Origin of the sequence: Flavobacterium geliluteum (assembly GCF_017948595.1) — a bacterium.
Taxonomy (GTDB): Bacteria; Bacteroidota; Bacteroidia; order Flavobacteriales; family Flavobacteriaceae; genus Flavobacterium; species Flavobacterium flavipigmentatum.
The window spans coordinates 1-57,671 of the sequence record NZ_JAGFBV010000001.1 but is presented as its reverse complement, the minus strand read 5'-3'; the positions used below and the strand labels follow the sequence as shown (position 1 = coordinate 57,671).

Genomic DNA, 57,671 nt, shown 5'->3' with positions numbered 1-57,671 from the left:
TTTTTGAAAAGTTTAAAAAACGAAAACACTCCAATTGTGATCGAATATGCACCTGGAAAATATCAGGAATTGTATTATGGAAACTCGGAGTTACTTAATAAATTAAAATATTATCCGATAGCCTTGCTGCTGATTATCTTTTTATTTATTGCTTTGATTTACAATTTTTATAAAAGCACCAAAATGGCTACTCAGAACAAACTTTGGGCTGGAATGGCAAAAGAAACAGCCCATCAAATTGGGACACCTTTATCCTCTCTTATCGGATGGGTAGAATTGTTAAAATCAGAAAACATAGATGAGTCAATCACTGTAGAAATAGAGAAAGACATTGAAAGACTGCAAACCATTACGGATCGTTTTTCTAAAATAGGATCTGTTCCTGTACTGGAATCACAGGATATTATTGCTGTGACTTTAAACACTTTTAATTATTTGCAATCTCGTTTTTCTAAGCAAGTTAATTTTTCTTATCACACGCCAAAAGAACCTGTTTTTGCCATGATAAACCCAATATTACACAGCTGGACGATAGAAAATTTGGTAAAAAATGCAATTGATGCCATGAAAGGAAAAGGAACACTTGATCTTCAAATTGAGCAAGACCACCATCATATAAAAATTAATGTAAAAGATTCGGGTACGGGAATTTCAAAAAAGCAATTCAAAACCATATTTGAACCTGGCTTTACCACCAAAAAACGTGGCTGGGGACTGGGTCTTTCTCTAACAAAACGAATCGTTGAAGAATATCATAACGGAAAAATAAAAGTACTGCATTCTGAGATTGGAAAAGGAACTACTTTTCAGATTCAGCTAAATAAAAAAGTGTAGTAAAATTACTTTCACTACACTTTTTATTTCTTATATTTTAATACGCTTTTTACAAATTTGCCTGAATATTTTTAGCTAAAATTTCAAATTCTTCTTTAGAAAGTGATACTTTATTTTGAAAACGCATCTCGTCCATTTCGTTCAACGGAATTAGATGTACGTGGGCATGTGGGACTTCAAGACCTACAACTGCCATACCTACACGTTTGCATGGAACTGTTTTCTCTAACGCTACTGCAATTTTTTTGGCAAACGCCATTAGACCTAAATATAAATCGTCTTCGATATCAAAAATTTTATCAATTTCTTGTTTAGGAATGCACAAGGTATGTCCTTTTGCATTTGGATTTACATCCAGAAAAGCAAGAAAATTATCATCCTCAGCTATTTTATAACTTGGAATCTCTCCGTTTACTATTTTGGTAAATATGCTGCTCATTGTTTATTTTTAAAAATCACTATAGTGAGATTGCTTCGTTGCTCGCAATGACTAATCGCGAGAGATTTCAAGAATTTCAAATTTCAAAATTCCATTAGGAACTGTTATTTCAGCTACTTCTCCAACAGATTTTCCCAGTAAACCTTTCCCAATAGGAGAAGTTACAGATATTTTTCCTGTTTTAAGATCCGCTTCACTTTCGGCAACCAAAGTATAAGTCATTTCCATTCCGTTGCTTTGATTCTTAATTTTTACATTAGAAAGCACCAACGCTTTAGAAACATCTAATTGCGATTCATCAATCAATCGTGCGTTCGAATACACCTCTTCCAGCTTCGAAATTCTCATTTCAAGCAATCCCTGTGCTTCTTTGGCTGCATCATATTCTGCATTTTCAGACAAATCACCTTTATCTCTTGCCTCTGCAATATCTTGAGAAGCCTTAGGACGCATCACACTTTTTAAGTGCTCCAATTCATCTTTTAATTTTTTTAACCCTTCTGCTGTATAATAAGATACTTTACTCATAACTTCATCGTTTATATAAATACAAAAAATCCCATCAGGACGGGATTTCTTATTACAAATATACTATTATTTTTAATAGTACATAATTATATGTTAATCATATAGTTTTCAAAACTAAATAATTTAATTTTGTTTCACTAATACACTATAAAATAATGAAAAAAACCTATCTTTTCCTACTGCTTGCTGTTACATTTTTTTCTTGTGGCGATGGCGAAAGGAGCAATAACAATCCCAATATACCCAATTATACCGTAAATTTTTCGGTAGACATGAATCTGCCTACTTATTCTAATTTAAAATTTGTAAGCAATGCTGTCATTGTACCTAATTACGGCGCAAAAGGTATTATAATTTTTAATACCGGAAGCGGTTACAATGCTTTTGATGCGGCTTGTCCAAACCAATCCTTGAATTCGTGTGTTGCCATGACAATAAACGGCATCAATGCAGTTTGTTCCTGCGATAAAGAAGAATACAGCCTTTTTACGGGTCTTGGCAAAAAAGAGTATCCACTAAAACAATATCGCGTTTCGGTAAACGGAACTTTGATCAATGTTTATAACTAAAAAAAAAGCCTGAAAAACAAAAACTTTCAGGCTTTTTTAATGAATTAAAATTTCAAGGTCAATCCCATTAAGAAATTGGTTCCTGCTTGCGGATAATAACCCGCCTCTTCGATCGTTGTAATCGCTGGAGGATTAGAGTAATCATCATCGTACGTATAGAAAAATCCGTTGCTTTCGTATTTTAGATCAAAAATATTATTGACTAAAGCCGATAGCAGTATTGATTTAAAAATGGTTTTGGGTTTAAATTCGTAAGAAACATTTAGATCATTTACAAAATAACTATCGAGTTTTGAAACATTAGAATCTATATTACCCATAAATTGTTCTCCAACGAATTTTGATAGTAACGACAATTGCATACTTTTAATTGGCATAAAAGTCAAACGATTTCCTGCAATAATTTCTGGCGAAAAAGCAATATTGGTCGCTCCTAAATTCTGCAAAACACCATCTCTAGTAAAATAAAAATCCTTGTTCTTGTTTTGACTTAACGTAACGTTAGGCTGTAAAAACCATTTTTCAGAAAGCTGAAGCGTGGCATCAATCTCAATTCCTAATCTATAACTGTCACCACTGTTGGCACGCAATGGCGAACCCACATCGTTTAATTCTCCGGTAAGAACCAACTGGTCTTTGTATGCCATGTAATAGAAATTGGTATTCAATTGTAGCTTTTCTGTAACGAGTCTCCAACCTAATTCAAAATCGTTTAGCTTTTCTGGTTTTACATTTCCGCCTTCATAATCGGTTCTGTTAGGCTCACGATTGGCTCTGGCATACGAAAAATAAAGTGTGTTTTTTTGATTCAATTCGTAATTCAACCCCGCTTTTGGATTGAAGAAATTAAAACTGTCATCAACAAGACCTGTTTCTACACTATTTGCTTTGTACTGTACATTTCTATATTGCAAATCACCATAAAAGCTTAATTTTTCTGTGAATTGATAATTCGCTTTGGCGAAAATATTACCATCGGTTTTCGTCGAAAAATCATCGTAATAATGATCTCCCAACTCCGATTGTGAAGCGTATCTTGCCCAGATTACTTTTCCAAAATGATCTCCTTCGTATTTGTTCCAACCTCCACCTAAAATAGCATCAAGTTTTTTGTTTTTATATTTTAATGAAAATGTGGTTCCATAAAAATTATTGTCCAACCACTTCTGACGCACCAAATCGGTGGTAGTGACCAAGCCTACTGGCTGCAAATTATAATCAGCCATATCGGCATCTTCTTTGTAATTTTCGTAAAATCCTTTTCCTTTGGTATAATGAAAGGCCAAAGTACTGCTCCAATTATCCGAAATCGATTCGCTCCAATGCAATTGATAATGATCTTGCTGGTAATTATCGGTTTCGTTATCATAGAAACGAATATTTCCAGCCTCATCTGTAAATTTTCCAGCAGAATTAAAAGTTCTGTTTTCTGCTAACGTTTTAGCATCAATTCCGTTCCAGGACTGATACGTTTTTTCGGTTCCTCCAAAAACTAATGCTTTTATCAAAGTCGTTTTTCCAACGTAAGTTCCTTGCAAAAAATACGATTTCAAATCAGAACTTGCTCTGTCAATGTAACCCTCTGATTTTAGGTTTGACAAGCGACCTGCCAACTCAAAATGATCATTTAGCAAACCTGAACTAAATTTCACAGTATGTTTTCGAGAATTAAAACTCCCAACAGAATTGGAGATTTCGCCATTGGCCTTCGTCGCATAATTATCGGTCAACATATTCAAACTAGCTCCAAAAGCACCCGAACCGTTGGTAGAAGTTCCAACTCCTCGTTGCAATTGCAAACTCTCTAAAGAAGAAGCAAAATCGGGCATATTTACCCAAAAAGTGCCCTGACTTTCGGCATCATTATACGGAATTCCGTTTATCGTAACATTGACCCTTGTAGCATCGCTACCACGCACTCGAATTCCGGTGTATCCAAAACCATTTCCGGCGTCAGAAGTAGTGACTACAGACGGCAGATAATTCATTAGAATTGGAATATCCTGACCTAAGTTTCTGGATTTGATGTCTTTTTTATCTAAATTACTGAAACTAACCGGCGTTTTGATCGTTACACGAACGGCAGAAACCAATACCTCATCCAGAGAATTAACTTTGGTTGAATCCTGCTCCTGAGCAAAAGAAAAAAGAGAACAAAAAATAGAAGAAAGAAGAAAGAGAATAGATTTAAGATTTACAACCTTAGAACCTTTGTAACTTTGTGCCTTAGCACGTAAAAAAAAAGTTTTCATCCGTAAAAAATTACGAATAAAAGGGGGAATTATTCTTTTGTTAAATTAATAAATGTGTTTCACGACATAGTAAGTTTCTACACTATAATTTGTCGTTTTTTCCCTTAGCAACATTACTCGCTCAGGTTCTTTGGGTATGATCTCAGCTCGTTATTTAGAGCACCCCTTTGAGACGATGCAAATGTAGTGTTAAAAAACAAATTCCAAAAATTAAATTCCAAATTCCAAAAAAAACTAACTTCATGTAGGTTTCAATTGGAATTTAATCTAAGTTCGGTTTTCGGCGTGATTGTTTAATATCCGAATTGTTTTTTTTGTCTTTGATACGCTTTCTAATCGCGGCTTTAGGAACCTTAGTTGCTTTTCTGACTTTAGGTACAAACAATCCTTTTTTAATGATATCCAGAAAACGTTTTACGACAATCTCTTTATTTTTAAGCTGACTCCTGTCTTCGTCACAATTTAAAATTAGAATGTTTTCCGTTGTCAAACGTGGTGCTATATTGATTAAAAGAAGTGCTTTTTCCAGGTCAGTTAGTGCTTGCGAAGCATTCACATCAAAAGTCAAAACTACTTTTGAGGAAACTTTGTTTACATTCTGTCCTCCGGCCCCACTGCTTCTAACGGCTTTAAAACTCAATTCTGATATAATTTTCTCGATATCCATTAGTGAGGTTGATGAGCAGGTTTTAATAAATCGTTTACTGTTTTTACGGGATTAAAAGTCATCAGCGGAACCGCCGCAAAAACCGTCAGCCAATTGGCCATTGCGCCATTCCACAGTCCTGGTAATTCATAACTTTTTACTGTTCTGCCTTCAACACTTTTTTCAACAATAAAACCAGTTGTATGATCTACAAACTGAGTCAAATCAAACTTTTGTTTTTTATAGTTTTTGATTCCACAAACCAAATCAACTGGATTAAAATGTGTCGCTGAGACTAAAATCGACTGTTGTCTCTTGTTTGCTAAATCTACTTGTGAAGTCTCTACGATTTGTAGCGACATTTTACCTTCTTCATTTTGAACCCAAAACGGTCCGCCTCCCGGTTCTCCCTCATTTTTTACCATTCCGCAAACACGAATGGGTCTGTCCAAAATCTCTTTGATTACATTAATTTTATTCTCAAAAGTAAATTTATAAAAATAAGTCGTTATTTCGATATTCAGTTTTTCTTTCAAAAATAAAAGAATATCCGCTATATCATTTTCGGTTATTTTATTGTTTTCGATACGGTGCAAATAACTAAAAATCTGTTGCTGCAACTCAAGCAAAATTCCTGCTAAAGCTTTTTTATACAAGGCTATCACTTCTACATCTCCCTGTATAACGTTGTCTATATTTTTAACAAAAATAACATCTGCATCAAGTTTATTCAGGTTTTCAATAAGAGCTCCATGGCCACCTGGTCTAAAAATTAATGCCCCATTTTTATTGCGGACAAAATTATTCTCTTTGTCTACTGTAACAGAATCTGTGCCTCTATTTTGGTACGAATAACTGATCTCCATTTTGATTTTTGATGCGGCTTCAATTTCGCTCTTTACAGCGGCAATCGCTTCTTCAAACTGATTTTGATGTGCTTCTGAAACTGTAAAGTGTAAATTCGAAACTTGATTAGCACTTGCATAATAAACACACTCGTTTAAATGTTCCTCAATTGGATTTGCAAGATGATCATCATACAAATGAAATGGCAATACTGCTTTTGGTTTATTGGCAAAATCAAAATAATCAGAAGACAACAATATTTTTATAAAATAATAATTTTTAGTATCTCTTTTGAGAGTTTCAAAATCAGGATAAATCTCATGAAGCTTTTTGTTTACTGCATCAAAAAAAGGAAATTTCTCCATTGCTACAATAAAAATGGGCAATTCGGTGTCTTTTTTTCTATTAATGTAAGCATTAATCGTTTCTTTCTTGCTGTTAAAATCCTCCAAAAAAACACTTAAAAACTTAAACATCCTGCTCGCAGCGCCAGAAGCAGGAACAAATTTTTGAAGTTTCAAATTCTTCTTTTTATCATCAAAAAAGGTAGCTTTTTCTTGAAACTCAACTTCAGACAAACTCAAAATTCCGTTACCTATAGTAGCCGGACTTATTAATTTGCTTTTAGCGATTCCTTTTTGAAATATTTTTAATTGTTTTTGTATCGAATCTAAAGAAATTCCATGCTCATAAATTTGAACAAAATCGGCAGATGAAAGTTCAAGTTTTTTTGCTTTAACCAAACCTTCTACACAATGAATTGCTTTTTCTAACCGTGTTTCTTTATTGCCTGAAATTGTAATAAAAGGAATGTTTTTATCTATCAAGGTTTGCTTGAAAATCGAAAAAAAAGTATCTCTTTTTACAGGATCATCTCTCAAATCATCCTTTTCCCAAGGCACATCAATATCTGTCAAAAAATACAAATCATATTCGTGTTCGACAGCGGCTTCGTTGAGTAAAGGATCACAAAAATCATAATAAATCTCTGAAAAAACTTTAGTAAGCATCAAATTGGTATCACAAAACAAAAAGTCTTTTGCCGTTGCTAACTTTTCATTTTCTAATGCTACTTGCCCGTATGCGATAGGCATCAAATCCTCAAGAACACAGGTTTGCTTACTCTCTTCCCACTTTTTTTGCAAATAATCACGCGCAAACTCAGGAACCCACTGCGTTTTATAGTGTGCAGCAAGCTGTTTTGCCAATGTCGTTTTCCCTGTACTTTCAGGGCCAAATAAAGCAATTTTTAGGATATTTGTTTTTTGCTGTCTAAGGTTTTTTTCCATTCTAAATAGCCAAAAATGGCAATAATTGTAAATACTAAGTACTGAAAACTGGTAAAAGTAACTCCTTTAGCAAAATATAAAGGAATCGAAATTATATCTCCTATAATCCATAATATCCAATTCTCGATTTTTCTTTTGGCCATAAGCCACATTCCTACGAAAAAAATACCCGTAAGGAATGTATCAACATACGAATACCAATTGGTAAACTTATTAAAAAAATGATAGATCAGAGCCACAAATATAAAAGTTGCACTAAAAATACCTATCCCAATAATCAATTCCTTTTTAGTCGCCCTGGAAATAGGAAACGCCACAACATCGCCTTTTTTTCTTGTCCAGTGATAGAGACCGTAAATACTCATTACAAAATAATATCCGTTGATCATCATATCGCCCCACAAAGTCCATTTCCAGAGCAAATACACATAAATCAATGTGCTAACTATACCAGTTGGAAATACCAGAATATTATCTTTTTTGGCATACCAGACACTCAGCAAACCAAAGATTACAGCCACAATTTCCAGCACTATATCAAATGTGGGATACTCTCTATATTGGGCAAAAAAATATTCAAACATTTATACTTTTTTAAGTTCTTCTAATCAAAAAAATGAATATTATTTTCAAAAGCGGTTCCTATAACAACCAGATCGGCTCCTGCTTCGTGCGCATTTTGAATTCCCTGCAAATCTACAATTCCTCCTCCAACAATGACAGGGATTTTAAGATTTTGAGAAACAAGCTGAACAATGTTCAAAGGAACTGCCTTTTTAGCGCCACTGCCTGCTTCTAAATACATTAATTTATTGCCTAACATTTCTCCTGCTTGTGCTGTAGCCAAAACCAAATCGGTATTTTCTCTCTCCAGAGGTTCCGTTTTGCTTACTCTGGCAACGGCAGTTTCTGCGCCACTTTCTATCAAAATATATCCTGTAGAGATTACTTCAAGATTTGTGTTTTTTAAAATTGGAGCTGCTTTTACATGGTATTCAATCAAATAATCCGGATTTCGGCCTGACAATAATGATAAGAACAAGATGGCATCTGCCTGAGGCGAAATCTGACTCGGATCTCCCGGAAACAAAACAAGAGGTAAAGATGTTTTTTGTTTTAATTTACCAATCAATTCTTCTAAAATAGTTGATTGAACAATACTTCCCCCTACAAAAATATGAGTAGCTGGCGATGTATTTATTTTTAATACTAACTGATCTAATTTTTCTAAATCGATTTTATCCGGATCCAAAAGAATCGCGAGTAACTTTTGCCCATCGCACTTCGCCTGGATAATTTGCTGATAAATATTGGGTAATTTTTGTTGCATATTGGGCGTAAAAGTAAAAGTTTTTTTAATGCAATTTTATTAAAAACTAAAACGATTCACGCTTCTCAAAAGCATAGACTAAAGTAAAATTCTCTATTTCTACATAATTGACTTCAAAATCTTTGATCAAACCTTCAAAATGAAGGCTGGCGTGAGTTTGATTTTCATCTAAAGAAAAAGCTTCAACCTGAATGTGATCCTTAAAACTGATTCCTTTTTCGTTTCTTATTTTAAAAATAGCTTCTTTGGCTCCCCAAATCACGGTTAATTCCCGCACAAGATCAGAACTGTTTTGAGTGTTTAGGTAACTTGTTTCAGTCTCTACAAATTTATCGGCAATACGGAGAATTTTGTCACGCTGTAATTCTACATCAATTCCTACTGTTTCCAGACTAATAATAATGGCTGCAAAATGATGTGAATGCGTAATCGAAATATGATGTTGACAATCAAAATGAGGTTTCCCAAATTCATCATAATGCAAATCGTGGTCGGTAAAACCCACTTCCTGAATCAGCATGCGAACACTCAAAAAAGCACGTTGGTGCAGCTCAGACTTCATGCCGCTAAGTCTAATTTGCGTTTGTTCTTTTAGCGTTACCTTACTGAATAACTCCTCATACGATTCGGTTATTTTCCAAACTAGAATTTTGGTGGTTGCGTTACACTGTATGGTTTGATATAAAGGCATTCTTTTTCTAATTATGAATTATAGCTGTCTACTGAAAGTATTTTGAAACCAAAAGTTCTCGTACATTTTAATTTTTAGCCCTGATGGGAGCGGCATCCTTTTTCTGGCTTCTTTAGCCAGGAAAAGATACAGCGGACAGCAGGATTAGCTTCTTAGTCTGAATATGAGCAGTACAACAATCAAATATTTATCTAAGATGCAAAAGATTAAGTGATTAAACATTTCACAAATCTTAAAGAAAGTAGCCAAAATTAAAAAGCTATTCCGTAAATTTGCAAAAATTTTACAATATACAAATATACTATATAATGAGTACTACAACAACGCCTTATGTGGCTTTCAAAGTAAAAGACATCTCTCTAGCGGCTTGGGGAAGAAAAGAAATTGAACTAGCTGAAGCTGAAATGCCAGGTTTAATGGCACTTCGTGCTGAATATAAAGACGAACAACCGCTTGCAGGTGCTCGTATCGCCGGATGTTTGCACATGACTATCCAGACTGCAGTTTTGATCGAAACTTTAATCGCTCTTGGTGCAGAAGTTACTTGGTCTTCTTGTAACATTTTCTCTACACAAGATCAGGCTGCTGCTGCTATTGCTGCTGCAGGTATCCAAGTATATGCTTGGAAAGGTCTTGACGAAGAATCGTTTGACTGGTGTATCGAGCAAACTTTATTCTTTGGTGAAGACAGAAAACCATTGAACATGATCCTTGATGATGGTGGAGATTTAACCAACATGGTGATCGACCGTTTCCCAGAATTGGTTCCTGGAATAAAAGGATTGTCTGAAGAAACTACAACTGGTGTTCACAGACTTTACGAAAGAGTAAAAGCGGGAACATTGCCAATGCCTGCAATTAATGTAAATGACTCGGTTACTAAATCTAAATTTGATAACAAATACGGTTGTAAAGAATCTGCTGTAGATGCTGTACGTCGTGCAACAGACCTAATGTTGGCTGGAAAAAGAGTAATCGTTTGCGGATACGGTGACGTTGGAAAAGGAACTGCTGCTTCTTTTAGAGGTGCAGGTTCTATTGTAACTGTTACAGAAATCGACCCAATTTGTGCTTTACAAGCTGCAATGGACGGTTTTGAAGTAAAAAAACTAAACACTGTTATTGCAACTGCCGATATTATCGTAACCACAACCGGAAACAAAGACATCGTTCTAGGTTCTCACTTCGAGCAAATGAAAGACAAAACCGTTGTTTGTAACATCGGACACTTTGATAACGAAATTGATATGGCTTGGTTGAACAAAAACCACGGTGCATCAAAAATCGAAATCAAACCACAAGTAGACAAATATACTATCGCTGGAAAAGACATCATCATTCTTGCAGAAGGTCGTTTGGTAAATCTTGGTTGTGCTACAGGTCACCCAAGTTTTGTAATGAGTAACTCATTTACCAACCAAACTTTGGCTCAAATCGAGCTATGGAAAAACAGTGCTGCTTACAAAAACGAAGTTTACATGTTACCAAAACATTTAGATGAAAAAGTAGCTGCTTTGCACCTAGCAAAATTAGGCGTTGAGTTAGAAACTTTACGTGACGATCAAGCTGCGTACATTGGTGTAGAAGTTCAAGGTCCATTTAAACCAGAATACTACAGATACTAAATAATTTTAGATTGAAGATTTCTGATTTTAGATTTCTTCGATTGTCTATATCAAACCCGACAGATTTTAAAACCTGTCGGGTTTTGTTTTTTAATTATACATCAATCTAAAATCTAAAATAATCCGGGCGTGCCAACCTTTAAAAAACGGCCCAATATACTTTGCGCTCATTGGGCCATTTCTTAAAGGCTGTCGGGCTATCCGCGCTACTTCGGTAGCTTGCTGCTATCCCTCACGCACATCGCGTTTAAAAAAAGACAATTATTTTTAAAACTCTGTTTTTTAGTAATAATTTTACAAATTATGGCAATCCATAAAAATACAGGTCTTGCTTTTTATATATTTGAATAAATCTTTTTATTATGAAGCCCATTAGTATTTTAAATTTAGAAAAGACATTAGGATTTGAGTTAAACCTCTCAACCATTGATGATTTTTTTCATTTTAAAAACAGAAATACTTACAAAATAGATGACAATGACAAAGTCATTTCGCTCAATCTATTTGAAAATAAAATAACGAACATTGATTTTGTAAAAGAGTTTGAAAATTTAAAAGAACTAGACTTAAGAAATAATCCTATTAGAGATTTTAGACCTCTCGAAAATCTCAAACTATTAATCCTTTTTGGATACGGAATTCATAAAATAAACAGCCAATCTTACATTGGTGATTTTTTAAAAAATGACATATTTGATATGAGTAGACATTCCTCAAAAATTGTAGCTGTATATATTCATAATCACGAATTTTTATTTGAGAAACCTCAAATAATCAATTTAGGTGGCAGGAATACTTACTGCATCGAATCTTATGATGAAAACTCTGTTGAATTAATTTGTAAACCAAATCCAAATTTTATCGAGCACTTTTTCGGCGAAGACATCGCATTGGTTTCAGCTATTGTTGGTGAAAATGGAACTGGTAAAACTAGTTTATTAACAAAATTATTTAATCAATTAATACCTGTAAGAACTGGCGAAGAAGAATGTGTGTTTTTTATTATTGAAGAAACTGAAGAAATTAAATATTATTCATTTTTTGATTTAGAAAGTGATTTTAAAATCATTTCTAAAAACTTTAAAGCTAAAAATGAAAAGTCTCAGTTTTATGGTTTTCCTATCTATTTTTCAAATTATTTAAGCGATAATAGAATACATAAAAATCAAGCTAACTCATTGGATTTATCTTTAATGAGTCAAATATTAAACGATTTAAATTCTCAGAAATTTAAGTTTTATAATTCTGATTTTACATTTTCATTTTATAAAAATACTCAACTAAAAAGATGGATGAAAATGTTATCAAATAAAGAAATTACAGATATTCTTGATGACTATTCATTACCTGTTTTTAAAAAAATAAATATAGAATTTCATAAAAGTAACATAGTAGCCACTAATTCTATTAAACATTATCCATTTAAGAATGCTAGTTATCAATATAGAGAAATCTTAGAAACAGAAGTTCAAAATACATTATCAACATTTGATATGATTAATGATTTTTTTCGTTCAAAAACATCAAAATATTCAGCGAATGAATCTAATTACATGCAAACAATTGATTTTTTGGTTCTTGAATTGATGCGCTATATAACTGATTTAATTTTTAATCCAGAAAAAACCAATATTTTTCCAAAAATTAAAAATTTAGAAGATTTTGAAAATTTAGAAAATATAAACAGTTCTATTGAAATACTTAAATTACTTAAAAACAATTTTTATTTTCTTGATATAAATAACAAAAAAGCAGATATAGTATTTCCTTTCGATTTATTAATTGATTTCTCTGTAAATTTTGAAAAGTCAATTGCAGATAATGATAATGTAATATTAGATGGTAATTGTAAAGTTATAGTTAATTTCACTACCGCTGTAACTATTTTAGATTTATACGAAAAATTTTATTTTGAACTAACCAAATTGTTTAAATCAGATTATCATCAATTTATTAATTTTTTTCCAAATATTATTTTAAGTTCAGGTGAAGAAATGATTTTTAATCTTATTTCATTATTACATGACAACAAAGAAATAAATACTAATGTTGATTTACCTGCAATTTTATTCTTAGATGAGGCAGATTTAGGACTACATCCTAAATGGAAAAAAATGTTTGTCAACACATTAATAAAAATTTTACCCAAAATATTTATTGGATTGAGAATACAAATCATATTTACAACTCACGACCCTTTAACATTATCAGACATTCCTAATGGTAATATTATTTATTTAAAAAAAGAGAATGGTAAAACGGTTATTCTTGATACTGAAAACAAACCAAAAAAGTCTTTTGGCGCAAACATTACCGATTTATTAGCAGATAGTTTTTTTATCGATAACGGTTTAATGGGAGATTTTGCAAAAGCTAAGATTGAAGATACGATAAAATGGATTAATTTAGAAAACTATAAAAAAGACAGTAAATCTCAGGAACTTTATCAACTAAGTCAAGATGAGTACAATCATCACAAACAAATTATTGAACTAATTGATGAGCCAATTTTAAAAATGAAATTAGCGGAAATGATTGATGAATTAAAAGGAGGCAAAGATTTTCAAAAAGAATTAGCCAGAAAAGAAATTGATTTTTTAAAATCTAAATTTGGTATATAATGATTACAATAAATCCAACATCCGAAGCTGTTAAATTTCATCATGAAAAAGTTTTAGACACTTTTGAAACTCTAATTTCGAACGGATATATCAAAAGAAATAATAAAATTAAGAATATATGCAAAGAGTTCATTACTTTTTTAGAAAAGCACAAATTAGAATTGATAACCGGAAAACCAGAGCGTTTAATTGAAATTCATGAAGAGTATAAAAAGAAACAATTTTCAAAACACCAAATTGAATTAATCAAGAGCTTTTTCATTCAAACAGGTTATGGTAGTTTTCCAAACAAAGAATTTTTAAACCTATTAAACATTGATACCTGTTTGTATTGCAACAGAAATTATACTTTATACTTTGGAGGCAATAATGCAAGAGCAGAACTAGATCATTGGTTTCCAAAAGGAGAATTTCCAATTTTAGCATTATCTTTTTATAATTTAATTCCAAGTTGTCATTCTTGCAATCATATAAAAGGGGCTTCTAAAAGTTTTGATTGGTTAACAGCCCTAGATAAAATGAATCATCCTTATTTTGACAAAAATGAATTTACATTTAGCTATGACTATCATTCCTTAAATGATTTTAAAATGAAAATAAATGTAGAACATATAAAAACGAAGGAAACATTAAAATTTAATAAAACAAAAGAAATTTACGATGCTCATTCTGAAAAAGAACTGAAAGACTTGCTAGATCTTCGTTATAAATATTCAAACAATTATTTAGACATTTTACTGAATAAAACATTTTCAGGACTTTCTATGTCTGAAGAAGAAGCATGCAGGATGATTTTTGGAATTGAAATTAAAGAAGAAGAGTATCATAAAAGACCGTTTAGCAAATTTAAGCATGATATAATTAAAGAATTATTAAAACAGTAAAAAGTAAATCAATTATATGAAACAATTTATCCCTCTTTATATATTTGTCTGTTTCACTTTTAATACATTTGCCCAAAACAAAGACACTTGGATTGCTTTTCAGAATACAGACTCTACACTCACAGGCTTTAAGGACAGCAACGGCAACATCAAAATAGCACCAAAATTTATGGGTATGACTATTGCTCATAAATTTGATGCTATTATGGTGGTTTCAGAGGAAACTAACGCAACCTGGAAAAGTTATTACCTTACAAAATCGGGCAAAATAGTCGGTCGCGATAGCTTGTACATTTATGACAATGGTCCCGATTGCGAAAACGAAGGTTTTATTCGTTTTAAAGATTATAAAACAGACAAAATGGGCTTGTTTAATAGCGATGGAAAAATTGTAATTCCAGCCCAATACAGTAACATAACAAGGGTTAGAAACGGAATGATCATCGCCCTAAAAGATGCTACAAAAACACAAGATGGAGAACATTATTTCTGGTCTGGCGGTAAAGAATATCTTATTGACACCACGAACAAAGTATTAGTTGAAAATTTTGCCTACACTGATGAACTCAATTTTTATTCTTTAGAAAAATCAAAAGAACAAAATCCAGATCCTACAAGAGATCATTTCCTTGGCGTTGACGGACTCTATTATTCGTTCATCAATTTTGATAAGGAGTTTAAAGCATGGCTCAAAAACAATTTACTCTCGGATGTATCCAAAGACAATTTAATAAAAAATTCTTTTGACAAAATTACCTATTGGAAAGAGCCAAACGGTTGGGTAACTGCATCCAAAACTAAATTTATCGGCCAGAATTATACTTTTATAAAACTAAAATTACAGGAACTAAATGCTGCGAAAACAGATTATTTTGTTTCCTCAGATGGATTAAATAAATTTATTTTTGAAACCAGCGAATACAAAACGTATTTCAATAATTGTAATGAACCAAAAGATTGGCAATATCCCGTAAAAAACATCGTCATTTCAAATCAGGATAAGAAAGACTATACTCAGGATCATTTTGAGTTTCTAAGAACCGAAAAAGGGTATCAATTAATCAGTGTTTCGTCGGGAAAAAAGGCGCTTAAATAAAACTTTTGTTGGCAAAGTTTTATTTAAAACTCCCTAATCTTTGCCGATTTACTTGCGAAGATCCTTCCTTCGTCAGGATGACAAAAATGACCACCATGTTTACCTATTTGTGACTTTGCAAGCAAAATATAGCCAACTTTGCATAAATCCTAATACTCTTCTCGGTTATAGAACTCAGCAAGTTTCGGATTTTATAACCAGAGAAACCAATCGATCTTTGCTTTATAAAATGGAAAAAAAATGAACACACAGGAAAACATCAATTACAATCGCATTGCTGCTGCTATCGAGTATATCAAGACGCACTTTAAAACGCAACCCAATCTAGATGAGGTGGCAGAAAAAGTACATTTAAGTCCGTTTCACTTTCAGCGGTTGTTTACCGAGTGGGCAGGCACGAGTCCGAAGAAGTTTTTGCAGTACATCAGTGTCGAGCATGCCAAAAAAATACTCAAAGACAATCAGCAAGCCACCTTATTTGATGCCGCTTTTGAGACCGGTCTTTCGGGCACCAGCCGCCTTCATGATTTATTTATAAAAATAGAAGGCATGACCCCTGCCGAATACAAAAATAGCGGCAAAAACCTGTCTATCCGCTATAGTTTTGCCCAAAGCCCTTTCGGGAATATTATCGTGGCTTCTACCTCAAAAGGCATTTGTTTTATGGCTTTCGCCGAAGATGAAATCGCGGGACTAATCGGATTACAACAACAATTTTCTAATGCAACATTCGAACAAAAATCAGATGGTGTGCAACAAAATGCCCTCGCTATTTTCCAGAATGACTGGAGTACATTATCTGAAATAAAACTACACTTAAAAGGAACCGATTTTCAGTTGAAAGTTTGGGAAACCTTGCTAAAAATACCCATGGGGCAGCTTGCTACTTATGGTACAATTGCACAAAAAATAGCAAAACCCAATGCCTCACGAGCGGTGGGCACGGCAATTGGCAGCAATCCTGTCGCCTTTTTAATTCCGTGTCATCGTGTGATTCAGTCTACGGGTACTTTTGGCGGATACATGTGGGGAAACACCCGAAAAACCGCTATAATTGGGTGGGAAAGCGCTCAGTCTGATCTGGACGCAGGTGCTTTTTCTCCTTAAAGGCAATCTTGGAATGGTATTTTTAATGCCAGCCACCCCATTTTTAAGTCAAATCATCAAGTTTTACCCTTCTGAACCTAAAATTTGGGGTTCCGAACCCCATCAGTGCGGTTCTAAACCCCGTCGTTGAGGTTTCGAACCCCATCATTGCGGTTCCAAACCCCGTCGTTGAGGTTCCAGACTCCATCATTGGGGTTCCAAACCCCGTCGTTGCGGTTCTAGACCCCATCAGTGAGGTTATGAACCCCATTATTGGGGTTCCAAACCCCGTTATTGAGGTTCCGAACCACGTCAGTGCGGTTCTGAACCTCTCCGTTGGGGTTCTAAGCTACTCCGGCGGGGTTGTAAGACCCGTAGCTTTGGTTCAGAACCCCGTGAGTTAGGTTGCGAACCCCATTGGTTGGGTTCTAAACCCCGTGGCTGGGGTTCTGAACCTCATCATTACGGTTCAGAACCCCATCGGAGGAGCTCAGAACCCCAACCGACCTTGATAGAACCCCAATGGTAGGGTTCTAGATCGCAACAATGCTATCCAGAACCGCAACCAAGCTTGTAAATATCCCATCAGTTTATCTCAGAACCACTCGGATGCTGTACATAGCCCCTCCAATGGGTCATAGAAATTCATTCGAACTATAAACAACTCCTTTGTATCATTATTTTATACCTTTTAATTCATTATTTAAAATTACTACCATGCAAAAAACCTCTCAAAAAATAGCTGCCCTTCATTGGGAAAGTATAACCGAAGACCTGCACCAAAAAGGATTTGCTATTGTTCCTAATGTGATCACTGATGAACAATGCGAGGCCTTAAAAACCAATTATGCTACCCCAACTTTGTACCGAAAAACAGTTGTAATGGAGCGTTACCGTTTTGGTTTGGGTGAATACAAATATTTTGATTATCCGCTACCCAATCTGATTCAGACTCTTCGAACATCACTTTATCCTAAACTGGCACCCATTGCCAATGCGTGGATGAAAGTCTTAAATATTGACACTTTTTTTCCTGACACACACAAAGAATTACTACAGCAATGTCACGCCAATAATCAACAGAAAGCAACGGTTCTAATTTTAAAATATGGTAAAGGTGGTTTTAATACGCTGCATCAGGATTTGTACGGAGCGGTTTATTTCCCCATTCAAACAGTGCTTTTCTTAAACGAACCCGATGAAGATTTTACAGGAGGCCAATTTGTATTGACCGAACAAACGCCCCGTGCACAGTCTAAAGCGATTGTATTGCAACCCAAAAAGGGAGATCTTTTGATTTTTACCACCAATTTCAGACCTGTAAAAGGCACAAAAGGCTATTATCGTGTAAATATGAAACATGGCGTGAGTGAAATACACAGTGGCGAACGACATACAGTAGGCATTATTTTTCATGATGCGTTGTCTTGATTTAAGGGACTGAGTTGCTAAGATGCTGAGTTACTAAGATGCTGAGGCGCTAAGTTACTGAGGCACTAAGATAATCAGCTAAGAAAAGTCAAACAGCTCTATTTTTTTAACCTTAGCACCTCAGTACCTTTCTAACTTAAAAAAAATGATTATACATAATGAAATTTCAAATTCAAATCTCCTGATTAAAATTAAAAATCACGAAATTTGCTTCGGTGGCAACCGAAAACTAAGAATCTATGGTACATTAAAATGTGCTTCTGGCAAAAGAATGAAACGTGAAAACCGAGTTTTCTTTTTGTCTGAAAATGAAGCCAGACAAAACGGCTTTAGACCTTGTGGACACTGCATGAAAACCGAATACCTAAACTGGAAAAATGGACTTATTTAACCTCGAAACAGAACCAACAACGAACTTACTTCCTAAAGACGGTACCGTAAATTACTACGGAAAACTATTTGACAGAGCATCTTCTGATCATTATTGTGATGTTTTGCTGAATACTATCGAATGGAAAAATGACGAAGCGGTGATCTTTGGAAAACTCATTATTACCAAAAGAAAAGTGGCGTGGTACGGCGATGTAGGTTTTGAATATACTTATTCTAACACCACCAAAAAAGCCCTGCCTTGGACGGCGGCCTTACTGGAATTGAAAGCGATTATTGAGGAAAAAACAGGAGAAACATTCAACTCGTGTTTGCTTAATTTGTATCATTCTGGCGAGGAAGGCATGGCGTGGCACAGTGATGGTGAGAAGGATTTAAAGAAAAATGGTGCCATTGCCTCGGTGAGTTTTGGTGCCGAGCGCAAGTTTGCTTTCAAGCATAAAGAGAGCAAAGAAACGGTTTCTTTAGTACTAGAACATGGCAGTGTGTTGGTCATGAAAGACACCACACAAACACACTGGCTGCATCGTTTGCCTCCTACCAAGACCATTTTTAAACCCAGAGTAAACCTGACTTTTCGAACTATTGTGGGCTACCAGCCCTGATTCAATCCGTTTTTAAGTACTTCTTGGTATTTTTGTGTATCAAAACTATACAAATTAGGGGCTTTGTGGGCAACGTTGCTTTTCTTTTCGTCAAGCTTGTTCAAGATGCCGATGTGGGTTATTTTGCGGAGAAAATTTCTCCTGTCTAGCTTTCTATCCAAGATAGTTTCGTACAACTTTTGAAGTTCGGGAATCGTAAATTTTTCGGGCAAAAGATTGTATCCAATTGGCATTAAATTCAGTTCTGTACGAAGGGTATCAAGCGCTTTATCGAGAATTTCTTTGTGATCTAGTATGAGTTCCGGCACTTCTTTGTGATCAATCCATGAGATGGTTTCCTGATGATTTCCTTTCTGCGGAACTGCTTTCAAAAAATCGACCAAGGCGTAATACCCAATAGTTATAAATCGCTGAGTGAACCATTTAACTTCTTGTTGAGGAATTTTAAGGTAGTCTAAAACAGTATCATTAAAATGTTTGTCATTGCGTTTTACTTTTCCGAAAACAGCAAATTGCCTCAAAAAAATACCTTCTATACCTGTGCGCACATTCAGAACTGTCACAGCGGCGGTATCGATGTCTTCATCAATTGGCACAAAACCACCTGGCAAAGACCATTTGCTTTCAAAAGGCGTTTTGAGTAGTAAAACTTTAAGCTGATTGTCATGGAAACCAAAAATGACACAATCTATAGAAAGTCCGGGTTGGTAATTTGCATTGTTTTCTATCACTCCTTGTAACATTGTTTTTTTGTTTACTGCCAGAATTTCTGACTGCTCTTTGAAGATGCAATTTAACTTAATTTTCTACAATCGGGATCACTTTTAGAAACAAGCTACTTATTATTATAATTAAAGAAAAAAAAAGTTTCTTGAGATCACAAATTTTACTTAAAATTAAAATCAAATTAAAAAAATAAGTACATTGCTTCATAATAACACATTTGAAAGAAAAATGGTTGTTATCTGATGAAAAGAACACACGAAAGTCAATGAAAGCGATATGATTAGCAATTTTACAAAAAAAATAAATCAGAAAATCACCACCAAAATTCTCACCTCTTTTGGCTATGTTTCTAAGACTTATCTCTTAGAAGCTTCGATGAAATATAGCGAAGAACAGGAGCGCATTTTTAACGAAATGATCGTTGAGAATGAGAACAAAGATAAAAAAGCAAAACGCGAGGCTTTTGACAAAGCCCTTTTTGCTTCTTATAAAGGAATTGGCGCTATCGATTTTATACACAATGTACTAAAATAGCACCTTTATAAAATCAATAACGCCAATTACCTCTTACTTCTAATCTACTAACTCAAAGTCAGATTTAAGTTTACTATCTGCTGATGAGGTGCCAATCATCAGCTCGAAATCTCCAGCTTCTGGCCCCCATTCTAATTTATTGTTATAAAAAGATAACTTTTCTTTGTCAATTGTAAATTCGATCGTTTTAGATTCTCCTACATTTAATTTTACTTTTTGAAAATCTTTCAGTTCTAAAACTGGTCTCACGACAGAACCAAATTTGTCTTTGAGATACAATTGCACCACTTCTTCTCCTGCTACTTTTCCAACATTCGATAATTGAAAAGAAACTTTAATAGCTTCGTCTCTCTTCATTTTTACCGAAGATAATTTTAAACCTGAATAATTGAATTTAGTATAACTCAAACCATATCCGAAAGGAAATTTAGGCGAGTTTTTTAGATCAATATACGAAGAAACATAGCCCTTAGCATTTTCGTCAGCGGGTGGTCTTCCCGTACTAAAATGATTGTAATAAATAGGAACCTGCCCAACCTCTCTAGGAAAAGTCATCGGTAATTTTCCAGACGGATTGTAATCTCCAAACAATACATCGGCGATTGCATTTCCGGCTTCTGTACCCAGCCACCAGGTATACACAACGGCAGGAACATTGTCTGCGGTCCAGTTGAAGATAAGCGGTCTTCCAGCGTTGATCAGAACAACAACTGGCTTTCCTGTTGCAGCAATGGCTTTTACCAAATCTTCCTGAACACCAGGCAAATGAAGGTCGCTTCTGCTTTTTGCTTCACCACTCATATCGTGTCTTTCTCCAATACTCAAAACCACAACATCTGCTTGTTGGGCGATTGCGACAGCTTCGGCAAAACCGCTTTTGTTATCTCCCTCAACCTCGCAGCCTTTTGCATAAAGGAGCTTGGTATTTTTACCTACTTTATTTTGGAAACCATCCCATTGCGAAACGATCCATTTATTATAATCCACTTCTGGCAATTCAACCGCCCAAAAACCCATATTGGCTTTGTATTCTTTGACCATCGGGCCGATGAAAGCTATCGTTTTCAGGTTTTTAGAAAGTGGCAATGTCTCGTTTTCGTTTTTTAATAAAACGATACTTTTCTTCGCCATTTCGCGAGCTGCTACTCTATTCTCCGGATCGTTTAATGCTTTTTCGGCTCTTTTTGCATCCGAATAACGGTAAGGATCATCAAAGAGACCCAACTCAAATTTTTTGCGAAGAATTCTTCGTACAGCATCATCAATCAAATCAATCGAAACCTTATTTTCTTTAACAAGATCGGCCAGATTATAGCGATAAGCATTGCTTTCCATATCCATGTCACTTCCTGCTGTAATGGCAGCAAGAGCAGCTTGTTTGTTGTCTTTTGCGTAACCGTGAGCGACCATTTCTCCTATAGAACCCCAGTCTGATACAACAAACCCTTGAAAGTTCCATTTTCCTTTTAAAATATCTCTTTGCAAATAAACATTTCCTGTTGCAGGAATCCCGTTAAGGTCATTAAAAGAATTCATAAACGTAGCGGCACCGGCATCTAAGGCCGCTTTAAAAGGCGGCAAATACGTTTCGAACAACATTCTTTCGCTCATATCAACCGAGTTATAATCTCTTCCGCCTGTTGCTGCTCCATAGGCTGCAAAATGTTTTACACACGCCATAACCGAGTTTAAATCGCCTAATTTACTGCCCTGAAAACCTTTTACTCTTGCATACGCAATTTTAGAACCCAAATAAGTATCCTCTCCGGCGCCTTCCATCACACGTCCCCAGCGAGGATCACGACCAATATCTACCATAGGAGCAAATGTCCAGTGAATTCCGCTTGCGGAGGCTTCTGTGGCCGCAACTCTGGCAGCCAATTCGATGGCTTGCAAATCCCAACTGGCAGCTTCTGCTAGCGGAATTGGAAATGTAGTTTTATAACCATGAATCACATCCTGACCAAATAACATCGGGATTTTAAGGCGGGATTGCATCGCTAATTCCTGATATTTTCTGGTGTAAGTTGTTCCGATGACATTGAGCATCGAGCCCACCAAACCTCCTTTTATTTCGGCTTGTTTGTTTGGATTTATGGTAATAGGCCCCGTAGCCGAGTTGTCTCCCGTGTACTGATTGAGTTGGCCTATTTTCTCTTCAATAGTCATTTTCTTCAATAAAGTATTCACTTTTTGATCTATTGTTTCTTGCTGCGCAGTGGCAAATAAGGACACCATCAACAGGGTCATTGTGGTTATTCTCTTCATTTTCAATTTAATTAATTTCGATAAAAACCGGTAAGTGATCCGAAGGGTATTTTAGATCAATCGCGTCACTTAAAACGGCATGCTTTTGAACTTTTAGTTCACTATTTTTTGAAATAAAAATATAATCTATTTCTAATTTTACTGGTTTGTTGTGTTCAAAATTATTAAAAGTTCCGACAGGACCAAATGGTTTTTCTACTGAAACCTCTTTTGTGTCATTCATTACTTTTTTGATTGCGGCAATTTGTGGCGTATTAGGTTCTGAATTAAGATCACCCATTAAAAACACAGGATAATTTTTAGTGTTTAAGGCTTCAATTTTTGAAAGAATCAATTCTACTCCTTTGATTCTCGCTTCATTACCAACATGATCTAAATGTGTGTTAAAAACCCAAAATAGTTTTTTAGTTTTTACATCTTTAAACAACCCATACGTACAAACTCGATGACAAGCCGCATCCCAACCCATCGATATTTTATCGGGCGTTTCAGAAAGCCAAAACGTGTTGGAATCCTGCACCTGAAAACGGTCTTTTTTATAATAAATCGTACTTGCCTCTCCTTTCCCCTCACCCTCTCTTGCCATTCCGAATTTACTATAATTGGGCAACGAAGCAGCAATTTCGGTAACTTGACCAGGTGTTGCTTCTTGAACACCCAAAATATCGGGGCTGTAAAATTGTATTTGAGAAATAAAAAAATCTTTTCGATTAGGCCATGCATTTTCGCCATCTGAAGCAACATTAAGACGAATATTATAGGTCATCATTTTGAGATTTTGACCATAATTTGAAATGCTAACCAAAAATAGCATCATAAAAAAAAGCAACGTTTTCTTTGTTTTCATATTGTACATAATTTTAATGGTAAAGCTTCTTTATTTATCCTGCTTTACGGAAAAACTAATGTAATAAAATAATTAGTTACCCACTTTAACTTACCGTGAACATTGCTTTTTTTTTAACACAATCAAATTATTCTGAACCTGTTATTTTTCAGTTTTAAAGTCCAGATAATTCAGATTGAAACCTCCTTTTTCGAAAACGATCTTAATTTTATTGATTCCGGAATTTAATTGAAGTCCTGATAAAGTGATCGTTTTCCAATTAGTATCTGAGCCAGTTGCAGGAAGCGCTATACTTTCTGATCTTTTGCCTTTTTCTATTTCAAAATAAATTTTACCATCATTTTTTGCGCTCGAATACCGAATCGACACTTTGTATGTTTTAGTTTTAGCAACCTCTGTCGTAAACAGCAACCACTCGCCATCTTCGATAAAGGAAACCTGATATCCATTTGAACCTGAATCCTTGCAAGGTAAAATATCAACCCCATCGTTTCGCATCATGTTTCCTTTATTCCACTCCTCAAAATTACCTGTTTCTACTCGATAATTTATAAAATCCTTATCAGAATAAGCCGTTTCACTGGTTCCCAAATCATATTCTGTTGCCGGAATCTTACCCGGAATTAAATGTTTTTTATATGGTTTTGTATCGTTGGTTTGCACTTGTCTGAACATCGCATCAATAACATCTGGTTTTACGGTCAGGTTTTCCATTTTGTAATTATCGGCCATTTTTAGTAATGCTTTTTTAGCGAAATCAACAGATGGTTTTGTACCGCCCTCTTTCCAATACTTTAATAAAACATCGTATTCAGGAATTTTATTCACTGACGTTACGCCTGCAATATTTTCTATTTTTTTCATCGGCCAAAAAGCCCAGCCAATATTATTATTTTCGACAAGCGAAATGGCTTCTTTAAACCAAACATTGGAGTTCTCTCCGCTTTCACCCAACCAAATCGGAACATTATATTGTTTTCTGTAATCGAGCATTTTCTGGATAGAACCTGTTGTATTGTAGTTCCAATATTTATGAAAACTCAACGCCATATTTTCATCCCATAGAGGAAAAATTCCGTTGTAATTGTTACCCCAGCAATTTCCTTCGATAAAAATTAAATGATTCGTATCAACTTCGCGAATCGCTTTGGTAACCGCAATCATTAATTCTCTTAAAGGACCGTTGGCGTTTTCATCGCAGCCATTTTTGTTGCTTCCGGTAAAATTCCAGTTCGGTTCGTTGATAATGTCGTAAGCACCTATCCAGGAATTATTCATGTAACGAGCCGCTAATTTTTTCCATAACGCAATCATTTTTTTCTGATTGGCTTCACTTTGCCAAAGCGATGGTTTTGTGGTATCATAATCCGAAATCGCAGCATCATTTCCTTGTCCGCCCGGAGCAGCGTGTAAGTCGAGAATAAGGTACATTTTGTTTTCGGCACACCATTTTAGCAAATTATCCGTCATGGTAAAACCTTCTTCGAGCCAAGTTATTTGACCATTTTTCTCGGCTTCAACTGGAGGCGTGTATAAATTATAGTGCATTGGCAATCGAACCGAATTAAACCCCCAAACTGCCAGCGAGTCAATATCTCTCTTTGTAATTCCGTTTGCTTTGTAGGCCGCATAAAATTCTTTTGTTCCTTCTTCTCCAATAACATCCTGAATTTTCTGCCTGATAACATATTGCGGACTAGCGAAAGACTGCGTTTGTAGCATGTATCCTTCCTGCACCATCCAGCCTCCTAGTCCGAGACCTCTTAATACTACATTTTTTCCGTTGCCATCAACAATATTTTGACCGTCTCTATGCAAAAAACCTTGCGCAAAAGACGCGATCGAAATCAATAGTTGAAGTATAAAAATTAGTTTCTTCATTTTATGTATTTAAAAACGGAACTTTATTGGCATTCAAATTAAAACCTCCAAAGTTTTGAGAAAACCTTGGAGGAATAGTTATGATTTATTTTAATAAAAAATCTTTTTTCAAGTTTGAAATCTGAATTGTAAATGTTCCTTTTTCAGCAATCCATTTTAAGTCCTGATTGACAAATTGAAGATCTTTTTGGTTCAATGTAAACTTTACTGTTTTGGTTTCGTTTGGCTCTAAACTGATTTTTTCGAATCTTTTTAACGCTTTTACTTCTGGTGTAATCGAAGCAAAATTATCAGACAAATAGAGTAAAACCGACTCTTTACCTGCTCTTTTCCCTGAGTTTGTAACATCAACCGAAACCTGAATTTCGTCTGTAGTACTGATTTCTGTTTTATCAATTTTTAAATTTGAATAAGCAAAAGTCGTGTAAGACAATCCCGTTCCGAATTCAAACTGAGGCAAATAGCTTTTTTCGTATTTGGCATCGTTATTTTGTTCATTTTCAGAAATGCTTTCGGTATATTTTCGATTGTATTTTTCTAATGAATTAGGGTATCTCGGGTAGTTATAAGGCAATCTTCCACTCGGATTTACATCTCCGTACAAAATATCAACTAATGCTCGTCCTCCTTCGTTTCCTGGTAAATAACATTGTACTACGGCACTCATTTTGTCTTCAAAATCACTGATTAATCTTGGTCTTCCTTCATTTAAAACCAAAACAATCGGCTTATTTAATTTGGATAAAGCCTGCGCTAATTTAATTTGTGACTTACTAATGTAAATATCGCTGATGTCTCCTGGAGTCTCTGTATAATTTTTCTCTCCCAAACACAATACTATTTTGGATGCATTTTTGGCCAATTCAACTGCTTTTGCAATTTCGGCATCATCCTCTTTTTCTAAATCAGCGCCGGGAGTATACAACACATTTTCTTTGCCTAATTTATTTTGAAATGCTTCCAGAATAGTCGATTTATCAGCAGCGTATACATCAGAGTTTTCGCCTTGCCAATTGTAAGACCAGCCTCCATTTAAGTATTTCATACTGTTGGCTGTTGCTCCCGTTACCAGAATTTTATCCGTTTTGTTTAAAGGCAAAACAGCATCCTTGTTTTTTAATAAAGTAATCGATTCGGCAGCTGTTTTGTAAGCTTCCAAAATGTGTTCTTCAGAACCAAATTTTGGGTAATCTTTTAAATTCGCTACCGTATTCTCGAACAAATTCAATTCGAACTTCATTCTTAAAATACGCGTTACAGCATCATCAATTCGGGACATTGGCACCTCTCCTTTTTGAACCAAATCTACCAAATCGGTGTAGAAAGAAAACTCTTCTGGCACCATGCTCATATCAATTCCTGCCATTACCGCAATACGAACAGCGTCTCTTTTGGTTTCGGCAACTTTGTGTCGTGTATTGAGGTAAATAATATCTTTCCAGTCGGTTACGACAACCCCTTTAAAACCCAATTCGTTTTTTAGAATATCGGTAAGCAAATGTTTACTAGAATGCACTGGTGTGCCATTAATTTCGCCCGAACTCACCATCACACTTTTTGCTCCGGCTTTTATTGCCGCCTCATAAATGGTTAAATCGTACTGTCTCAAAATACGTTCCGGGATAATACTTGGCGTCCTGTCTTTTCCTGTTGTAGTGCTTCCGTAACCAATGTAATGTTTCATACATGAGGCAACACTATATTTTGATCCTACATCATTTCTCTCAAAACCGTCCACCAAAGCCACGGCCATCTGAGCAGATAAATAGGCATCCTCGCCAAAAGATTCCCACATTCTTGACCAAGCTGGATTTCTAGGAAAATCTAAATCTGGGGAAAAAACCCAAGGAATAGAAGATGCTCTGGTCTCGTAAGCAGAGATTTCGGCACCACGTTTTACCAAATTAGTATTAAAAGTTGCTGCCAACCCAATTTGCTGAGGAAATAAAGTGGCTCCGGCCGTATAACTGGCACCATGAATAGCATCTATACCATACAAAACCGGAATTTTAAGCCTCGTTTTATTGGCTTCATTAGTTATCGCAGTCATGGTTTCCTGCCATCTTTTAGTCGTTGGCGCACCAGGGTTTGGCACATTCAGAATAGAACCAATATGATAATCCTGAATTCCTTGTTTTAGTTTTGCAGCATCAAAATAACCGGGTTTTGCGGGATCTTCAAAAACGGTAACCGTAATTTGAGTCATCTGTCCCACTTTTTCTTCTAATGTCATTTTTGATAATAATGATGCAACTTTAGCATCAATATCTGCTTTTTTGTTTTTGGTTTCCTGGCTCCATCCTGCTCCACAAATTAGGAAAGCAGAAAGGAGTAAAATAGCATTTTTCATTTTAAACTTTTAAATTAATATGATAATAAAAAACTCTAATAAATAAGAGTTTGCATGGCATGCGCCGGTATTGTAATTGTATTTTTTTGCAAATCAGAAGCTAGTTCATAAACCATTTCTTTATCTGATTGATTCATGACAACGGTTATTATTTTTCCGTCTGAGTTTTTAAATGACGTGCTCAATAATGCTGCATCATTTAATTTTTGATTGATTCTTTTGGCACCTGGACGAATAAATTTTGAAAAATGTCCGATATAATAATACATCGGAGTGAAAATTAATTCTCCCGAATTGGTATCGGCATGTATAGGAGCAAAACAAAAATTGCCAACATGATTGGGTCCGCCGTTTTGGTCTAAAAGAATATTCCAATCTGTCCAACCCACAGTCCCATTATTAAAATCATTAATCATGTTGAGACCGTAGCGCTCAGCATTTCCCCAAAATTGATATTTGACAGTATCAAATCGCTCTACGCAACCTTCTGTAAAAATTAAATTTTTAGTTGGAAAAGCTTCATAAACCTTCGCTACAGATTCGAATTTTGGTGGCCCGCCATTCCATGTTTCATACCAGTGAAATCCAATTCCCCAAGCGTACTTTGAAACTTCAGGATCTGAAAAAACAAGTTGCGCTCTTTTCTCTAGCATTTCGCCACGATTATGATCCCAGATAATTATTTTTTTAGAACCCAGCCCTTGATTGGCTAAAGTTGGCCCCAGAAAATTTTTCAGGAAATCTCTCTCGGCTTCAGGAGTATAAATACAAGACTCCCAACGCTGACTTGCCATTGGCTCATTCTGGATGGTTAATCCCCAGATTGGGATTCCCTCTTTTTCGTATTCTTTTATAAATTTGGCATAATAATTTGCCCAAGATTGTGCAAACTCAGGTAGCAAAACGCCTCCATGCAAAATATCATTATTATCTTTCATAAAGGCTGGAGGACTCCAGGGACTCACGAATAAAGTTAGCTTACCACCAGCTGTCTGAATTGCTTTTTTAAGTAATGGAATTCGATATTTTCTATCGTGATCAATAGTGAAAGTTTTCAAATCTTTATCCCCTTCCTGAATATAAGTGTAACTCTCGCTACTAAAATCACAACTATGAATGTTGGTTCTCGCCAAAGAGTAACCAATTCCTTTGTTTTTATCATAATAAGCTGTCAGGAATTCCTGCTGCTTTTGTGAAGGCAATTTGGCAAAGACTTCGGCACTTGCATCTGTAATGGCGCCTCCAATTCCTAGAAAAGTCTGAAAGGTTTTTGTGGCATCTACCGTTATGGAGACAGTCGCTTCTTTTTGTTCTGAATCTATTTTGGAAATAAAATCATTCGATAAAGACAATTTTAAATTTGAATTTTCGGCTGTTGTATAAACTTGAATTTTTTTATTTGAATTGAATGAAGAAACGCCAGAAGCTTGCCCATTTTTTAATGAAGAGCAACTTAATTGCAGAAATAGTACTGGAATTATTAAAATGCTACTGATTGATTTCATTGTATTTTCAAAAATTTTAAAGCTAATTAGCAGTTATAAAATCTGGGTTAAAAAAATCAAGACCCGACTTTCTGAGAATGTTTAATATACTAATGTTTGAATGGCGTGTGCTGGAATTTTTACAACTGTTTTTTCTGCTGCAATAATAAAATTGTACATAATCTCATTATCCGTATGATTCATTACTACTGTTGCCATTTTACCATCCGTATTCAAAAAAGAAGTACTTATGAGGTAACTTCTGCTCACTGATGTACTTACTCTCACTGCATTTGGGCGAATAAATTTTGAGAAATGCCCAATATAATAATAAGATGGTGTGTAAATAAGCTCTCCTGTTGTTGTGTCGGCATGTATGGGCGCGAAACAAAAATTGCCTACATGATTTGGCCCTCCAAATTGGTCTAATAAAATATTCCAGTCTGTCCAACCTACAGTTCCGTTATTAAAATCATGAATCATTGAAGACCCGTATCTCTCTGCATTTGGCCAAAACTGATATTTTGCCGCATCAAATTTCTCTACACAACCCTCGGTAAAAAGTAATTTTTTGTCAGGATAAGCTTCGTGCACTTTTGCTACGTTTTCGAAAAGAGGTTGTGCTCCAGTCCAGGTTTCATACCAATGAAAGCCCATTCCCCAAACATATTTTGAAGCTTCCGGATCAGAAAAAATAACATTGGCTCTGTGTACCATTAAATCTCGATTATGATCCCAAGCAATGATTTTTACACTTCCTAAACCTTCTTTTTTAAGCGTTGGCCCAAGGTAGCTTTTCAAGAAATCTCTTTCTGACTCGGCAGTATAAAGGCATGACTCCCACTTTTGGGTAGCCATTGGTTCGTTTTGAACAGATGTTCCCCAGATCGGAATCCCTTCTTTATTGTATTCTTTTATAAATTTGGCATAAAAATTTGCCCAAGGTTGAAAAAACTCTGGCAACAATGTTCCGCCCTTTAACACATTTTTATTGCTTTTCATGAAAGCGTTTGGTGACCAAGGTGCTGCGTAAGTGACTAACTTTCCGCCAGCCGTTTTAATGGCCGCTTTAATCATCGGAATGCGGTATTTGCGATCATGCTCAATAGAGAAAGTCTTTAACTCTTTGTCGCCTTCTTCGATATAAGAATAGCTTCCGCTGCTAAAATCAGAACTCTGAATAGTTGTTCTTAGCAATGAATATCCGATTCCTTTTTGGGTATCGTAATAAGCGTTTAAGAATTCGGTTTGTTTTTCTTTTGATAAGTTTGCAAAAATTTCTGCACTTGCATCAGTAATCGCGCCACCTATTCCAAGAAAACTCTGAAATTGTTTTGAAGGTTCTACAAAAACAGAAATTTCTGTTTCTGTGGGTTGCTGCGAGGCTGTAAAACTTAAATTATCTGTAGGGGTTAACCTTAATTTCGTATCTGCTGCTGTAGTATAAACAGTGATTTTTTTGTTGGTTGTTGTAAATTTCTGTAAATGCTTTTGACTCTTTTGCTGTGAAAAAACAGCCAAAGAAAAACATAAACAACTCGTAATTATAAAGCCAATTTTTTTCATTGTGCATGTTTTAGTAATAAGACTTTTTTACAAATCTATTTTTTTGAATTAGCCGACTTGATTTAAAAATAGCCCATAATCTAAAGAATATGGGCTATTCTACTAACCAAACTTAAACTCAAACTAACATCTTGATCGAATTTATTCCGGAAGATCAAAATTTTCAAATTGGTCTTTCAAATAAATTCATTTGGACTATTAACTTAAAATTTCTTAATTTTTAATATTGATCGTTTTGAACCATTTTGGTATTATTGAACTCACTATATGGAATTGGGAATGCTTCATTTTTACCTGCAGTAAAACCTTTGAATGCCAATTTAGAAGCAGCTTGACCAGTTCTCACTAAGTCATACCAACGGTGACCTTCTCCAGCCAATTCTAACCTTCTTTCTGCATATATTGCAGCTAAAGATACTGGTACAGATGGTAAACCAACTCTAGCTCTCACAGCGTCTAAAAGTGCTTGTGCTCTTGCTCCTGTTCCGCCTAATGCTTCAGCTTCTAACAAATAGGTGTCAGCTAAACGAATGATATAGGTATTGATAGCAAAATTAAGGAAAGGATTCGTCGCTTTGATATCGGCATTTACTGCTGCATATTTTATAAAATGATATCCTGTTTCGTTATAACTATCTGTAAATGTTATACGTCCAGCAGCTTTTTCTGCATTAGCATCAAAAATTGTAGAAGCAAAACGTGGATCTGTACTTAATGCATTTGCCAAATCGGTTGTAACTACCATGAAGCCCCAACCATTGATATAATCAGGCAAACCAGCTGTAACTCCTGTAGCTGTTCTGGCATAATCTCTCATACCCATTAATTGAGCGGCAACATTTCCTTCATCATTACCAGTCTCAAAATTACCCCAATCAGCATTTGATTTATCTGAATAAGCAATCTCGAAAATAGATTCTGTATTAAATTTATTAGCATGATTCCATAAGTCAGCAAAAGCTGGCATTAATTTATAACCATAACTGCTCATTTGGCCCGGAGTACCATTTACTTTTGCCAATTCAGCAGCAGCTTCAGCTTTTTTATTATCGTATAAATAAACTTTTCCTAAAAGTGCTATAGCAGCTCCTTGTGAAAAACGTCCTGATTCACTCGCTGGAATTGTAATTGGTAAATCTGCAATTGCTTCATTTAAATCTTTTTCAATTTGCGCATAAACATCTGCCGGTTTTGCCTGCAAAACGTTAGGAACTTCTGCTTTACTAAGCGGTACTAAGATCAAAGGAACGTTCTTGAACATTCTAACAATGTCAAAATAATAATAAGCACGTAATGTTTTTACTTCGGCCATGAATCTTGCTTTTTTAGCAGCATCCATAGGAACTCCAGGAAGTTTTTGAATCATAACATTACATCTAAAAACACCTTGGTAATAGTTAGACCATATTGCCGGGGGAATATTACTAGGGCTTACCGTATAATTTGAAGCCACCTGAAGACCTGGTTGGTCACCTGAATTACCTCCACCTGCATAAAAATCATCTGAAGCAGAATTTAAGAATAACAAAGGAGCAGTTTCCATAGATCCGGCAAATTTACCTACTTTATCATAGGCCGCCACCAAACCAGAATAAGCTTCTGTTTCGTTTCTATAAAAATCAGTTTCTAATACTACTCCATCTCCTTTTACCTCTAATTTTTCGTCGGTATCACACGCTCCAAGTGTTAATAACACTCCAAAAGCGACTAACGATTGTTTAAAACTTATCAGTTTCATAATATTTTATTTTTTAATTAAAATTGCAAATTAACACCTAACATATACGATTTTGCTTGAGGATAGTAACCTCTGTCAACACCTTGTACATTGTCCATTCCTGACGCTGTAGGGCCTCCAACTTCTGGATCAAAACCATTATATTTTGTGATTGTGAAAAGGTTTTCACCTGTTAAATAAAATCTAACTTTTTGCAAAGAGATTTTATTGATCAAATCTGATGGAAGAGAATATCCAACCTGAATCGTTTTGAATCTAAAGAAATCACCTTTCTGTAAATTAAAATCTGATGGATTACTGAAGTTTCTGTTTGTATCATCAGTAGTAACTCTTGGATAACTGTTTGTTGATCCCGGTCCTGTCCAACGACCTAAAACTTCTGTTTGGTAATTTGCATTAATGATATCTAACCTTCTTAAACCTTGGTAGATTTTATTTCCACCTGCTCCTTGACCAAAAACTAATAAATCAATTCCTTTGTAATCTAAGTTCAAAGTAAGACCATAAGTATATTTAGGCAATGAAGTCCCTAAGAAAGTTCTATCTTCTGCTGCAATTTTACCATCTCCGTTTAGATCTTGCCAACGGAAATCTCCCGGTTTAGCATTTGGCTGAATTACTACTCCTGCAGCATTTTGATAGGAATCAATTTCTGCCTGAGTTTGAAAAATACCATTTGTTTTAAACCCGTAGAATGAATTGTAAGCTTGACCTACTTGTGTTCTGTTTATTTCGTAAGAACTAGATTGTACGGTCTCATCACCAGCTATAAAATTAACTCCCTTGTCTAGATAAGTGATTTCATTTTTGATATAAGAGAAGTTACCATTAACCGAAAGATTCAAAGCACCAATTTTTTTACGGTACCCTAATTCAACATCAATACCTTTATTTTCCATACTAGCTAAGTTAGCATAAGAATCTCCTGATGCTCCAACATAACCAGGATTAGGAACTGGCATAATAATACCATCTGTTTTTTTGTTGAATAAATCTACCGTTAAGTTAAAATCACGTAAGAAACTCATCTCAAACCCAATATTGGCTTGTTTTGTTTCTTCCCATTTTAAATCAGGGTTAGGAATTGCGTTTGGACTTTGTCCCGGAATTGGTGTTCCTCCAATTGTATAGTTTCTCTTAATTCCAACAGTAGAAATATATAAGAAATCAGGAGAAGAGTCATTTCCAGTTACACCGTAACCTCCTCTAATTTTTAATGAAGTGATCGCATTATTTTCTCCCCAGAATCCTTCTTTAGATGGTACCCAACCTGCAGATACAGAAGGGAAAGTTCCGTATTTATGATTTGGTCCAAATCTAGTAGAACCGTCACGACGGATAATTCCGGTAAAAATATATTTCTCTTTATAATCGTAATTTAATCTTCCAAACAAAGACTCTACTCTGTGCTCATACGCTTGTGAGCTATACGCATTAGCAATTTTATCTGTAATAGGAACTTCAACGTTAAAAGAAGCTTCAGCATGCGTTGTTGCAGGCACCCCTTGATAAGTTACATCGTTACCAGATGAAATATTGTCTACGTATGTACCTTTACCAAGTAAAACACTAAAGTTATGATCACCTAATTTCTTAGCATAATTTAAAGTATTCTCCCAGTTCCAGCTAAAAGATTTTTTGTATGATCTGAACAATTCATTTTTATCTCTTTTAGTAGCTCCGTTTAAGAAAAACACTGGAGTAAAGTTATCAGAACCAAAAAACGCTAATTTACCACCTGCTGCAGATTTAAATTTTAAACCTGGTAAAATTTCAACCTCACCAAAAACATTACCAACAAAATTATCAGCAAAATCATTATTACCCAATCTTGTTTGTGTATATGCCAATGGGTTAGTATTTTCTTGCGTTACAATTGTCGAAATACCATAGTAATTTCCGTTTGCGTCTTTAAGAGCATTCGGATTATTTTGATAGATCGGTTGATTTGGATTTGTCTCGATAATTGGAGTCAATGGATCTAAGTTAATTGCTGAAGACAAAGGCCCACCAAATTCATCATTTGTGTTTCCAACACCAATCGTTTTTTCATGAGAGTAACCTAAAGTCTGACCAACTTTAAAATATTTTCCTAATTTATGAGTCGAGTTTAAACGAATGTTTTTTCTAGTATAATTTGAAATTTCAGAGGTTACGATCCCTTCTTGGTCTAATAATCCGAAAGACATATAGAATGTTGAAGTATCATTTCCTCCACTAAAACTTAATTCATGAGAAGTACGTTGTGCATTGTTATTAAAAATAGCATCTTGCCAGTTAGTACCTTTACCGTAATTAGTAGTTGTAGAATAAGGCGCCGGTCTTCCACCGTTCGTGTAAGCCTCATTCATGATGGTAACATACTGTGATGCATCAAGCAAATCAATTTTCTTTGCCGCTTGAGATACTCCTGAAAAACCTGTATAATTTACAGAAATCTTTCCTGATTTACCTTTTTTGGTCGTTACCAAGATAACCCCCGCAGCAGCACGAGAACCGTAAATTGCTCCCGAAGCACCATCTTTTAGCACCTCGATAGATTCAATATCAGATTGATTCAAGTACCCAATACCACCGTTGTCGATCATTACACCGTCTACTACCCATAAAGGATCGTTATTATTAAGAGTAGTAAAACCACGAATCCTGATTGTAGAAGCCGATCCTGGCTGACCTGCATTTGCAGCAATAGAAACCCCTGAAACCCTTCCTTGTAAAGATTGTTCGATTCTTGTGATAGGTAAACTTTCTAAATCTTTTGCTTTTACACTAGAAATTGCTCCTGTTACGACACTTTTCTTTTGTGTACCGTATCCAACAACAACAACCTCGTTTAAGCTTTGAGATTCTGGCCTTAATTGAAAGGTAATTTTAGTCCTTCCGTCTACAGCTTCATTAATCGTATTATATCCTACAAAACTAATTGTCAATGTACCATTAGATGGAACATTTATTTGAAATTTTCCATCGAAGTCAGAAGCAGTTGCTTTAGTTGTTCCTTTGATTAAAATTGTTGCCCCAGGGACGGGTAAGCCACTTTCGTCATTTATAATTCCATTTACCGTAACATCCTGTGCTACTGCGACAACAGAAAACAATAGAGACGAAATACAAAAAATAAGTAATTTTGTTAATTTCATTTTTCTAAAAATTTTGGTTAATTAATTAGTAATTTGATGCAATAATAAACTTAAATTTTCACTATTTATAATTAATTTTCATTACAAAAACACATCAAACGTAATATTAATACGCTACAAAAACACATCAATTTTTTTATAAACATTTATAAATCAATATTTTAATTATATTTTTATATTGTTAGAGAAATGTTAAGTCAACAAAATAAACACTACATCAAACAATTATGTTTATTTTTATCTAAAAATAGTACATCTACATCGAAATAGTAGACATATAACCAAACTATATATCTAAAAATAAGCTAATTACAATAAAAAACATCAAATACCTTGAAAAAATTATGAAAATGATAAAATCATATTTTATTATTGGTTTTTTTACACTATTCTCAGTTGCCCTTTTTGGCCAAGTGAAAGATATTGGACTTCCTGCCATCAAAAACTACAAAAGAACCGATTATAAAGGCGGAACTCAAAACTGGAATATAGATCAGGACACAAATGGGAACCTATATTTTGCAAATAATAGTGGTTTAATAAAGTTTGACGGATCTACTTGGCACAAATATTCACTCCCGAATAGCACCGCAATTAGAAGTTTGAAAATTGATGACTCAGGAAAAATATTTGTAGGAGGAAATAACGAATTTGGTTTTTTTAAAAGCAACGAAAAAGGAGAATTAAAGTATTTTTCTTTATCAAATTTAATCAGTAAGAAAGACAGCAAAAATATTAACCTAATTTGGAGAATACACATATATAAAGGCGAAGTCATCTTTCAATCTTTCACGAAAGTGTTTTTTTATAAAAATGACAAACTTCGTTTCATCGATGCCCCAAAGAAATTTCAATTTTCATTTTTAATCAATAACAAACTTTACTTTCAGGACAAATCACTAGGAATTCTGGAATACAAAAACGGCAAATTAATCGCAGTGCCAGGATCTGAATTTTTTAACGATAAAGAAATTTGGGCAGTATTTCCTCTTTCTAATAATAAATTGATTCTTGCCTCTCTCGAAAAAGGACTTTTTATAAGTGATGGCAAATCTATAAAATCATGGGAGACAGAAGCCAATAGCTTTATTAAAAAAAACACCTCGCTTGGCGGATCTATCATAAAAAACAAATTTATTGTGCTTAATACAGTACTCAATGGCATCATAATTTGTGATTTAAACGGAAAGATTATTCAACACTTAAACAGACAAAAAGGACTTCAAAACAATACGGTGCTTACTTCCTTTGTAGACAACAAGAACAATGTCTGGCTGGGACTTGATAACGGAATCACTTTTATTAACGAAAACTCCCCTTTTACCTATTTTGATTATAGTTATAACATCGGTACCGTTTATGCTTCTGTCGTGCATAATAACAACTTGTATGTGGCCACAAATCAGGGCTTATTTTACCACCCGTGGAGCAAATCATTTAAGGACGAGCCTTTTTATCGCATAGAAGGAACAATTGCACAGGCCTGGAACATACAGGTGATCAACAATACTTTACTGTGCGCCAGTAACAATGGTGCGCTAGTGATAGAACAAAACAGAGTTGCCAAAATACTGGACAGCAAAGGATATTTTGGTTTTAAAGCGATCCCTAAGCGTCCCGGTTATATTATTGGAGAAAGCTATAATGGCTTTTCGGTATTTAAAAGTGCTCCCAACGGGATCGATTATGTCAATCAAGTGGCCGGATTTGACCAAACTACCAATACGTTTGAAATTGAACTTGACGAGAATTATTTATGGCTCAAGAAAGATAATTATTTGTACCAAATGACCCTTTCGGAGGACTTAAAGAGTTTTGAATTTATTAAAAAACATACTGGAATTTCCTCACAGCGCAAAGGAATCGGCAGCTTACAATCGATCAATAATAAGGTTTATTTTCAAACCAAAAACCACTTTTACAGATATAGTAAAGAGCAGGAAGGCTTTTTTGAAGACAAAAAAACATCAGCTTTGTTTACAAAGACACCTACGTTAAAAGCTTTGATTGAGGATGCTTATGGTAATTTATGGTATGCCTATAATGAGTCACTGGGCGTTTTAGAAAAAAAATCAGATGGAACATATCATCAAAAGGAAGCTCCTTTTTCTAACTTAACCGGCAATTTAGTAAACAATTACATTTCTATAAATGCAATTGATCCTAATAATATTTTTATAGGATTAACGGATGGATTAACACATTATGACTCAAAAATTTCAAATAGTTTTATAACCAAACCTAGGGCTTTTATCGAAAGTTTTTCGTTCCCAGAAGATACTATTATAACAGGGAATCTTACCACCGATAAAGAAGAATTTGAATTACCTTACAGCTCTAATCACGTAAAATTTACCTTTTCGTCTCCCACTTTCGAAAATCAGGAAAACGTTATGTACTCTTATAAACTAGAACCATTTGAGGAAAACTGGCGCAATTGGTCTACTATTTCGATTAAAGAATACACCAACTTGAGAGAAGGAAATTACACTATGAAAATTAAGGCAAAAAACAGTTATGGTGTAGAGTCTAACGTTTCAGAAATTAATTTCACTATTTCGCCGCCGTGGTACAGACATTTTCTAGCTTATCTAACTTATTTTATATTGATTTTAGCGGCAATCTATTATACTACCAATCGAATAAAAGTAAAAATCAGAACCAATAAATATTACGAGACGATTGAGCAAAGAAGGCTTTATTTGGAAAAAGAATCCAAAATTAGACATGAACAACATGAACTTGAAAAAGAGATTGAAAAACTTAAAAATGACAAGCTTCAAATAAAAATTCTCGCAAAAGATAAAGAATTGGTTAACAATTCTTTACAGGTTGTAAAAAAGAACAAAGTATTAAACGGTATTATTCAGAAAATAAAAGATATTGACACACACAACTTAGATGACAGCACAAAATCTGAGTTTAATAAATTACATAAAAGCATTGTAAAGGAGGTGAATACCGATAAAAGCTGGAAAGATCTAGAAAAACACATCAAAAATGTACATTTTGATTTCCTAAAAAGACTCAAAGAAAAATACCCAACAATCTCGCCGCGAGAGCTGGATTTGTCAACGTATTTACTAATGAATATGTCTACCAAGGAAATTGCCGAAATTATGAATATCTCGACCGGAGGCGTTGAATTGGCTCGATATCGATTAAGAAAAAAACTTGGCCTTAATAAAAAAGAAAACTTAATTGGTTTTTTAATGAGTATCTAAAAGAAAAGCCATCCTGAAAAAAAAACAAGATGGCTTTTCTTTTGCGTTATTTTTAGCATTATGCGACATATTCTAATGTTCTTTCCAGAGCCATACCTCTTGAACCTTTAATTAGAATTGTATTTTTACTAAAATTAATAGTTTTTAGATAGGTCGCAAAAGACTCAAAAGTTTCAAAAAAATGAAGTATATCGCTTGAAATTTTATTCTCAAAAAAAGCTTTACCAATAAAATAACATACAGATTTTTCTTGATTTGATACTGAATCTACAATAGCTTTGTGCTCTTGATGACTCTCTTCACCGAGTTCAAACATATCGCCCAAAATCATTATTTTATTATGGCTATCCAATTGCAAAAAGTTAGCAATTGCTACTGCCATACTGCTCGGATTGGCATTGTACGCATCGAGAATTATTTCGTTACTGTCTTTTTTAAGCATCTGAGATCTATTATTTTCTGGAATATATCCTTCTATCGCCGATTGTATAGATGCGTTGTCTACCTCAAAAAAATGCCCAATTGTTACCGCAGTATTGATGTTATTTGAATTGTAAAGACCTATCAAGTGAGACTTTACAGCAAAATCATTGTAGTCTATGACAACAAAAGGATTTGCCGCAACTTTTTTGATATTTACGTCAGCATGCTCATTATTGATTCCGAAAGTAAAAGATTTTATATCATGCGATTTTTCTACCTGAATCGGGTCTTCAAGATTTACGAAAGCCATTTTTTTGCTATTCCTAAGATATTGGTACATCTCACTTTTTCCCACGATTACGCCTTCAACACCTCCGAAACCTTCTAAATGGGCCTTTCCAAAATTGGTGATATAGCCGTAATCAGGTTGTGCAATTTCACATAAAAACTCAATTTCTTTTTTATGATTTGCACCCATCTCTACAATACCTATCTCTGTTTCTGATGTAAATGACAATAAAGTCAAGGGAACTCCAATATGATTATTTAAGTTGCCTACAGTAGCTTTGGTCTTGTATTTTTTAGCCAAAACTACATTAATAAGCTCTTTGGTTGTCGTTTTACCATTACTGCCTGTTAAAGCAATGATAGGCAATTTTAAAAACAAACGATGAAATTTTGCCAATTCCTGCAATGTCTCTAAACTGTTCTGAACCAAAATAGTTCTCTGATCTATAAAATAAGCAGGGTTATCGATAATGACATATAAAGCGCCTCGGTCTAGTGCTTCTTGAGCAAAAGTATTAGCATCAAAGTTTTCTCCTTTAATAGCACAAAACATTGAGTCCTTCTCTATTTTTCGCGTATCTATTGATATCGATTTGCATTTTAGAAACAGGTTATGAATTTCTTGAATATTCATTTATAAAGATTTTTTATGGAATGTAAAAATAGAAAAGTTTCTACAAAAAAAATCCAAATTCCTGACTGAAATATTCAGTCTAGGAATTTGGATTTACTATTTTTTTGGAATTTTAAAAAACTTAATTCCTTGGTGATTTTCTTTTTTCAGATTTTGAACCTACTCTAGACATTGCACATCTAAATCCGATATAATCAGTAGCCATATCCTGAGGGAAATATCTTCTTTGAGCTGGATCTAACCAATAGGCTCTATCTCTCCAAGAACCTCCTTTGTAGACTCTTACATTATCATCGATCAAAGTAGTACGCTTGCTTGATTTGTCGTACTTTCTAATCATTGTACCTAAACTGTCTGTAGTTACATTGTGTTTTGGCGAGTTATACATCGCTTGATCTGCTTTGTTTTCTGCTTCATCTCCAAAATCAAAATACTTAGAGGATTGTTTATCACCATCTCTATAATTGATATTATCACTTGTACTAAAGTTTTGTCTCAAATATGTTTCCTGCTCATCAACCGGTACTTGAACAATTTCACCCGGAAGGTTTCTTGCTACAATCTTACCATTGCTTAAAGTATCATATTTAATGTTATCTTTTGTAACAATTTCAATTTTTCCGTCTTTACCAATTTTATTTTTACCATAAAGGTTACCTCTAAAGTAGTTAAAATCATTCGCCTCGTTATCGATCATAGGTCTGTAAACGTCTTGTACCCATTCTGCAACGTTACCTGCCATATCGTACAATCCGAAATCATTAGGAGCATAACTTTTTACGCCGTTAGTGATATCAGCTCCATCGTCAGACCAACCTGCAATTCCACCGTAATCACCGTTTCCTTGTTTAAAGTTAGCCAATTGATCTCCTTTATTTTTACGTTTTGACGAACGTGTATAATCTCCAGACCAAGGATATTTCTTTTGTCCTTTGTAGATGTTATATTCTCTTTGTCCAACATCTGCGGCAGCGGCATATTCCCACTCAGCTTCTGTAGGCAATCTATATTCCGGCAAGATAACTCCTGAAGAACGTTGTGCGTACACATTCTTTTCTTCTACACCATCTTTTCCAGCCTTAGGTCTTTTTCCTCTTTGATTTTTCTTCAAAACAAGCTCTTCGTTTCCTCCGTAAGTACTTGTTGGAGAAGCAACGTAAGTTTCAGTATTAAAAATACTTTCAGCAGTTACATCTTGTGTTTTAGCCCCTTTCTTAAGGTAGCCATTTTTTTCTAAAACTGCTTCGTTTACACGGTCAGTTCTCCATTTACTAAACTCAGTTGCCTGAATCCAGTTTACACCTACAACAGGATAGTTGGCATAAGAAGGATGTCTCAAATAGTTATTTGTCATCGTTTCGTTATAACCTAATCTGTTTCTCCATACTAAAGTATCCGGAGAAGCTCCTTCGTAAATGTTTTTGTAATTTTCTTCTGTTGGTGGAAAAACTTTCTTTAACCATTCTAGGTACTCAAGATACATACCATTGGTTACTTCTGTTTCATCCATGTAAAATGATTGAACGTGCTGTTGAGTTGGTGTGTTATTCCAATCATGCATAACATCATCCTGTACTTTACCCATAGTAAATGTACCTCCTTCAACAAAAACTAAACCAGGACCAGCCTGTTGTTTTTTTCCTGCATTTCTAGCAGCAGTTCCATTTTGACTGTCAACGTCCCAACCAGTTGCTCTAGAAGCATTGCTAGAACTTGATTTTTTGCTACAACTAGCCGTGCCCAACATCAATACCATTGACATCATAAATTGCAAGGCCACAATTTTGTTTACTTTCATACTCATTCGTAGGTGATAAATTTAGGTGCTGCAATATAATAATTAACATTTAATTAGCAACACCTGTTCTAATTAATTTTATTTAACTGTTTTTTGCAGAAAAATAACCTATAGTTACGAACGCAAAAATATACTTTTTATTATTTACTATAACATGAAATACTATATTTTTACTTACTTAAATTAATTTAAATTATTTTTGTTTTCTTTGAATATGAAACAAACCTTAATCTTATACTTTTTTCTCCTCCCAATTATCTCATTTTCCCAGATAAATGGCGCTTTTACAATAGATTGGCAAACCAAAAGAGAAATGGGGTTTGGAGAATCAAAATTTACTATTCCGTACTTTTCTGGGAGCGGTTTTAGGTTCGATACTACAAAAAAAAACATAATGTTACTGCTAAAAGTAGAAGAAGCCAACTATAATAACAGCAGCACAATCGAAATTTTGAATATTTTATACGAATCAATTCCTGTAGCTGAATTAGGAGATTTATCTCGTGAAAATATTCCTAAAAGCGTTAATGAAACGCTCAAAACGGTAAATTCCAGAGATAAAAAACAAACTTTTATATCCTTATCACCAATTATCTCTGACGGAAATGGTTTTAAAAAAGTAAAATCTTTCTCGTATACTATCAATAATTCTAATGCAAGAAACAGCAACAATTCTTCTTTTCAAAAAACGGCTCTCATCACAAATTCTGTTTTAGCTTCTGGAGATTGGTATCGTTTTTATGTTGAAAAATCGGGTGTTTATAAAATTTCTAGACAATTTCTGCAAAGTTTAGGTTTTGATGTTACAAAATCTGACCCAAGGAGAATAAAAATCTATGGAAATGGCGGAAAAATGCTTCCGTTGGCAAACAGCAGCTTTTATCCCGAGGATTTGACGGAAAATGCGATTCAAATAATGGGCGAAAGTGACGGCAATTTTGGCAATGACGACTTTATTCTTTTTTACGCAGAAGGTATTGACACCTGGAGCGATGAAAATCAAACCAACATCAATTTATACGACACTAAATCTTATTATTACATTACAACACAAGGTGGTGACGGGAAGCGAATTGCCGCAAATATCCAACCAACCGGAAACGCCACTCTGGAACTCAATACGTTCGACGACCATCAATATCACGAAATTGACCTTACCAATATTGCACATCTGGGACGCCAATGGCTTGGAGAATCCTTTGACATCAATCAAGAGCAGGAATTTGACTTTAACTTTCCAAACATAGACCTAACCGTGCCTGTTAAAATAGCTGTAACAGCGGCTTCGGCGGCTTTTACACCAACTTCTTTTACTGTTTCATCAAACGGACAAACCATTGGAAACATCTCTTTTAATGCCTTAACAACAAATTCAGAGACAAAGTATTTCTCCGGAAAACTTAATCCCAACAGCACTTTTACAGGCAGCGAAAATCTAAAAATAAAATTATCATACAATAATAATGGAGTTCCGGGATCAAAAGGATATTTAGATTTTATCAATTTAATTGCCAAAAGAAGATTACTAGGCATTGGGAAACAATTTCAATTTCAATACGATTTAGCAGGCTCAACAGCAGGAATTGCAAATTATACAATTGGAAACGCCACTTCAATCGCTCAAATTTGGGACATTACAGACCTTTATAATATATCTTCTTTTCAGAACAGCAATCAGGCAAGTTTTAGCTTTAAAGCAAATTTGGGAGAAATTAGAAAATATGTCGCTATTGATCCGAGTGATTATTATAATCCTTTAAAAGAAAATCAATCAAAAATTACCAACCAAAATCTAAAAGGAACACTTTTTAAAAACAATCAAAACGCCAGTCAGGATATTGATTATCTTATTGTAACACCCAAATTTTTACTTTCGCAAGCTGAAAAATTAGCCGCTTTTCATCGAAATTATTCTAACCTGAGTGTAAAAGTGGTCACTTTAGAAAACATCTACCAGGAGTTTTCGTCAGGAAAGCAAGATATCGCAGCCATCAGAAATTGCGTTAGATATCTATATGACAACGCTTCTTCTCCTGAAAAAAGAATCAAATACCTGAATCTTTTTGGAGACGCCTCGTACGATTATAAAAATAGAATTTCGAATAATACCAACATTGTACCGATCTATCACTCCTTAAATAGCAATACCATCGGAGAAAGCTCTTTTGCTTCTGATGATTTTTATGGTTTAATGGATGCTGATGAAGGCATTATAACTTCTTTTTTTGGAGGAATCGACATTGCAGTGGGCAGAATGTTAGTTTCGGATAATGCTCAAGCCGAACAACTGGTCAATAAGGTTCTGGAATACCACGACATTAAATCGTATGGTAACTGGCGCAATAATTTTGTTCTTGTAAGCGATGATTCCGACATAAATTCGGATGCCTCGTTGCAAAGCCGCCAAAATGCTCTGGCTGATGCTATCACAACTGAAAAGCCTTTTTTAAATGTAGACAAAATAATTCTGGACGCCTACACACAGGAAGCTTCTGCAGGAGGATCAAGATACCCTAAAGCCCGAACCGATTTTTTTAATGCTTTCGAAAAAGGTGCGCTCGTTTTTAACTATTTAGGTCATGGCGGCGAAGATGGATTAGCAGCCGAACGTATTTGGGAAAAATCAGATGGGCAAAACTTAAACAATCAGTTCAAATATCCTTTATTTATAACGATTACCTGCGATTTTTCACGTTTTGACGATCCGAGTCGCCCAACTGCAGGAGAATATACATTCTGGAATCCGAAAGGAGGAGCCATTGCCATGATTACTACGATTCGCGAAATTGGTCAGTTTAATGCTGAAAACTTTAATGACATTTTGGGTAAAAACCTGCTTTCTTATGGTTCAAATCAATACACAACAATTGCAGAATCGCTTCGACTTTCTAAAAATGAAAATCCGAGTTCATCAAGTAATGTCGTTTTTTATATTGGTGATCCTGCCCTGATGCTTGCGATTGCTAAACCTAAAATTATTTTAACTAAAGTGAATGATATTGCCATTTCACAATCCATTCCGGATTTTAAATCATTGGCCAAAATGAAAATCACGGGAGAAATTACAGATGAAAACAATAATTTATTGAGCAATTACAACGGAGAATTAGCTACTGCCATTTTTGATAAATTAATTACTACCAGCACTTTAAACAACGACGAAAATAGTCCTTCTATACAATTAAAAACTTTGGGAGAAACTATTTTTAGAGGAAATGCTTCTGTAACCAATGGTGTTTTCGAATTTAGTTTTATCGTTCCGAGAGATATTAGAATTCCGCTTGATAATGGAAAAATTAGTTTTTATTCGAAAAAAAATCAACTTTTTGAGAATCAATCTGGGTACAACAACCTTATTAAAATAGGTGGAATTAACGAAAATGCACCTCAAGACAATATTAGTCCAAAAGTGAAGTTATATATGAATGATGAAACTTTTGTTTCGGGAGGAATCACAAACGAATCTCCGTTTCTGTTAGCGTTTCTTGAAGACGAAAACGGAATCAATACTGCAAGTGGTATCGGCCATGATATTGTAGCTATAGTAGACGGAGACACTAGTAATCCTTATATTTTGAATGATTATTATCAAACAAAATTAGACGATTACACCAATGGAAATTTACGTTTCCCGCTAAGAAATTTAGCAGCAGGAATACACACTATAAGTTTTACAGCTTGGGATGTTTATAACAATCCGGTAACAAGTGAGATACAATTTGTAGTCGTTGGCGATGATTCCCTTACATTGACACACGTTCTTAATTATCCAAATCCATTTTCTACTTACACCCAATTTTGGTTTTCCCACAACAGACCCTACGAACCACTGGATGTTCAGGTTCAGGTGATGACCATAACCGGAAAAGTAGTCTGGACAAAAAACCAAGTTATCACAACCGAAGGATTTTTATCAAGAGAAATAACCTGGGACGGCAAAGATGATTTTGGAGACCGCATAGGCAAAGGAGTTTATATTTATAAACTCACTGTTAAATCAAATTTAACAAATAAAAAAGCAGAAAAGTACGAAAAACTTGTCATATTATAATAATATATATATTTTTACCATAAAAAACCCTAAGTCTACAAATGAAAAAAATATCTCTACTTTTAATTTGTTTTACAATTCTTTTTAAAGTAAAGGCTCAAGATAATCGACCTATTACGACAGGAGTTCCGTTTTTATTAGTCGCAGCAGACGCCAGAGCAGCCGGTTTAGGCGATCAGGGTGTGGCTACATCTGCAGACGTATTCTCGCAACAATGGAACCCAGCAAAATATGCTTTTTCGGTAGATAAGCAAGGATTTTCTGTGAGTTATACTCCCTATTTAACAGATTTAGCCAATGATATTTCGTTAGGTCAGGTAACCTATTACAACAAAGTAAATGACCGAAGTGCTTTTGCAGCAAGTTTGCGTTATTTTGGTTTTGGAGATATTGAGTTACGAACAACTGGAGACCCAAATGAAGCTGCAAGAACAGTATCTCCAAATGAATTTGCTCTTGATGGTTCGTACTCTTTAAAACTAAGCGAAAAGTTCTCTATGGCCGTCGGAGCGAGATACATCCGCTCAAACTTAAAAATTCCTTCAGAAGACACTGATGCCTCTGCAGCAGGTTCTTTTGCCGTGGATATTGCAGGATTTTATCAATCTGAAGAAATTGCTTACACAAGCTTTAATGGAAGATGGAGAGCTGGTTTTAATATGCAAAATTTAGGTCCAAAAATTAGCTATGACAATGACGATTTTAGCTCTAATTTTTTGCCTGCTAATTTAAGACTGGGAGCTGGTTTTGACTTTATTCTGGATGAATACAACACTGTTGGAGTTAGTGTAGAATTTGCAAAACTTCTTGTACCAACGCCTCCGGGAACTGGAACTCCTGTAGATACTAATAATGATGGAGATTTTACTGACCCTGAAGACATTACACAGCAGGAAGCCGACACCAACAACTACAATGATTACAAAAACATTGGCTGGGTTTCGGGAATCTTTAAATCATTTGGAGACGCTCCAAATGGTACTAGCGAAGAATTAAAAGAAATCACCTACAGTGTGGGAGCAGAATATACGTATCAAGATGCATTTTCTATGCGTGCGGGATATTTTCATGAAAGCCCTGAAAAAGGAGCGAGAAAATTTTTCTCTCTCGGAGCTGGCTTCAAATATAATGTTGTAAAAGTTGATGTTTCTTATTTATTTTCTGCATCTAAAATCAGAAATCCTTTAGAAAACACCCTTCGCTTCTCTTTAACCTTTAACTTTGGAGACAAATACGAAGTTTATTAAAAATACAAAACAGTAAAACATATCTATCCAAATTCCTAATTTATGGGAATTTGGATTTTTTTTCCCTTAAAAACAATGAAAGAAATAAGCATTACATCATCTTTTTTAGTGTTTGACACCTTAGATGAATTATCAAATGACATTCAGGATTTAATGACTGAAGCAATTGCAATCCGAAAAAAAGCATACGCCCCCTACTCTCAATTTAGAGTTGGTGCTGCCCTACTTTTAGATAACGGAAAAATAGTTGTAGGATCTAATCAGGAGAATGCCGCTTATCCATCTGGTTTGTGCGCAGAAAGAGTCGCTATTTTTTATGCAGGAGCTGCTTACCCAGAAGCTAAAATATTAAAAATGGCAATTACAGCGGCATCCGATACCAACCAAACCACAGCTCCAATTCCGCCATGTGGCTCTTGCCGACAATCGATAGCAGAATACGAAATCAAGCAGGACAACCCTATCGAAATCTATTTTATGGGCGAAATTGGTCAGGTTTACAAATCGGCATCCCTAAAAAATCTACTCCCTTTTATGTTTGATAAAAAGTTCTTGTAAAAAAAAGCCAAAAAGTACCTTTTAAATTTTAGTTCTTAAACGGAATGTCTTATTTTTGCATCCCGACCTTTCGGGCGCAAATTTGTGGGAGGAAACTATTTTGCGTTATAGGCAACAATTGATAACACAAACAACTTTAGCAAAAGAAAGAATTCAGATGAAAGAAGTTACAAAAGAAGTATATTTAAAGTGGTACGAAGACATGCTGCTTTGGAGAAAGTTTGAAGACAAACTTGCAGCATTATACATTCAACAAAAAGTTAGAGGTTTTCTCCATTTATATAATGGTCAAGAGGCCGTTTTAGCGGGTGCTTTGCACGCTATGGATTTGACCAAAGACAAAATGATTACTGCATACAGAAATCACGTGCAGCCAATTGGTATGGGAGTTGATCCCAGACGTGTAATGGCTGAACTTTTGGGAAAAGCTACGGGAACTTCTAAAGGTATGGGAGGCTCAATGCACATTTTCTCTAAAGAACACCGTTTTTACGGAGGTCACGGAATCGTAGGTGGACAAATTCCGGTTGGAGCTGGTTTGGCTTTTGCTGATAAATATTTTGAAACTGGCGGTGTAACCATGACCTATTTTGGTGATGGAGCTGCAAGACAAGGCTCTTTACACGAAGCTTTTAACATGGCAATGTTATGGAAACTACCTGTAGTTTTTATCGTTGAAAACAACGGTTACGCAATGGGAACATCTGTAGAAAGAACTGCCAACCATACAGACATCTGGAAACTTGGTTTAGGATATGAAATGCCTTGCGGACCAGTTGACGGAATGAATCCTGTAAAAGTAGCCGAAGCCATGACAGAAGCTATTGATAGAGCGCGTCGCGGTGATGGACCAACTTTTCTTGAAATGAAAACATACCGTTACAGAGGACACTCAATGTCTGATGCACAATTGTACCGTTCTAAGGAAGAGGTAGAAGAATACAAAAAAATTGACCCAATTACACAAGTTTTGGATGTGATTATGGATCAAAAATATGCTACAGAAGAAGAAATTGAAGTAATTGACCAAAGAGTTAAAGATCTGGTTGAAGAATGCGTGAAATTTGCCGAAGAATCTCCATATCCAGAATTACAACAACTATATGACGTAGTATACGCACAAGAAGACTATCCATTCACACCTCATAAACTATAAAATATTATGGCGATAAAAGTAACAATGCCTCGTTTGAGCGATACTATGACGGAAGGAACGGTAGCGACTTGGTTAAAAAAAGTAGGCGACAAAATCAGCGAAGGTGACATCCTTGCTGAAATTGAAACAGATAAAGCAACAATGGAATTTGAGTCTTTCAACGAAGGAACTCTTTTACATATCGGAATACAGGCTGGAGAAACTGCGCCTGTTGATTCATTATTAGCCATCATTGGTAGCGAAGGAGAAGATATTTCAGCATTATTAGCTGGTGGCGATGCTCCTGCTGCCGAAGCTCCAAAAGCAGAAACTAAAGAAGCTCCTGCTGCTGAAGCTAAAACAGAAACTGCTGCTCCTGCAAAAGCAGCAACTGAATTACCTAAAGGTGTGATAGTGGTAACTATGCCTCGTTTGAGTGATACAATGACGGAAGGTACAGTAGCAACCTGGTTGAAAAAAGAAGGTGATGCTGTTGCAGAAGGCGATATTTTAGCTGAAATTGAAACAGACAAAGCGACTATGGAGTTTGAGTCTTTCAATGCCGGAACATTATTATATATCGGAATTAAAGAAGGAAACACTGCTCCTGTTGATAGTTTATTAGCTATTATCGGGCCTGCAGGAACTGATATTTCTGGAATTGCCGACAATTATACTGCCGGAGGAACTGCAAATGCAAGTGCTCCAGCAACCGAAGAAAAAACTGCTCCTGCTGCTGAAAAAGCAACCGAAGCAACTGCTGACTCTTCATCAAATGGAGGAAGAATTTTAGCTTCGCCTTTGGCTAAAAAAATTGCTTCTGATAAAGGAATTCAATTAACTCAAGTGAAAGGATCCGGAGAAAATGGACGTATCGTAAAAAGCGATATCGAAAACTTTACTCCATCTGCACAAACTCAACCTGCTGCAGCTACAACTTCTTCAAAAACTGAAACTGCCGCTCCTGCTGCACCAAAAGTTTTTGTTCCTGCCGGAGAAGTGTTTACAGAAGAGATCAAAAATTCGCAAATGCGTAAAATTATCGCAAAACGTTTGGCAGAATCATTGTTTACTGCGCCTCACTACAACTTAGTGATCGAAGTAAGCATGGATGAAGCAATGCAGGCAAGAGCGACAATCAATACTGTTCCTGAAACAAAAGTTTCTTTTAACGATATGGTCATTAAAGCTTGTGCTTTAGCATTGAAAAAACATCCAAAAATTAACTCTCAGTGGAAAGAAGATGCTATCATCATCAACCACCACGTTAATATTGGTGTTGCTGTAGCCGTTGAAGACGGATTAGTAGTTCCTGTATTGAAATTTACAGATGCTATGAGTTTATCCCAAATTGGTGCATCAGTAAGAGATTTAGCAGGAAGAGCTAAAAACAAAAAATTAGGACCTCAAGAAATGGAAGGAAGTACTTTTACAGTATCTAACCTTGGAATGTTTGGTATTACTGAATTCAATTCAATTATCAACCAACCAAATTCTGCTATTCTTTCTGTAGGTGCGATTGTTGAAAAACCGGTAGTTAAAAACGGTCAGATTGTAGTTGGAAACACAATGATGTTATCATTAGCGTGTGACCATAGAACAATTGACGGAGCAACCGGAGCTCAATTTTTACAAACATTAAAACAATTCATCGAAAGCCCAGTTACAATGCTGGCGTAATCCCTGATATTTTATAATTAAATCCCGTTTTGTTTATTCAAAACGGGATTTTTTGTTTAATTTTCATTCTCAAATTCAATCTTCATAAAATGAAAAAAATAGTTCTACTCACTTTATTTTTGGCCGCTTTATCCTGCCAGAAAAAAGACAACACACAAAAAACAGCAAAAGTTAATGATGAACACACCTTCTCTAAACCGGAACTTGCCGTTGTAAAACATTTAGATCTTGATATCAAAGTTGATTTTGATACACAAACGATTTCAGGAAAAGCTTCTTGGGAAATTGACAATATCAGTAGAGGAACTGAAATCATTTTTGACGAAAACACCTTAAACATTACCAAAGTCACCTTAGGAGACGAAGAAAAAGAAACGAAATTTGAACTTGGAACTGAAGTTGAATTTCATGGAAAACCTCTTAAAATTACAATTGAACCCAATACAACCAAAGTCAATATTTATTATACAACGACAAAAGATGCTGTTGCATTGCAATGGTTAACTCCAGAACAAACTGCAGACAAAAAGAAACCCTTCCTTTTTTCTCAAGGCGAAAGCATTTGGTCCAGAACCTGGATTCCATGTCAGGATTCACCGGGAGTTCGTTTTACGTATACTGCAAAAGTTACAGTTCCTAACGATTTATTGGCTGTAATGAGCGCTGAGAATCCTCAGAAGAAAAATGACAGCGGAATTTATACTTTCAAACAAGACAAAGCAATTCCGTCTTATTTGATGGCGATTGCCGTTGGCGATTTAGAATTTCAATCTATAGACAATAGAACCGGTGTTTATGCAGAACCCTCTATGTTAAAAAAATCAGCTTGGGAATTTGCTGAACTGGGAAAAATGGTTGTAGCTGCCGAAAAACTTTACGGTCCGTACCGTTGGGGACGTTACGATGTACTGGTTTTACCGCCGAGTTTTCCTTATGGCGGAATGGAAAACCCAAACTTAACCTTCTTAACACCCGGAGTTATTGCAGGTGATCGCTCGCTGACAAGCTTATTGGCTCACGAATTGGGACACAGCTGGAGCGGAAACTTAGTGACCAATGCAACCTGGGATGATATTTGGCTAAACGAAGGTTTTACAACTTACGTTGAACATAGAATTGGCGAGGCAATTTTTGGTAAAAAAGAAGCTGAAATGCAAGACGTTCTCACTCGTGCGGACCTAGATGCTAATGTAGCAGAATATAGCCCTACAAACCCCGACACACGCTTAAAAGTTAGCCTTACCAACAGAAACCCTGATGATGGAATAAGCGAAATTCCTTATGTAAAAGGATACAACTTTTTAAAAGTAATTGAACAAACAGTGGGACGTGAAAAATTTGATATTTTTATTAAAAACTATTTTGATGCCCACGCTTTTCAATCGATCACAACAGAAGATTTTGTGAAATATTTAAACGAAAACCTCATAAAAGGAAACAAAGCAATTGCTGATAAAATAAAACTGGAAGATTGGATTTACAAGCCTGGAATTCCATCTAACATTACGGCAGTTCATTCTGATGATTTTGCTGCAATAGATATCATTCAGCAAAACTGGAGAAAAACAGGCATGAAAGGATTAAGTCAAAAAATAACCTCTACGACCGGAAAACAACATTTTATAGATCATCTTCCAGAAGACATAACAACAAAAGAAATGGCTGCTATTGATGCTGAATTTAATTTTACCAAAGGCGGAAATTTTGTGATCAAACGCCAATGGTTTGTACCTGCCATCCGTCATCATTATACTGTAGCCTATCCTGCAATCGAGCAATTTATGATTGCAACGAGCAGAACCGGCTCCTTAATGACGCTTTATAAAGAAATGGTAAAAACTCCTGAAGGGAAAGTTCGGGCAAAACAAATTTTTGAAAAAGCCAAATCAGGCTACCATCAAACAACGATTCAAAGTGTTGAAGGTCTGTTGAAATAAATTTCAAAAAAAAAATTAAAATCCCCGATTAGCTTGAGTTAATTGGGGATTTTAATTTTTCCAAACAGACACCTAATTTTTATTCTTGGCTTCAATCCATTTAGACATGTATTTAGTACTTTTTAAGGTATGATGATGCAACAAACTTCCCATGAAATTTTGAAGGCGATGGTTTTCACAATCATGTAATAAAGCATTAATTGCCGCAATTAACTGATCCGAAAATTGACTTTTTTGAAAACATTCGTTCACGATCGCAATTCCGTTTTTTTGAGACTGTCGCCACAGATTTTCATTTTGGTACAATTCAATTGCATAGTTTGCAAATTCCTCAACTTTATCCGAAATAAAACCATTCCAAAACAAATTCCCATGCATGGCCTCCGCTCCGATTGATGTAGTAACACTTGGAGTGCCACACTGCATGGCTTCTAATAATTTTCCTTTTAAACCTGCTCCAAAACGAATTGGTGCCAAAACTACCTTAGTTTTTTTCACTACTTCGCATGCGTTTGCGGCTCTTCCCATAATAAAAAAACCTTCTTTTGGCTGATGCAACTGCAGAACTTTTTGTGACGGATATGCTCCATAAACCTCTAAAATAGCTTCCGGAAATTGTTTCCTAATCAAGGACCAGATTGATTCTTTTAGATATTGAACGGTGTTCCAATTGGGTTCATGAAGAAAATTGCCTATGAAAACAAAATGCTTTCTTTCTTCAAAAGAAGGTAATTTTCCCAAATCAATTTCAAACATTTCATCTACCAGAAAAGGTAAATAATATAACAAACTTCGATTGATTTTAAAAACATCTTCTAAAATCTTCATCTCAAATTCAGAAATAATAAAAGACAGATCACACCTTAAAATACTGGCAATTTCTCGCTTTGCTACTTCCTCAGCCAATAAATCATTTAATTGAAAGGGTCTGTTTTCTTTGAAAGCTTTTTGCCTTCCTGTTCGCAAACAATGCAAATCTTCGGTGTCTAATAATCGAATGGCTTTGGGACAATTTTCAGCAACACGCCAGCCAAATTGCTCTTCGATCATAAAACGATCAAATAAAACGACATCAGGATTTAACTCTCTGATAAAAGCATCAAAACTGGCGTTATTCAGTTCGATAGCTTTTTTTGTCACTGCAAATTCAGCTAAATCAACCATAAATTCGCTATCTAAAGCCGGACTTGCAAATGTTATTTCAAATTGATTTGCAGCAAAAATAGCAATCAGTTGCATCATCCTGCTTCCCGCTGCGGAAGAATTTGGCTCAGGCCAGACAAAACCAATAATTAATAGTTTTTTTATTTGATTCATTTTAATTGTTTCAAGGTACAAAATAATGCTTTTTTAGGCGGATTTACACACTATTTAGTAATTTTCGGTTGTAAAAATGACTAATTTTGCAGCATACCATTTTTCAATACCATTATGTTAGGATTAAAATTAGCGACCGACCCACGTTGGGTGAATATAGTAGAATCGAATATCGAAGAAATCTTAACCGACCACGCTTGGTGCGAGCAAAAAGCAGCATCGAACGCCATTAGCTTGGTTACCTATAATTCTGAGTTAGAAGAACTCGTAACCGAAATGCTTGTTATCGCCCGTGAAGAGCTGGAACATTTACAAATGGTACATGATCTTATCAAAAAAAGAGGATTGACATTGGGGCGCGAACGAAAAGATCATTATGTGAATGAACTTTTTAAATTTATGAAAAAAGATGGTAGCCGAAAAGATGCACTTTGCGATCGTCTGTTGTTCTCTGCCATGATTGAAGCGAGAAGTTGTGAGCGTTTTAAAGTTCTTTCTGAAAATATAAAAGACGTAGAATTGGCTAAATTTTATCGTGATTTAATGATTTCTGAAGCGGGTCATTACACTACTTTTTTAGGATTTGCCCGAAAATATACTGACAACATAGACATTGATAAACGCTGGAAAGAATGGATCGAATTTGAAGGATCTATCATTACCAACTACGGAAAAAACGAAACTGTTCATGGCTAATTACCATAAAACAGTAACAATTTCTAATTTTTTTTTACTCCTAAAATTTTATCATGTTTATTAAAACTAAGTCGATTTTATTAAAAACTGCAAAATATCTCGGAATCACTTTTGCTGTATTTTTAGGATTACTTTTTTTAACTCCAATTATTTTTGAAGATCAAATAAAGAATCAAATAAAAAAGACGGCTAATGAAAAACTGAGTGCCGAACTCAATTATAAAGATGTTTCAGTCTCTTTTTTTCATCATTTTCCATCTTTAACACTTACCTTAACCGGCTTGCACCTTAATGGCTCTGCACCCTACAAAAACGAAAAATTCATTACAGCAAAGGAAGTTTCTTTTGGAATTGACGTTGCAAGTTTGGTTTTTAGCAAAACGGTAAAAATTGATCAGATTTATTTATCTAATGCTTTTATTAATGTAAAAGTAAATGCTAATGGAGAGGCAAATTATAATATTTATAAATCCTCAACACCTTCAAAAAAATCAAAAGACAGTACCGAAACTGCTTTGAAACTAGAACGTATCGAAATTTTAAACAGCAAAGTCAGATACGATGACCAGTCCACAAAAGTACTTCTTGATATTGCAGGATTTGATTATTTAGGAAAAGGCGATCTGAATAAGGAAATTTTTGATCTGAACTCGAAAGCGAAAATTGAAAAGTTAAATATTGTATATGAAAATGAGCCGTATTTGATAAATAAAAAAATCAATGCCGATCTGATTACCAAGGTAAATATAAATTCGCTTTCCTTCTTTTTCCAGCAAAACAACTTAAAAATCAATGATCTTTTGGTCGATTTCATTGGGAAATTTGATATCTTAAAAGAAGGCTACAATATGGATTTTGTACTAAAATCAAGCAACAGCGACCTTCATGATGTATTTACAGCGTTTCCGCCAAAATATATTACATGGCTTTCTAAAGCAGATTTAAAAGGGAACACCAATTTGCAATTAACACTCAAAGGAAAATACATTACTTCGCAAAAACTGGCTCCTGATTTAAATTTAGACTTAAAAATAGAAAACGGATTTGTAAACTATAACAAAAGTGCTTTTCCAGTTTCTAACTTCAATATGGAATTTAAAACCAAACTTCCGGCTTTAAATCCGGAACTTGCGATTATAGATGCCAGAAATTTATCTTTAAACATTCATCAAGATTATTTAAAATCAAATTTTTACATCAAAGGCATCAATTCTCCTGAGATTAAAGGTAATTTTAAAGCTAAAATTGACCTTCAAAAACTAAATAAAGCTCTAGGAATCCCTGATTTAGAATTAAAAGGAAGTTTGGCAGGAGACATAAAGGTAGATGGAAAATTTGATCAAAAAAAGCATCTCTTTCCAGTTACGAAAGGCTTTGTAAATTTGAATAACGGTTATTTGAAAACCAAATATTACCCAAATCCGATAACGAATATCACTGTAAACTCAAGAATCGACAACCAAAAAGGAACTTTTCAGGATTTAAAAGTAAGTCTAAAGCCAACTCATTTTATTTTTGAAGGAAAACCTGTTTTTGTCACCGCAGATTTGAGCAATTTTGATGATTTAAATTATGATATAAAAGCCAAAGGCGAATTGGACATCAATAAAATATATAAAGTTTTTTCGCAAAAAGGTCTCGATTTGGATGGTTTTGTAAAAGCTGATTTGGTTTTGAAAGGAAAACAAAGCGATGCCGAAAAAGGCAATTACAGCAAACTGTACAATAAAGGAACGCTTGAATTGAGAAATATTGGAATCACTTCTGAGAATCTTCCGAAAAAATTCATCATTAAGGAAGGCATTTTCAAAATCAATCAGGACAAAATGTCTTTTAATAGTTTCCTTGCCGAATACGGTCAATCCGACTTTAAAATGAACGGATATTTACAAAATGTATTCAATTATGCTACTTCTGCGAAAGGAGTTTTACGCGGCGCTTTTACGATTACCGCAAAATATATTAATGTGGATGAATTTATGTCGAATATATCGTCTAATACTTCTGAGACACAAACAACAACAGAAAGTACGGCTGCTAATGCTGAAAAGGGACAAACAGGAGTGATTGTAATTCCGTCTAATCTCAATTTGCAATTCAGAGCCAATGCACAAAAAGTAAATTTTGACCAGTTAGCTTTAAATAATGCAACGGGAAGCCTAAAAATAAACCAAGGAAAACTCAGCATGCAAAATACAGGTTTCAATCTAATTGGATGCAATGTTACCATGAACGCCAATTATCAAGCGGCAACGGCTCAAAAAGCAACGTTTGACTACACTATAAAAGCTTCTGATTTTAATGTCAAAAGAGCGTATAATGAGATTGCAGTTTTTAGAAAAATGGTCAGCGCAGCCGAAAAAGCACAAGGAATTGTCTCTCTGGATTATCAATTAAAAGGAAGATTAAACAGTAATATGGAACCCGTTTATCCCTCACTTGTTGGAGGCGGAATACTTTCTGTAAAAGATGTAAAAGTAAGGGGACTAAAAATGTTTAATGCCGTAAGCAAAGAAACCAGCTCTGAAGCCCTAAAAAATCCTGATATTTCAAAAGTAGAAATCAAAACTACTGTCAAAAACAATATCATGACGCTGGAGCGCTTCAAATTTAAATTTGCGGGCTTTAGACCCAGAATTGAAGGCACAACAAGTTTAGACGGAAAACTCAACCTAAAAATGCGCCTGGGACTGCCGCCTCTCGGTATTTTAGGAATTCCGCTTACCATTACAGGAACACAGAATAATCCGAAAATAAAAGTGGGAAGAAAAACCGAAGATCTGGAAGAAACTATAGATAATGAGTAAGAAATTCCAAATTCTAATTTATTTGCAAGAAATACAAAACCTGTTCATAATCGGAGGGCACTGAAAAAGTCTTTTCAAAATTCTTTTTCAAGAATAATTATTAATTAAAAGGAGTAGAAGCTAAAAGTTTTCTGCTCCTTTTTTTGTATCTTTTACGTGTAATCATAAGACTTTTTAGAT

General features: G+C 35.0%; 40 protein-coding genes (1 of these 40 running past the window's edge). 20 read left to right on the top strand and 20 right to left on the bottom strand.

Features of this window, described 5'->3' with window-relative positions; all coding sequences use genetic code 11:
- Positions 1 to 834: the 3' portion of a sensor histidine kinase gene (locus J3495_RS00200; protein ID WP_210664550.1), read on the top strand. It extends 315 nt beyond the left edge of the window; 834 of the gene's 1,149 nt are visible here — the last part of the coding sequence; its start codon lies beyond the left edge, outside the window; it ends in the stop codon at positions 832 to 834.
- Positions 835 to 883: 49 nt separating this feature from the next.
- Here J3495_RS00200 and J3495_RS00195 read toward each other — a convergent pair whose 3' ends face one another.
- Together J3495_RS00195 and greA are read right to left on the bottom strand one after the other, a co-directional pair.
- On the bottom strand, positions 884 to 1,273 hold the full coding sequence (locus tag J3495_RS00195) for an HIT family protein (protein WP_210664549.1): 390 nt from the start codon (positions 1,271 to 1,273) through the stop codon (positions 884 to 886).
- A 51-nt stretch (positions 1,274 to 1,324) separates the two neighbouring features.
- Positions 1,325 to 1,801, bottom strand: coding sequence for a transcription elongation factor GreA (greA, locus tag J3495_RS00190; protein WP_210664548.1), 477 nt, complete (start codon positions 1,799 to 1,801; stop codon positions 1,325 to 1,327).
- A 155-nt stretch (positions 1,802 to 1,956) separates the two neighbouring features.
- Here greA and J3495_RS00185 point away from each other — a divergent pair, with 155 nt between their 5' ends.
- Complete coding sequence (locus tag J3495_RS00185; RefSeq protein WP_210664547.1) at positions 1,957 to 2,370, top strand: Rieske (2Fe-2S) protein; 414 nt, start codon at positions 1,957 to 1,959, stop codon at positions 2,368 to 2,370.
- A 44-nt stretch (positions 2,371 to 2,414) separates the two neighbouring features.
- On the opposite strand, the gene J3495_RS00180 is transcribed toward J3495_RS00185, so the two are convergent.
- From J3495_RS00180 to J3495_RS00155, 6 genes are all read right to left on the bottom strand, one after another.
- Positions 2,415 to 4,622 carry a TonB-dependent receptor gene (locus J3495_RS00180; protein WP_210664546.1) on the bottom strand — a complete coding sequence of 736 codons (2,208 nt, stop codon included), beginning with the start codon at positions 4,620 to 4,622 and terminating at the stop codon, positions 2,415 to 2,417.
- Between the two features lie 262 nt (positions 4,623 to 4,884).
- Positions 4,885 to 5,289, bottom strand: a complete 405-nt coding sequence (gene arfB, locus J3495_RS00175; RefSeq protein ID WP_210664545.1) for an alternative ribosome rescue aminoacyl-tRNA hydrolase ArfB — start codon at positions 5,287 to 5,289, stop codon at positions 4,885 to 4,887.
- Positions 5,289 to 7,403, bottom strand: a complete 2,115-nt coding sequence (locus J3495_RS00170) for a DUF4301 family protein (protein ID WP_210664544.1) — start codon at positions 7,401 to 7,403, stop codon at positions 5,289 to 5,291. Before J3495_RS00170 ends, arfB begins: the two co-directional genes overlap by 1 nt.
- Positions 7,364 to 7,987 (bottom strand): nicotinamide riboside transporter PnuC, encoded by a 624-nt coding sequence (gene pnuC, locus J3495_RS00165; RefSeq protein WP_210664543.1) that lies wholly within the window; start codon positions 7,985 to 7,987, stop codon positions 7,364 to 7,366. Before pnuC ends, J3495_RS00170 begins: the two co-directional genes overlap by 40 nt.
- A gap of 20 nt (positions 7,988 to 8,007) precedes the next feature.
- On the bottom strand, positions 8,008 to 8,733 hold the full coding sequence (locus J3495_RS00160; protein ID WP_210664542.1) for a geranylgeranylglyceryl/heptaprenylglyceryl phosphate synthase: 726 nt from the start codon (positions 8,731 to 8,733) through the stop codon (positions 8,008 to 8,010).
- Positions 8,734 to 8,779: 46 nt separating this feature from the next.
- Positions 8,780 to 9,424 (bottom strand): 4'-phosphopantetheinyl transferase family protein, encoded by a 645-nt coding sequence (locus J3495_RS00155; protein ID WP_210664541.1) that lies wholly within the window; start codon positions 9,422 to 9,424, stop codon positions 8,780 to 8,782.
- Positions 9,425 to 9,732: 308 nt separating this feature from the next.
- On the opposite strand from J3495_RS00155, the gene ahcY reads away from it, so the two are divergent.
- The 8 genes from ahcY to J3495_RS00115 all read left to right on the top strand — a co-directional run bounded on the left by ahcY (position 9,733) and on the right by J3495_RS00115 (position 19,162).
- Positions 9,733 to 11,049 carry an adenosylhomocysteinase gene (gene ahcY, locus J3495_RS00150; RefSeq protein WP_210664540.1) on the top strand — a complete coding sequence of 439 codons (1,317 nt, stop codon included), beginning with the start codon at positions 9,733 to 9,735 and terminating at the stop codon, positions 11,047 to 11,049.
- Positions 11,050 to 11,411: 362 nt separating this feature from the next.
- Positions 11,412 to 13,670, top strand: coding sequence for an AAA family ATPase (locus tag J3495_RS00145; protein ID WP_210664539.1), 2,259 nt, complete (start codon positions 11,412 to 11,414; stop codon positions 13,668 to 13,670).
- Positions 13,670 to 14,554 carry an HNH endonuclease gene (locus J3495_RS00140; protein ID WP_210664538.1) on the top strand — a complete coding sequence of 295 codons (885 nt, stop codon included), beginning with the start codon at positions 13,670 to 13,672 and terminating at the stop codon, positions 14,552 to 14,554. Before J3495_RS00145 ends, J3495_RS00140 begins: the two co-directional genes overlap by 1 nt.
- A gap of 16 nt (positions 14,555 to 14,570) precedes the next feature.
- Complete coding sequence (locus J3495_RS00135) at positions 14,571 to 15,650, top strand: WG repeat-containing protein (RefSeq protein ID WP_210664537.1); 1,080 nt, start codon at positions 14,571 to 14,573, stop codon at positions 15,648 to 15,650.
- Positions 15,651 to 15,890: 240 nt separating this feature from the next.
- Entirely contained in the window at positions 15,891 to 16,757 is an 867-nt protein-coding gene (locus tag J3495_RS00130; protein ID WP_210664536.1) for a methylated-DNA--[protein]-cysteine S-methyltransferase, read from the top strand.
- A gap of 696 nt (positions 16,758 to 17,453) precedes the next feature.
- Positions 17,454 to 18,167: a 2OG-Fe(II) oxygenase gene (locus tag J3495_RS00125; RefSeq protein ID WP_210664535.1), complete on the top strand. Its 714-nt coding sequence runs from the start codon at positions 17,454 to 17,456 to the stop codon at positions 18,165 to 18,167.
- 145 nt (positions 18,168 to 18,312) lie between these two features.
- Positions 18,313 to 18,558, top strand: a complete 246-nt coding sequence (locus J3495_RS00120) for an Ada metal-binding domain-containing protein (RefSeq protein ID WP_210664534.1) — start codon at positions 18,313 to 18,315, stop codon at positions 18,556 to 18,558.
- Positions 18,545 to 19,162 (top strand): alpha-ketoglutarate-dependent dioxygenase AlkB family protein, encoded by a 618-nt coding sequence (locus J3495_RS00115; protein WP_210664533.1) that lies wholly within the window; start codon positions 18,545 to 18,547, stop codon positions 19,160 to 19,162. Before J3495_RS00120 ends, J3495_RS00115 begins: the two co-directional genes overlap by 14 nt.
- On the opposite strand, the gene J3495_RS00110 is transcribed toward J3495_RS00115, so the two are convergent.
- Positions 19,150 to 19,905, bottom strand: a complete 756-nt coding sequence (locus tag J3495_RS00110; RefSeq protein WP_210664532.1) for an NUDIX hydrolase — start codon at positions 19,903 to 19,905, stop codon at positions 19,150 to 19,152. The genes J3495_RS00115 and J3495_RS00110 overlap by 13 nt on opposite strands.
- Positions 19,906 to 20,164: 259 nt before the next feature.
- On the opposite strand from J3495_RS00110, the gene J3495_RS00105 reads away from it, so the two are divergent.
- Positions 20,165 to 20,422 (top strand): hypothetical protein, encoded by a 258-nt coding sequence (locus tag J3495_RS00105; protein ID WP_210664531.1) that lies wholly within the window; start codon positions 20,165 to 20,167, stop codon positions 20,420 to 20,422.
- A 39-nt stretch (positions 20,423 to 20,461) separates the two neighbouring features.
- Here the strand turns inward: J3495_RS00105 and bglX are convergent, their stop codons facing one another.
- The 8 genes from bglX to J3495_RS00065 form a co-directional block, all read right to left on the bottom strand.
- Entirely contained in the window at positions 20,462 to 22,690 is a 2,229-nt protein-coding gene (gene bglX / locus J3495_RS00100) for a beta-glucosidase BglX (RefSeq protein ID WP_210664530.1), read from the bottom strand.
- Positions 22,691 to 22,697: 7 nt separating this feature from the next.
- Complete coding sequence (locus J3495_RS00095; protein ID WP_210664529.1) at positions 22,698 to 23,537, bottom strand: endonuclease/exonuclease/phosphatase family protein; 840 nt, start codon at positions 23,535 to 23,537, stop codon at positions 22,698 to 22,700.
- 141 nt (positions 23,538 to 23,678) lie between these two features.
- A complete protein-coding gene (locus J3495_RS00090; RefSeq protein ID WP_210664528.1) occupies positions 23,679 to 25,418 on the bottom strand; it encodes a cellulase family glycosylhydrolase in 1,740 nt (579 codons plus the stop codon).
- An 85-nt stretch (positions 25,419 to 25,503) separates the two neighbouring features.
- Positions 25,504 to 27,768 carry a glycoside hydrolase family 3 N-terminal domain-containing protein gene (locus tag J3495_RS00085; RefSeq protein WP_210664527.1) on the bottom strand — a complete coding sequence of 755 codons (2,265 nt, stop codon included), beginning with the start codon at positions 27,766 to 27,768 and terminating at the stop codon, positions 25,504 to 25,506.
- A gap of 35 nt (positions 27,769 to 27,803) precedes the next feature.
- Complete coding sequence (locus tag J3495_RS00080) at positions 27,804 to 29,273, bottom strand: glycoside hydrolase family 30 protein (protein WP_210664526.1); 1,470 nt, start codon at positions 29,271 to 29,273, stop codon at positions 27,804 to 27,806.
- An 81-nt stretch (positions 29,274 to 29,354) separates the two neighbouring features.
- Positions 29,355 to 30,818, bottom strand: coding sequence for a glycoside hydrolase family 30 protein (locus tag J3495_RS00075; protein WP_210664525.1), 1,464 nt, complete (start codon positions 30,816 to 30,818; stop codon positions 29,355 to 29,357).
- Between the two features lie 220 nt (positions 30,819 to 31,038).
- Complete coding sequence (locus J3495_RS00070) at positions 31,039 to 32,556, bottom strand: RagB/SusD family nutrient uptake outer membrane protein (RefSeq protein WP_210664524.1); 1,518 nt, start codon at positions 32,554 to 32,556, stop codon at positions 31,039 to 31,041.
- Between the two features lie 17 nt (positions 32,557 to 32,573).
- Entirely contained in the window at positions 32,574 to 35,696 is a 3,123-nt protein-coding gene (locus J3495_RS00065; protein ID WP_210664523.1) for a SusC/RagA family TonB-linked outer membrane protein, read from the bottom strand.
- A gap of 350 nt (positions 35,697 to 36,046) precedes the next feature.
- Between J3495_RS00065 and J3495_RS00060 the strand changes: the two genes are divergently transcribed.
- On the top strand, positions 36,047 to 38,920 hold the full coding sequence (locus tag J3495_RS00060; protein ID WP_236025363.1) for a triple tyrosine motif-containing protein: 2,874 nt from the start codon (positions 36,047 to 36,049) through the stop codon (positions 38,918 to 38,920).
- A gap of 58 nt (positions 38,921 to 38,978) precedes the next feature.
- Here the strand turns inward: J3495_RS00060 and J3495_RS00055 are convergent, their stop codons facing one another.
- Positions 38,979 to 40,265 (bottom strand): UDP-N-acetylmuramoyl-tripeptide--D-alanyl-D-alanine ligase, encoded by a 1,287-nt coding sequence (locus tag J3495_RS00055; protein ID WP_210664521.1) that lies wholly within the window; start codon positions 40,263 to 40,265, stop codon positions 38,979 to 38,981.
- Positions 40,266 to 40,386: 121 nt separating this feature from the next.
- Positions 40,387 to 42,063 (bottom strand): gliding motility lipoprotein GldJ, encoded by a 1,677-nt coding sequence (gene gldJ, locus J3495_RS00050; protein ID WP_210664520.1) that lies wholly within the window; start codon positions 42,061 to 42,063, stop codon positions 40,387 to 40,389.
- 214 nt (positions 42,064 to 42,277) lie between these two features.
- Between gldJ and porU the strand changes: the two genes are divergently transcribed.
- From porU to J3495_RS00020, 6 genes are all read left to right on the top strand, one after another.
- The gene (gene porU, locus J3495_RS00045) at positions 42,278 to 46,114 is read left to right on the top strand and encodes a type IX secretion system sortase PorU (RefSeq protein WP_210664519.1); all 3,837 of its coding nucleotides are present in this window, start codon (positions 42,278 to 42,280) and stop codon (positions 46,112 to 46,114) included.
- A 41-nt stretch (positions 46,115 to 46,155) separates the two neighbouring features.
- Complete coding sequence (gene porV, locus J3495_RS00040; RefSeq protein WP_210664518.1) at positions 46,156 to 47,361, top strand: type IX secretion system outer membrane channel protein PorV; 1,206 nt, start codon at positions 46,156 to 46,158, stop codon at positions 47,359 to 47,361.
- 75 nt (positions 47,362 to 47,436) lie between these two features.
- Positions 47,437 to 47,919 (top strand): cytidine deaminase, encoded by a 483-nt coding sequence (gene cdd, locus J3495_RS00035; protein WP_210664517.1) that lies wholly within the window; start codon positions 47,437 to 47,439, stop codon positions 47,917 to 47,919.
- Between the two features lie 157 nt (positions 47,920 to 48,076).
- The gene (pdhA, locus tag J3495_RS00030; RefSeq protein ID WP_056190513.1) at positions 48,077 to 49,075 is read left to right on the top strand and encodes a pyruvate dehydrogenase (acetyl-transferring) E1 component subunit alpha; all 999 of its coding nucleotides are present in this window, start codon (positions 48,077 to 48,079) and stop codon (positions 49,073 to 49,075) included.
- A 6-nt stretch (positions 49,076 to 49,081) separates the two neighbouring features.
- On the top strand, positions 49,082 to 50,734 hold the full coding sequence (locus tag J3495_RS00025; protein ID WP_210664516.1) for a pyruvate dehydrogenase complex dihydrolipoamide acetyltransferase: 1,653 nt from the start codon (positions 49,082 to 49,084) through the stop codon (positions 50,732 to 50,734).
- 89 nt (positions 50,735 to 50,823) lie between these two features.
- Positions 50,824 to 52,671: a hydrolase/aminopeptidase gene (locus J3495_RS00020; protein ID WP_210664515.1), complete on the top strand. Its 1,848-nt coding sequence runs from the start codon at positions 50,824 to 50,826 to the stop codon at positions 52,669 to 52,671.
- Positions 52,672 to 52,743: 72 nt separating this feature from the next.
- Here J3495_RS00020 and J3495_RS00015 read toward each other — a convergent pair whose 3' ends face one another.
- Complete coding sequence (locus tag J3495_RS00015; RefSeq protein ID WP_210664514.1) at positions 52,744 to 53,988, bottom strand: glycosyltransferase; 1,245 nt, start codon at positions 53,986 to 53,988, stop codon at positions 52,744 to 52,746.
- 114 nt (positions 53,989 to 54,102) lie between these two features.
- Here J3495_RS00015 and miaE point away from each other — a divergent pair, with 114 nt between their 5' ends.
- Both miaE and J3495_RS00005 read left to right on the top strand, forming a co-directional pair.
- Positions 54,103 to 54,684 (top strand): tRNA-(ms[2]io[6]A)-hydroxylase, encoded by a 582-nt coding sequence (miaE, locus tag J3495_RS00010; RefSeq protein ID WP_210664513.1) that lies wholly within the window; start codon positions 54,103 to 54,105, stop codon positions 54,682 to 54,684.
- Between the two features lie 53 nt (positions 54,685 to 54,737).
- Complete coding sequence (locus J3495_RS00005; RefSeq protein ID WP_236025362.1) at positions 54,738 to 57,491, top strand: AsmA family protein; 2,754 nt, start codon at positions 54,738 to 54,740, stop codon at positions 57,489 to 57,491.
- Positions 57,492 to 57,671: the final 180 nt, after the last annotated feature.

What these genes read in the sequence shown, in the direction of transcription:
- ahcY (WP_210664540.1), top strand. Translation starts at nt 9,733, where the DNA reads ATGAGTACTACAACAACGCCTTATGTGGCTTTCAAAGTAAAAGACATC.
- gldJ (WP_210664520.1), bottom strand. Translation starts at nt 42,063, where the DNA reads ATGAAAGTAAACAAAATTGTGGCCTTGCAATTTATGATGTCAATGGTA.
- J3495_RS00105 (WP_210664531.1), top strand. Translation starts at nt 20,165, where the DNA reads ATGATTAGCAATTTTACAAAAAAAATAAATCAGAAAATCACCACCAAA.
- J3495_RS00055 (WP_210664521.1), bottom strand. Translation starts at nt 40,265, where the DNA reads ATGAATATTCAAGAAATTCATAACCTGTTTCTAAAATGCAAATCGATA.
- arfB (WP_210664545.1), bottom strand. Translation starts at nt 5,289, where the DNA reads ATGGATATCGAGAAAATTATATCAGAATTGAGTTTTAAAGCCGTTAGA.
- cdd (WP_210664517.1), top strand. Translation starts at nt 47,437, where the DNA reads ATGAAAGAAATAAGCATTACATCATCTTTTTTAGTGTTTGACACCTTA.
- pnuC (WP_210664543.1), bottom strand. Translation starts at nt 7,987, where the DNA reads ATGTTTGAATATTTTTTTGCCCAATATAGAGAGTATCCCACATTTGAT.
- greA (WP_210664548.1), bottom strand. Translation starts at nt 1,801, where the DNA reads ATGAGTAAAGTATCTTATTATACAGCAGAAGGGTTAAAAAAATTAAAA.
- J3495_RS00170 (WP_210664544.1), bottom strand. Translation starts at nt 7,403, where the DNA reads ATGGAAAAAAACCTTAGACAGCAAAAAACAAATATCCTAAAAATTGCT.
- bglX (WP_210664530.1), bottom strand. Translation starts at nt 22,690, where the DNA reads ATGAAGAGAATAACCACAATGACCCTGTTGATGGTGTCCTTATTTGCC.
- J3495_RS00155 (WP_210664541.1), bottom strand. Translation starts at nt 9,424, where the DNA reads ATGCCTTTATATCAAACCATACAGTGTAACGCAACCACCAAAATTCTA.
- J3495_RS00020 (WP_210664515.1), top strand. Translation starts at nt 50,824, where the DNA reads ATGAAAAAAATAGTTCTACTCACTTTATTTTTGGCCGCTTTATCCTGC.
- J3495_RS00025 (WP_210664516.1), top strand. Translation starts at nt 49,082, where the DNA reads ATGGCGATAAAAGTAACAATGCCTCGTTTGAGCGATACTATGACGGAA.
- J3495_RS00135 (WP_210664537.1), top strand. Translation starts at nt 14,571, where the DNA reads ATGAAACAATTTATCCCTCTTTATATATTTGTCTGTTTCACTTTTAAT.
- J3495_RS00060 (WP_236025363.1), top strand. Translation starts at nt 36,047, where the DNA reads ATGATAAAATCATATTTTATTATTGGTTTTTTTACACTATTCTCAGTT.
- porV (WP_210664518.1), top strand. Translation starts at nt 46,156, where the DNA reads ATGAAAAAAATATCTCTACTTTTAATTTGTTTTACAATTCTTTTTAAA.
- J3495_RS00195 (WP_210664549.1), bottom strand. Translation starts at nt 1,273, where the DNA reads ATGAGCAGCATATTTACCAAAATAGTAAACGGAGAGATTCCAAGTTAT.
- J3495_RS00015 (WP_210664514.1), bottom strand. Translation starts at nt 53,988, where the DNA reads ATGAATCAAATAAAAAAACTATTAATTATTGGTTTTGTCTGGCCTGAG.
- pdhA (WP_056190513.1), top strand. Translation starts at nt 48,077, where the DNA reads ATGAAAGAAGTTACAAAAGAAGTATATTTAAAGTGGTACGAAGACATG.
- J3495_RS00065 (WP_210664523.1), bottom strand. Translation starts at nt 35,696, where the DNA reads ATGAAATTAACAAAATTACTTATTTTTTGTATTTCGTCTCTATTGTTT.
- J3495_RS00185 (WP_210664547.1), top strand. Translation starts at nt 1,957, where the DNA reads ATGAAAAAAACCTATCTTTTCCTACTGCTTGCTGTTACATTTTTTTCT.
- J3495_RS00090 (WP_210664528.1), bottom strand. Translation starts at nt 25,418, where the DNA reads ATGAAGAAACTAATTTTTATACTTCAACTATTGATTTCGATCGCGTCT.
- miaE (WP_210664513.1), top strand. Translation starts at nt 54,103, where the DNA reads ATGTTAGGATTAAAATTAGCGACCGACCCACGTTGGGTGAATATAGTA.
- J3495_RS00160 (WP_210664542.1), bottom strand. Translation starts at nt 8,733, where the DNA reads ATGCAACAAAAATTACCCAATATTTATCAGCAAATTATCCAGGCGAAG.
- J3495_RS00125 (WP_210664535.1), top strand. Translation starts at nt 17,454, where the DNA reads ATGCAAAAAACCTCTCAAAAAATAGCTGCCCTTCATTGGGAAAGTATA.
- J3495_RS00070 (WP_210664524.1), bottom strand. Translation starts at nt 32,556, where the DNA reads ATGAAACTGATAAGTTTTAAACAATCGTTAGTCGCTTTTGGAGTGTTA.
- J3495_RS00005 (WP_236025362.1), top strand. Translation starts at nt 54,738, where the DNA reads ATGTTTATTAAAACTAAGTCGATTTTATTAAAAACTGCAAAATATCTC.
- J3495_RS00085 (WP_210664527.1), bottom strand. Translation starts at nt 27,768, where the DNA reads ATGAAAAATGCTATTTTACTCCTTTCTGCTTTCCTAATTTGTGGAGCA.
- J3495_RS00115 (WP_210664533.1), top strand. Translation starts at nt 18,545, where the DNA reads ATGGACTTATTTAACCTCGAAACAGAACCAACAACGAACTTACTTCCT.
- J3495_RS00120 (WP_210664534.1), top strand. Translation starts at nt 18,313, where the DNA reads ATGATTATACATAATGAAATTTCAAATTCAAATCTCCTGATTAAAATT.
- J3495_RS00110 (WP_210664532.1), bottom strand. Translation starts at nt 19,905, where the DNA reads ATGTTACAAGGAGTGATAGAAAACAATGCAAATTACCAACCCGGACTT.
- J3495_RS00075 (WP_210664525.1), bottom strand. Translation starts at nt 30,818, where the DNA reads ATGAAAAAAATTGGCTTTATAATTACGAGTTGTTTATGTTTTTCTTTG.
- porU (WP_210664519.1), top strand. Translation starts at nt 42,278, where the DNA reads ATGAAACAAACCTTAATCTTATACTTTTTTCTCCTCCCAATTATCTCA.
- J3495_RS00180 (WP_210664546.1), bottom strand. Translation starts at nt 4,622, where the DNA reads ATGAAAACTTTTTTTTTACGTGCTAAGGCACAAAGTTACAAAGGTTCT.
- J3495_RS00080 (WP_210664526.1), bottom strand. Translation starts at nt 29,273, where the DNA reads ATGAAATCAATCAGTAGCATTTTAATAATTCCAGTACTATTTCTGCAA.
- J3495_RS00130 (WP_210664536.1), top strand. Translation starts at nt 15,891, where the DNA reads ATGAACACACAGGAAAACATCAATTACAATCGCATTGCTGCTGCTATC.
- J3495_RS00145 (WP_210664539.1), top strand. Translation starts at nt 11,412, where the DNA reads ATGAAGCCCATTAGTATTTTAAATTTAGAAAAGACATTAGGATTTGAG.
- J3495_RS00095 (WP_210664529.1), bottom strand. Translation starts at nt 23,537, where the DNA reads ATGAAAACAAAGAAAACGTTGCTTTTTTTTATGATGCTATTTTTGGTT.
- J3495_RS00140 (WP_210664538.1), top strand. Translation starts at nt 13,670, where the DNA reads ATGATTACAATAAATCCAACATCCGAAGCTGTTAAATTTCATCATGAA.